The organism is Shewanella sp. FeAMO, from assembly GCF_053653955.1.
In genome coordinates this window covers 3,394,511-3,452,181 of sequence record NZ_CM132201.1, presented here as the reverse complement: position 1 = coordinate 3,452,181, position 57,671 = coordinate 3,394,511, and the positions used below count along the sequence as shown (strand labels likewise).

Annotated in this window: 47 protein-coding genes (1 of these 47 cut by a window edge); 33 read left to right on the top strand and 14 right to left on the bottom strand. The window is 53.9% G+C overall.

The window, feature by feature from the left end:
* Window positions 1–109 precede the first annotated feature (109 nt).
* A complete protein-coding gene (locus ACWAU4_RS15555) occupies window positions 110–286 on the bottom strand; it encodes a hypothetical protein (RefSeq protein WP_096142632.1) in 177 nt (58 codons plus the stop codon).
* A 127-nt stretch (window positions 287–413) separates the two neighbouring features.
* Here ACWAU4_RS15555 and ACWAU4_RS15550 point away from each other — a divergent pair, with 127 nt between their 5' ends.
* From ACWAU4_RS15550 to purU, 3 genes are all read left to right on the top strand, one after another.
* Window positions 414–878 (top strand): flavodoxin, encoded by a 465-nt coding sequence (locus ACWAU4_RS15550; RefSeq protein ID WP_028779863.1) that lies wholly within the window; start codon window positions 414–416, stop codon window positions 876–878.
* Window positions 830–2,311 (top strand): PTS transporter subunit EIIC, encoded by a 1,482-nt coding sequence (locus ACWAU4_RS15545; RefSeq protein ID WP_208124954.1) that lies wholly within the window; start codon window positions 830–832, stop codon window positions 2,309–2,311. Before ACWAU4_RS15550 ends, ACWAU4_RS15545 begins: the two co-directional genes overlap by 49 nt.
* Window positions 2,312–2,397: 86 nt before the next feature.
* On the top strand, window positions 2,398–3,231 hold the full coding sequence (gene purU / locus ACWAU4_RS15540) for a formyltetrahydrofolate deformylase (protein ID WP_044734902.1): 834 nt from the start codon (window positions 2,398–2,400) through the stop codon (window positions 3,229–3,231).
* Between the two features lie 25 nt (window positions 3,232–3,256).
* Here purU and ACWAU4_RS15535 read toward each other — a convergent pair whose 3' ends face one another.
* The 4 genes from ACWAU4_RS15535 to map form a co-directional block, all read right to left on the bottom strand.
* Complete coding sequence (locus tag ACWAU4_RS15535) at window positions 3,257–3,622, bottom strand: DUF3718 domain-containing protein (RefSeq protein ID WP_025010977.1); 366 nt, start codon at window positions 3,620–3,622, stop codon at window positions 3,257–3,259.
* A 257-nt stretch (window positions 3,623–3,879) separates the two neighbouring features.
* Window positions 3,880–4,704, bottom strand: a complete 825-nt coding sequence (dapD, locus tag ACWAU4_RS15530) for a 2,3,4,5-tetrahydropyridine-2,6-dicarboxylate N-succinyltransferase (RefSeq protein ID WP_071238232.1) — start codon at window positions 4,702–4,704, stop codon at window positions 3,880–3,882.
* 17 nt (window positions 4,705–4,721) lie between these two features.
* On the bottom strand, window positions 4,722–7,301 hold the full coding sequence (glnD, locus tag ACWAU4_RS15525; protein WP_167715215.1) for a bifunctional uridylyltransferase/uridylyl-removing protein GlnD: 2,580 nt from the start codon (window positions 7,299–7,301) through the stop codon (window positions 4,722–4,724).
* Window positions 7,302–7,321: 20 nt separating this feature from the next.
* Window positions 7,322–8,125, bottom strand: a complete 804-nt coding sequence (map, locus tag ACWAU4_RS15520; RefSeq protein ID WP_028779850.1) for a type I methionyl aminopeptidase — start codon at window positions 8,123–8,125, stop codon at window positions 7,322–7,324.
* A gap of 417 nt (window positions 8,126–8,542) precedes the next feature.
* Between map and rpsB the strand changes: the two genes are divergently transcribed.
* The 24 genes from rpsB (at window position 8,543) to tilS (ending at window position 38,590) form a co-directional block, all read left to right on the top strand.
* Window positions 8,543–9,271 (top strand): 30S ribosomal protein S2, encoded by a 729-nt coding sequence (gene rpsB / locus ACWAU4_RS15515; RefSeq protein ID WP_025010979.1) that lies wholly within the window; start codon window positions 8,543–8,545, stop codon window positions 9,269–9,271.
* A 132-nt stretch (window positions 9,272–9,403) separates the two neighbouring features.
* Window positions 9,404–10,255 carry a translation elongation factor Ts gene (tsf, locus tag ACWAU4_RS15510; RefSeq protein WP_044734899.1) on the top strand — a complete coding sequence of 284 codons (852 nt, stop codon included), beginning with the start codon at window positions 9,404–9,406 and terminating at the stop codon, window positions 10,253–10,255.
* A 69-nt stretch (window positions 10,256–10,324) separates the two neighbouring features.
* On the top strand, window positions 10,325–11,056 hold the full coding sequence (gene pyrH / locus ACWAU4_RS15505) for a UMP kinase (RefSeq protein ID WP_025010980.1): 732 nt from the start codon (window positions 10,325–10,327) through the stop codon (window positions 11,054–11,056).
* Window positions 11,057–11,084: 28 nt separating this feature from the next.
* The gene (frr, locus tag ACWAU4_RS15500) at window positions 11,085–11,642 is read left to right on the top strand and encodes a ribosome recycling factor (protein ID WP_025010981.1); all 558 of its coding nucleotides are present in this window, start codon (window positions 11,085–11,087) and stop codon (window positions 11,640–11,642) included.
* Window positions 11,643–11,726: 84 nt separating this feature from the next.
* Window positions 11,727–12,554: a polyprenyl diphosphate synthase gene (gene uppS, locus ACWAU4_RS15495; RefSeq protein WP_028779852.1), complete on the top strand. Its 828-nt coding sequence runs from the start codon at window positions 11,727–11,729 to the stop codon at window positions 12,552–12,554.
* A 20-nt stretch (window positions 12,555–12,574) separates the two neighbouring features.
* A complete protein-coding gene (locus tag ACWAU4_RS15490) occupies window positions 12,575–13,432 on the top strand; it encodes a phosphatidate cytidylyltransferase (RefSeq protein WP_208124953.1) in 858 nt (285 codons plus the stop codon).
* A gap of 4 nt (window positions 13,433–13,436) precedes the next feature.
* Window positions 13,437–14,627, top strand: coding sequence for a 1-deoxy-D-xylulose-5-phosphate reductoisomerase (gene ispC, locus ACWAU4_RS15485; protein WP_025887251.1), 1,191 nt, complete (start codon window positions 13,437–13,439; stop codon window positions 14,625–14,627).
* A gap of 15 nt (window positions 14,628–14,642) precedes the next feature.
* Window positions 14,643–16,025, top strand: a complete 1,383-nt coding sequence (gene rseP / locus ACWAU4_RS15480; protein ID WP_028779855.1) for a sigma E protease regulator RseP — start codon at window positions 14,643–14,645, stop codon at window positions 16,023–16,025.
* Window positions 16,026–16,056: 31 nt separating this feature from the next.
* Window positions 16,057–18,540: an outer membrane protein assembly factor BamA gene (gene bamA / locus ACWAU4_RS15475; protein ID WP_025887252.1), complete on the top strand. Its 2,484-nt coding sequence runs from the start codon at window positions 16,057–16,059 to the stop codon at window positions 18,538–18,540.
* Between the two features lie 58 nt (window positions 18,541–18,598).
* Window positions 18,599–19,096, top strand: a complete 498-nt coding sequence (locus ACWAU4_RS15470; RefSeq protein WP_037466989.1) for an OmpH/Skp family outer membrane protein — start codon at window positions 18,599–18,601, stop codon at window positions 19,094–19,096.
* Between the two features lie 4 nt (window positions 19,097–19,100).
* The gene (lpxD, locus tag ACWAU4_RS15465) at window positions 19,101–20,126 is read left to right on the top strand and encodes a UDP-3-O-(3-hydroxymyristoyl)glucosamine N-acyltransferase (RefSeq protein ID WP_107110913.1); all 1,026 of its coding nucleotides are present in this window, start codon (window positions 19,101–19,103) and stop codon (window positions 20,124–20,126) included.
* Window positions 20,127–20,163: 37 nt separating this feature from the next.
* Complete coding sequence (fabZ, locus tag ACWAU4_RS15460) at window positions 20,164–20,625, top strand: 3-hydroxyacyl-ACP dehydratase FabZ (RefSeq protein ID WP_025010987.1); 462 nt, start codon at window positions 20,164–20,166, stop codon at window positions 20,623–20,625.
* A complete protein-coding gene (gene lpxA / locus ACWAU4_RS15455) occupies window positions 20,622–21,392 on the top strand; it encodes an acyl-ACP--UDP-N-acetylglucosamine O-acyltransferase (protein ID WP_025010988.1) in 771 nt (256 codons plus the stop codon). Before fabZ ends, lpxA begins: the two co-directional genes overlap by 4 nt.
* 14 nt (window positions 21,393–21,406) lie before the next feature.
* Complete coding sequence (lpxB, locus tag ACWAU4_RS15450; RefSeq protein WP_208124952.1) at window positions 21,407–22,567, top strand: lipid-A-disaccharide synthase; 1,161 nt, start codon at window positions 21,407–21,409, stop codon at window positions 22,565–22,567.
* Window positions 22,564–23,184 carry a ribonuclease HII gene (rnhB, locus tag ACWAU4_RS15445; RefSeq protein ID WP_208124951.1) on the top strand — a complete coding sequence of 207 codons (621 nt, stop codon included), beginning with the start codon at window positions 22,564–22,566 and terminating at the stop codon, window positions 23,182–23,184. The genes lpxB and rnhB overlap by 4 nt, the downstream gene beginning before the upstream one ends.
* 338 nt (window positions 23,185–23,522) lie before the next feature.
* A complete protein-coding gene (locus tag ACWAU4_RS15440; protein WP_025887256.1) occupies window positions 23,523–25,235 on the top strand; it encodes a GSCFA domain-containing protein in 1,713 nt (570 codons plus the stop codon).
* 288 nt (window positions 25,236–25,523) lie between these two features.
* Window positions 25,524–25,613, top strand: a complete 90-nt coding sequence (gene kdpF, locus ACWAU4_RS15435) for a K(+)-transporting ATPase subunit F (RefSeq protein WP_081737100.1) — start codon at window positions 25,524–25,526, stop codon at window positions 25,611–25,613.
* Window positions 25,614–25,615: 2 nt separating this feature from the next.
* A complete protein-coding gene (kdpA, locus tag ACWAU4_RS15430) occupies window positions 25,616–27,301 on the top strand; it encodes a potassium-transporting ATPase subunit KdpA (RefSeq protein ID WP_243756789.1) in 1,686 nt (561 codons plus the stop codon).
* A 19-nt stretch (window positions 27,302–27,320) separates the two neighbouring features.
* Window positions 27,321–29,426, top strand: a complete 2,106-nt coding sequence (gene kdpB, locus ACWAU4_RS15425; protein ID WP_123116699.1) for a potassium-transporting ATPase subunit KdpB — start codon at window positions 27,321–27,323, stop codon at window positions 29,424–29,426.
* Window positions 29,427–29,438: 12 nt separating this feature from the next.
* Window positions 29,439–29,996, top strand: a complete 558-nt coding sequence (gene kdpC, locus ACWAU4_RS15420) for a potassium-transporting ATPase subunit KdpC (protein WP_208124950.1) — start codon at window positions 29,439–29,441, stop codon at window positions 29,994–29,996.
* Between the two features lie 4 nt (window positions 29,997–30,000).
* Window positions 30,001–32,658 (top strand): DUF4118 domain-containing protein, encoded by a 2,658-nt coding sequence (locus ACWAU4_RS15415; protein WP_208124949.1) that lies wholly within the window; start codon window positions 30,001–30,003, stop codon window positions 32,656–32,658.
* The gene (locus ACWAU4_RS15410; RefSeq protein WP_454290323.1) at window positions 32,642–33,361 is read left to right on the top strand and encodes a response regulator; all 720 of its coding nucleotides are present in this window, start codon (window positions 32,642–32,644) and stop codon (window positions 33,359–33,361) included. The genes ACWAU4_RS15415 and ACWAU4_RS15410 overlap by 17 nt, the downstream gene beginning before the upstream one ends.
* Window positions 33,362–33,536: 175 nt before the next feature.
* The gene (gene dnaE / locus ACWAU4_RS15405; RefSeq protein ID WP_454290322.1) at window positions 33,537–37,010 is read left to right on the top strand and encodes a DNA polymerase III subunit alpha; all 3,474 of its coding nucleotides are present in this window, start codon (window positions 33,537–33,539) and stop codon (window positions 37,008–37,010) included.
* The gene (tilS, locus tag ACWAU4_RS15400) at window positions 37,010–38,590 is read left to right on the top strand and encodes a tRNA lysidine(34) synthetase TilS (RefSeq protein ID WP_454290321.1); all 1,581 of its coding nucleotides are present in this window, start codon (window positions 37,010–37,012) and stop codon (window positions 38,588–38,590) included. The genes dnaE and tilS overlap by 1 nt, the downstream gene beginning before the upstream one ends.
* Window positions 38,591–38,726: 136 nt before the next feature.
* Here the strand turns inward: tilS and ACWAU4_RS15395 are convergent, their stop codons facing one another.
* The 4 genes from ACWAU4_RS15395 to dgcS form a co-directional block, all read right to left on the bottom strand.
* Window positions 38,727–38,942 (bottom strand): hypothetical protein, encoded by a 216-nt coding sequence (locus tag ACWAU4_RS15395; RefSeq protein WP_335918742.1) that lies wholly within the window; start codon window positions 38,940–38,942, stop codon window positions 38,727–38,729.
* 74 nt (window positions 38,943–39,016) lie between these two features.
* Window positions 39,017–40,909, bottom strand: a complete 1,893-nt coding sequence (locus ACWAU4_RS15390; protein ID WP_335918741.1) for a hypothetical protein — start codon at window positions 40,907–40,909, stop codon at window positions 39,017–39,019.
* A 108-nt stretch (window positions 40,910–41,017) separates the two neighbouring features.
* Window positions 41,018–42,016 (bottom strand): hypothetical protein, encoded by a 999-nt coding sequence (locus tag ACWAU4_RS15385; protein WP_025012130.1) that lies wholly within the window; start codon window positions 42,014–42,016, stop codon window positions 41,018–41,020.
* A gap of 2,091 nt (window positions 42,017–44,107) precedes the next feature.
* Window positions 44,108–44,995, bottom strand: a complete 888-nt coding sequence (dgcS, locus tag ACWAU4_RS15380) for a diguanylate cyclase DgcS (protein ID WP_306440256.1) — start codon at window positions 44,993–44,995, stop codon at window positions 44,108–44,110.
* 188 nt (window positions 44,996–45,183) lie between these two features.
* On the opposite strand from dgcS, the gene ACWAU4_RS15375 reads away from it, so the two are divergent.
* Window positions 45,184–47,130 carry a monovalent cation:proton antiporter-2 (CPA2) family protein gene (locus ACWAU4_RS15375; protein WP_454290320.1) on the top strand — a complete coding sequence of 649 codons (1,947 nt, stop codon included), beginning with the start codon at window positions 45,184–45,186 and terminating at the stop codon, window positions 47,128–47,130.
* Between the two features lie 158 nt (window positions 47,131–47,288).
* On the top strand, window positions 47,289–48,221 hold the full coding sequence (locus ACWAU4_RS15370) for a hypothetical protein (protein ID WP_454290319.1): 933 nt from the start codon (window positions 47,289–47,291) through the stop codon (window positions 48,219–48,221).
* 7 nt (window positions 48,222–48,228) lie between these two features.
* On the opposite strand, the gene ACWAU4_RS15365 is transcribed toward ACWAU4_RS15370, so the two are convergent.
* The 4 genes from ACWAU4_RS15365 to xseB form a co-directional block, all read right to left on the bottom strand.
* The gene (locus ACWAU4_RS15365) at window positions 48,229–49,353 is read right to left on the bottom strand and encodes a patatin-like phospholipase family protein (protein ID WP_025887263.1); all 1,125 of its coding nucleotides are present in this window, start codon (window positions 49,351–49,353) and stop codon (window positions 48,229–48,231) included.
* A 162-nt stretch (window positions 49,354–49,515) separates the two neighbouring features.
* Window positions 49,516–51,381 carry a 1-deoxy-D-xylulose-5-phosphate synthase gene (dxs, locus tag ACWAU4_RS15360; RefSeq protein WP_062793959.1) on the bottom strand — a complete coding sequence of 622 codons (1,866 nt, stop codon included), beginning with the start codon at window positions 51,379–51,381 and terminating at the stop codon, window positions 49,516–49,518.
* A gap of 21 nt (window positions 51,382–51,402) precedes the next feature.
* Window positions 51,403–52,284: a (2E,6E)-farnesyl diphosphate synthase gene (ispA, locus tag ACWAU4_RS15355; protein WP_208124944.1), complete on the bottom strand. Its 882-nt coding sequence runs from the start codon at window positions 52,282–52,284 to the stop codon at window positions 51,403–51,405.
* Window positions 52,285–52,524, bottom strand: a complete 240-nt coding sequence (gene xseB / locus ACWAU4_RS15350; RefSeq protein WP_025012016.1) for an exodeoxyribonuclease VII small subunit — start codon at window positions 52,522–52,524, stop codon at window positions 52,285–52,287.
* Between the two features lie 394 nt (window positions 52,525–52,918).
* On the opposite strand from xseB, the gene pomA reads away from it, so the two are divergent.
* The 3 genes from pomA to thiI all read left to right on the top strand — a co-directional run bounded on the left by pomA (window position 52,919) and on the right by thiI (window position 56,242).
* On the top strand, window positions 52,919–53,686 hold the full coding sequence (gene pomA, locus ACWAU4_RS15345) for a flagellar motor protein PomA (protein WP_208124943.1): 768 nt from the start codon (window positions 52,919–52,921) through the stop codon (window positions 53,684–53,686).
* Window positions 53,687–53,690: 4 nt separating this feature from the next.
* Window positions 53,691–54,626 carry a flagellar motor protein MotB gene (locus ACWAU4_RS15340; protein ID WP_025887266.1) on the top strand — a complete coding sequence of 312 codons (936 nt, stop codon included), beginning with the start codon at window positions 53,691–53,693 and terminating at the stop codon, window positions 54,624–54,626.
* A gap of 161 nt (window positions 54,627–54,787) precedes the next feature.
* Entirely contained in the window at window positions 54,788–56,242 is a 1,455-nt protein-coding gene (gene thiI, locus ACWAU4_RS15335) for a tRNA uracil 4-sulfurtransferase ThiI (protein WP_025887267.1), read from the top strand.
* Window positions 56,243–56,309: 67 nt separating this feature from the next.
* Here thiI and ACWAU4_RS15330 read toward each other — a convergent pair whose 3' ends face one another.
* On the bottom strand, window positions 56,310–56,588 hold the full coding sequence (locus tag ACWAU4_RS15330; protein ID WP_208124942.1) for a hypothetical protein: 279 nt from the start codon (window positions 56,586–56,588) through the stop codon (window positions 56,310–56,312).
* A 185-nt stretch (window positions 56,589–56,773) separates the two neighbouring features.
* On the opposite strand from ACWAU4_RS15330, the gene ACWAU4_RS15325 reads away from it, so the two are divergent.
* Window positions 56,774–57,671, top strand: the 5' portion of a protein-coding gene (locus tag ACWAU4_RS15325) for a transcriptional regulator GcvA (RefSeq protein ID WP_025012011.1). The gene runs 14 nt beyond the window's last position; only the first 898 of its 912 coding nucleotides appear in the window; the start codon lies at window positions 56,774–56,776; the stop codon falls past the right edge of the window.

Here is a 57,671-nt window from a genome sequence, read left to right as displayed (position 1 = left end):
GCTATGTTGTGCTTCTTGCAAAGGACTAGGGCCATTTGCTGCGAACCACGCCTTGCATCCAGGCCCGTAAGCCGACGCAGAGCACACATGGGACTTGTTCGCACCTTCCTTAGGTTTCGTCTTTATTGGTGCGCTTGTGCATCATGTCAAGTAAGGGACGATAGGCGTCGAGTGGATAGTGGGCATGGTGTTGGTCTTGTTGAGCGGCTCTGAAGTAACACATACGGCGGACATGAGTTGCCCTTTGGTGTTGCTTCTGAAGTTTCTGCCTGCTGCTCTGTCGCATCGCTGCGTTTCCTTATCGCCAGTGGCGTGTCGGCTTGGTGTCTGTTGATGCTTGTGCTTGCAGCACAAGCAGACGATACAGTATGGTGGAGAACAATGAATATTGGCTCCGAGGTGCAGAGTATAACATGAAAAAAGTGAACCTGGTGTTTGGAACTGTCTATGGTAACGCCCAGTTTGTTGCCGAGACACTCCTGAAGCAGCTCCAGACTCATGGTGTGGATGCTAAACTTTGGCAAAGTCATGAGCTTAAAGGATATGTACCGACTGCCGATGAGTATTTGTTGCTGGTCTCTTCCACTACCGGCCAAGGGGATCTTCCGGATGATATTTTGCCCTGGTTTTTGGAACTGAAAGACACGGCCCCTTACTTACCAGACCTTAGATACGGGGTTATTGCCCTGGGAGACTCGAGTTATGAGACTTTCTGCGGCGCAGGTAAACAATTGGATGAACTGTTTGCGGAGCTTGGTGCCAAACGTGTCGGTGAGCGTTTGGAGATTGATGCCTGCGAAACCATGGAACCCGAGGTCGAGGCTCAAGCATGGCTCAACAACTGGCTACCCCTGCTGAAAACAGAACCGGGCGCCTGAAAGGCTTTTCACAACATTGGTTTAAGTTTGCCCAGCGCCTGAGTCAGGCGCTGCTTGTCCCCATAGCTATCCTGCCTGCTGCCGGGGTGATGAAAGGCCTGGCCAGTACGCCGACAGGTATTTTGTCTCCTTCGCTCAATGAGCTGTTTGCCACCACAGGCAATCTCATCTTCACTATGATGCCGCTGCTGTTTGCCATCGCCATTGCCATAGGCTTTTGTCGCGATCAGGGGATTGCCGCCTTCAGTGCGGCGTTCGGCTTTGGGGTATTCAGTTCCACCTTATCGCTGCTGGCCTCGCAAAACCCCGTGCACACCTCAGTCTGGCTCGGAGTGGTGACCATAGATACAGGTATTGCCGGTGGTATGTTGCTTGGGGTGATGACCTGCCTGGCGATGGCCATGAGTCGTCACTTGCGTTTGCCGGCTATCTTTTCCTTCTTTGAGGGGCGCCGCAGCGCACCATTGCTGATGTTGCCGTTGGCTGTGTTGCTGGCCTATTTGCTGGCGCTTATCTGGCCACCTTTGGCTCACTATATTGAGGTGTTCTCCAACTGGGCTGTGTATCAAAAGCCGCAGCTGGCCTTTGCCATCTATGGCACAGTGGAGCGCCTCTTGTTGCCACTTGGGCTGCACCATATCTGGAATGCGCCTTTCTACCTGGAGCTTGGGCAGTATTATCAGGATGGTGAATGGCTCAGAGGCGAAGTGGCACGCTACCTCGCCGGCGATCCCCAGGCCGGCAATCTGGCCGGTGGCTATCTCATCAAGATGTGGGGCCTGCCGGCGGCGGCCCTGGCGATTTGGCGCTGTGCCGACAAGAGTGAACGCAATCGGGTGGCCGGCATCATGCTGTCGGCGGCGGCAACCAGTTGGCTTACCGGGGTGACTGAGCCGATTGAGTTTGCCTTCCTGTTTGTGGCGCCTTTGCTGTATCTGGTGCACGCACTGCTGACCGGGCTGGCTTATGCTGTCTGTATCTGGCTCGACATTCACTATGGATTGGTGTTTTCCAATGGTTTGCTGGATTTTGCCCTTCTGTGGCATCAATCTGCCAACGCCGGTTGGTTTCTTATCCTGGGCCCCTTGACCGCAGTCATCTATTATCTGATTTTCCGCGCTTCCATCATGGCATTCAATCTCAAGACGCCGGGGCGGCTGGAGCCGGAAACCGCCTCGGGCGGCAATCTGCTGGCCATGATAGGCGCGCTCGGCGGCGCTGCCAATATCCGCAATCTCAGCGCCTGTATGACCCGCTTGCGCCTGAGTGTCGAACGCCCAGAGCTGGTGGACAAGTCCCGCCTGTTGGGATTGGGAGCCAAGGGCGTGATAGTGGTAGGGCAGGGCGTCCAGGTGGTGTTTGGCACCAAGGCCGAGACCTTGAGAGGGCTTTTGCAAAAGTATCTGGACAGTCGCCAGGCAAGCCGGAGATAACGGGCTGCTTTTGATGAATAAATTTTAAGCGCGCCAGCGGCGAGACTGTGGCATATTCAAACTTTGATGCAGCGACAGGAGCCGATATGCCACGCAAAATACTGATGATTGATTGTGCCGATGAATATGGGCTTATCGCCAGAGTCACTGGGGTATGCTTTCAGCACAGACTGAACATCATCAAGAACAACGAGTTTGTCGATAATCAGCAGGGGCGCTTTTTCATGCGTACCGAACTTGAAGGCGAGTTCGATGAAACTAAGCTGCTGAAGGAGTTGGCCGAGGTCCTGCCTAAACAAAACCATATGAAACTGGTGGATGCCGGACGCAAGCGCATAGTGGTGCTGGCGACCAAGGAGGCCCATTGCCTCGGGGATCTCTTGATGAAAACCTACTATGGTGCTCTCGATGTGGAGATAGCCGCCATAGTGGCCAACTACGACACGCTGGCACCGCTGGCGGCCAAGTTTGAGGTGCCTTTTCATCACGTCTGTCATCAGGGGTTGGATCGCAGCGCCCACGAGCGCGCCATGTTGGAGATTATCGCCGGCTACCAGCCTGAATACCTGGTACTGGCCAAATATATGCGGGTACTCACCCCAGAGTTTGTCGAGCAGTATCCCAATAAGATAATCAATATTCATCACTCCTTCCTGCCGGCCTTTATCGGCGCCAATCCCTATCGTCAGGCGTGGGAGCGCGGGGTGAAGATTATTGGTGCCACGGCGCACTTTGTGAATAACTGCTTGGATGAGGGACCTATCATCAAGCAGGACGTGATCCCTGTGGATCACAGTTACAGCGCGGCAGATATGGCCAAAGCCGGCCGAGATGTGGAAAAAAGTGTTCTCAGCCGGGCTCTGGCGCTGGTACTCAATGAACAGGTCGTGGTGTACGGCAACAAGACCTTGGTGTTTTAACCCGAGTGTTTTGGGCTCAGTAGGTTCAGCGGAAACTCACGTAGAGTTTTTCCTCCTCTGGGATCATGGCCATATCGGAAATGGTCACTTTGCCGGGCAGGAAGCGGCCAATCTTTTTGGCGGTGCGATCGGCGCCGTGACTCATGGCAAACTGATGCAGTGACTCACCATTGCACACCAGACGGGGGAACACTCGCTGTTCATTGATCCGGTACTCACGCAGGGTATTGGAAAACGCTATCATGCTGTTGCTGGCACTGGACTTACAGACCTGGATCAACGCCTGCTCAATATAAGGATCCATTGCGGCCTGGGCACTGAGAGAGCCGAAGCTCAGGCCGGCGACAGCCAGTAATACGGCGCCGGTGCGGGTACGTTGGCAAAGGTTCATGGCTTGCTCCTTTTGGGGATGCTTCAAGTACCATTTAAGTACAGTCGCAGCAGGGGCATTTGCCAGCGATTGAACAGAGGCTTTCTGTCAGCAGTTGTTGCTGCTTGGGCAAGGCGTGTCCCAAGGTGTGGAAGTTTGTCTCTTGGTAAGTAAATGTGTCTGCCCGCGCCCTTATGGGCAGAGCAGACAGACACATAGATGGGGTTGCTGACCTGCTAAAGTGCTTATTGCTCGAGGTCAGCTCCCGAGGGCAAGGGTCAGTCGACCATCCGCAGCAGTTCGTTGATACCCACTTTACCGCGGGTCTTCTCGTCTACCTTTTTGACTATGATGGCGGCGTAAAGATTGTACTTGCCGCAGCTGGAGGGCAGGGTGCCTGACACCACTACAGAACCTGCTGGAACCCGGCCATAGTGAATTTCACCGGTTTCGCGGTCATAGATGCGGGTGCTCTGGCCGATATAGACCCCCATGGAGATCACTGAGCCTTCCTCGACCACTACCCCTTCAACGATTTCAGAGCGGGCACCGATAAAGCAGTTGTCTTCAATAATGGTCGGGCCGGCCTGGAGTGGCTCGAGCACGCCTCCGATACCGACACCGCCGGAGAGATGCACGTTTTTACCAATTTGCGCACAGGAGCCAACCGTGGCCCAGGTGTCGACCATGGTGCCTTCATCTACATAGGCGCCCAGGTTAACGTAAGAGGGCATAAGCACAGTGTTTTTACCGATGAAAGAGCCTTTGCGCACCGCAGCGGGTGGCACAACGCGTATGGCTTCGGTGCGAAAACGCGCTTCATCATAGTCGGCAAACTTCTGTGGTACCTTGTCGAAATACTTGGTTTCGGCCCCATCGATTACGCCATTGTCGAAGATACGGAAAGACAGCAAAACGGCTTTCTTGAGCCATTGGTGCACATGCCACTGGCCGTCCAGTTTCTCGGCCACTCTGGCCTCGCCTCTGTCCAGCATGTCAATCACTCGTTCCACATCGGCGCGCAGCTCGGCGTCAACTGTGGTTGGGCTTATCTGTGCGCGAGCTTCAAAAGCCGCCTCAATACGTTGGCGTAAAGCCTCCATTGGTTTCTCCCGTTTACTTAGGTTGTTGGGGTCCCGAATTGGGACAGGGCACTGATCAGTGACTCTTTCAGCCTTTGTTGCTGGGCTTCATCCAGTGCCAGTCCCTGATTGGTTTGTAGAATAAAAAAGTCCTCGGCGCGCTCGCCTATCGTGGTGATCTTGGCCGCCAGCAGGGTGACATCACAGCGATAGAAGGTTTCACCTATCTTGGCCAACAGGCCCGGGCTATCCAAGGCTATCAGTTCCATCATACTTGTACCATGGCGGCGGGTCGGCAGGAAACTGACCTGAGTCGGAACTTTAAAAGGTTTCATCTTGCGCGACAACTTGCGAAAGCGCGGGATCTTGGGTTGCTCGCCGCTGAGCGCTTTGCCAAGGGTCTTGCGTATGCTTTGTATCCGCGACAGCTGACTAACCGCCTTGCCGTCCTGTTCAAGGATCACAAAGGTATCCAGGGCGTAGTTGTCCTTGGATGTCATGATGTTGGCATCATGAACATTGATATTCTTGTTGTCCAACACCGCCATCACAGTGGCAAACAGCTTGGGTTTGTCCTGGCAATAGACAAACAGCTCGGTACCGCCACGGGTGGTGTGTTTGGATACCATCACCAGTGGCTCATCCTGCTTGTGCTTGAGTATCGCCTCGGCGTGCCAGGCGATTTGATTGGGTTGATGACGCAAAAAGTAATCGGCCTTGAATCTCTGCCACAGCTGATCCAACGCCTTTTCCTTGAAGCCGCGCCGCAGCAACTCTTTCTTGGCCTTGGCCTGATGCTCCCGCACCCGGGCGCGAATATCCACCGGCTTTTCTTTGCCGCGGGCGAGTACCCTCTGGGTGGCAAAATAGAGATCCCTGAGCAGGGAGCCCTTCCAGTTGTTCCAGGTTTTTTCATTGGTGGCACAGATATCGGCCACTGTCAGGCAGTAGAGGTAACTCAGGTGCACCGCATCGCGAACCTTGTCGGCGAAATCGGCGACTACTTCGGGATCGGAAATATCCCGGCGCTGGGCAACAATCGACATCAACAGATGATTTTCCACTAACCAGCTGACCAAGCGGCCGTCGTGGTCGTTGAGGCCATGCAGTTTGCAAAACTCCTGCGCATCCACGGCGCCGAGCTTACTGTGATCGCCGCCGCGCCCCTTGGCGATGTCGTGGAAAATGGCCGCCAAGACCAGAAGCCCTTTTTTCGGCAACTGATTGATCAGTACAGAGCCGAGTGGGAACTCCTCTTTCTGCTCTGCCTGGGCAAATTTGTCGATATTGAGCAGCAGCCTGTGGGTGTGTTCATCTACAGTGTAAGCATGGAAGAGGTCAAACTGCATCTGGCCCTCAATGGCGCGCCAGGCAGGCAAATAAGCCGACATCACCCCATGTTTGTGCATTAGCGACAGAGCCGCAATGCCACGAGGATGGCGGAGGATTTCCATAAATACTCTGCGGCAGCCTTCCCAGGCCATCAGAGGTTGCGGCTGGGCGCGTCTGGCCCTTCTAAGTGCCCTCAGAGTCGGGGCATAAATCCCCTGAATGTTGGAATTGCGGGCCACATGCAAAAACAGTCTGACGATTTCTTCCGGATCGTCAAACAGTGCCAAGTCCAGCGCCTCGATAAAGCGGCCGCGGCGCTGATAGTGTTCATCTATAGGCTGGATTTCCAGCGCCTGGGTGTGCCCCAGGGTGGCACGCTTGAACAGTTGCAGCAGCATCTCGTTGAGCTCCATCACCCGCCGCACTGTGCGGTAATAGCGCTTCATCATCTGCTCGACCGCCAGTTGGGTGGCATCTTCGTAGCCCATCAAGCCGGCGACCTGACGCTGCAAGTCAAACAGCAAACGGTTTTCGTCACGGCCCGATGCCAGGTGCAGGGCAAATCTCAGCTCCCAGAGGAAGTGCTGACACTCCAGCAGCTCTTCGAGTTCGGCCTGCTCCAGAAAACCGTGCCCGACCAACTCTTCGAGTTTGGCGGCATCGAAGTGGCGCATGGCGACCCAGGCTATGGTTTGAATATCCCTGAGGCCGCCGGGGCAGGTCTTGATATTGGGTTCAAGATCGAAGGCATTGGCCCTGGCGTGGCGGGCGCGCTGTTCATCGCGCTTGGCGCTGAAAAACTCGTTCGATGGCCAGAATTGGTGCTCGCGAATCGCATCGTAGAGAGTATCAAACAGGATTTCCGGGCCGGTAAGCAGCCTGGCTTCCAATAGATTGGTGGCTATGGTGATGTCCTGGCGACCCTGCTGCAGGGTTTCGCCCAGGGTTCTGACACTGTGGCCGATTTCAAGACCTGCGTCCCAGAGAAAGGCGATATAGGCGCTGAGCCTGCTCTCGGCTGCCGGGTCCAGGTTGTCATCCACCAGAAACAGCAGATCTATGTCTGAATAGGGGTGCAGCTCGCCGCGGCCATAGCCGCCAACGGCGATAAGGGCGATGGGATAATCATTCAGCCCCTGGGCTTGCCATTGTTCAATCAGCTGCTTATCGACAAAGCGACAGCGGCTGGTAACCAGTTCGACTATCTTTTCTCGCGAGGTAAACCTGTCAAACAGGGCCTGATTCTGCTCACAAAGTGCCGTTTTGGCTGCCAGCGCTGTGCTCATTCTATTCCTTGGGTGACGCCTTATTTGGCGTGATTGATGATCCTCGGGAAATCTTCCTCGGCGCGCAGCGTCAGAACTTCTACGCCGGTCTGGGTGATCAACAGAGTATGTTCCCACTGAGCTGAATTTTTACCATCTGAGGTGGTGACAGTCCAGCCGTCATCCTTGTTCAGTACAGAAGTGTGGCGACCGGCGTTGATCATCGGCTCAATGGTAAAGCACATTCCTGGACGCAGTATGGTCTTGTCGTTGTTTTTGTAGTGCACTACCTGTGGTTCTTCGTGGAAACCGGCGCCGATACCGTGACCGCAGTAATCCTGCACTATCGAATATTTGTCCAGGCCTGACTTGCTGGCCTTGATAAACTTCTCGACCGTGGTGCCAATTTCACCCAACTGCATGCCGGGGCGAACCTTGCGAATGGCGGCGTAGAGGCTTTCCTGAGCGATACGGCACAGGCGGCGATCTTTTGGGCTGACATCGCCAATCAGGAACATTTTGGAAGTGTCGCCGTGATAGCCATCCTTGATGACAGTGATGTCGATATTGAGAATATCGCCGTCCTTGAGCACGCGATCGCTGGGAATACCGTGGCAGATCACCTCATTGATAGAGGTACAGATGGACTTGGGAAAACCATGGTAGTTGAGCGGCGCAGAGATGGCGCCTTGTTCTTCCGTGTACTTGGCGCAGATATCGTTGAGCTCGTTGGTGCTGACCCCTGCCTTGACGTGCGGGGCTATCATTTCCAGTACACTGGCGGCCAACTTACCGGCGGCACGCATTTTCTCAATTTCGTCTGCTGTCTTGATGACTATACTCATGGGGGTTTTCTCTTAATAACCTGTGTCTTGGCCAAGGCCAATCCAACTTGTTTGTGAAACGGTAAAATAACGCTCCTGGCGCGGCTTTGAACTGAGTTTAAGGCCGACGTATGAGCGGTAAAAAATTTGTGTTTGCCGGCGATTTATGGTATAAAGCGCGCCGTTATGTTTGACTCTAAGTGACTTTGAGCTGACGACTCTACGAGTTCGAATTGACTTCAAGTCGGGCTGCCTTCGGTGGGAGATCCCATTTCGTTGGCAGGTCAGAGTAAAGATGGCGGCCATTATACATGGCATTTAACTCAAATACTAAATCACACACGTATCGACACATTCTTCGGGGTGCCCGCGGCTTGGCCAAAGGGTCGAAGACATGGGATGCGTGGAGGTCTAACCCCTTAAATTAAGGTATAGAAAATGACTACAGTTTCAATGCGCGATATGCTCCAGGCCGGTGTACACTTTGGTCACCAAACCCGTTACTGGAACCCTAAGATGAAGCCTTTCATCTTCGGCGCCCGCAACGGTGTACACATCATCAACCTCGAGCACACTGTGCCAATGTTCAATGAAGCTCTGGCTTTCATCAGCAACATTGCTTCCAAGAAAGGTAAAATCCTGTTCGTAGGCACCAAGCGCGCTGCCAGTGAAGCCATCAAAGAAGCTGCCGTATCTTGCGAGCAGTTCTACGTGGACAAGCGCTGGCTCGGCGGTATGCTGACCAACTGGAAAACCGTTCGTCAGTCAATCAAGCGCCTGAAAGATCTGGAAACCCAGTCTGTTGACGGTACTTTCGACAAGCTGACCAAGAAAGAAGCGCTGATGCGTACCCGTGAGCTGGAAAAGCTTGAGAAGTCTCTGGGTGGTATCAAGAACATGGGCGGTCTGCCAGACGCCATTTTCGTTATCGGTGCCGACCATGAACACATCGCTATCAAAGAAGCCAACAACCTGGGTATCCCAGTTGTTGCCGTAGTAGATACCAACTCTGCTCCAGATGGCGTTGACTACATCATTCCTGGTAACGACGACGCTATGCGTGCAATCCGTTTGTATGCTGAGTCTGTAGCTGCTGCTGCCAAAGCTGGCCGTGGTCAGGACCTGGCTGTTCAAGCTGAAGAAGACGGTTTCATCGAAGCTGAATAATAAGGTGCGATGCTAGTACATCACCCTTATTAACCAAGAGATATGATTGGTTAACAGGGGCCATATGGCCCCTGTTTTATACCTGATTATCAACAGGTTAAATTTGTCGAATTATCAATTGAGGATTTAACAATGGCAATTACTGCTGCCCTGGTTAAAGAACTGCGCGACCGTACTGGCGCAGGCATGATGGATTGTAAAAAAGCCCTGACCGAAACTAACGGTGATATCGAAGCTGCAATCGATAACATGCGTAAGAGCGGCGCGGCCAAAGCGGCCAAGAAAGCCGGTAACATCGCTGCCGAAGGTACTATCCTGATCAAGAACGGTGCTGGTTACACTGCTCTGGTTGAAGTTAACTGCCAGACTGACTTCGTAGCAAAAGACTCCAACTTCCTGGCTTTCGCCAACGAAGTTCTGGAAGCTGCCGCTGCTGCCAAAGTGACTGTTGAAGATCTGAAAGCTCAGTTCGAAGAAGCGCGTGTTGCCCTGGTTGCCAAAATCGGTGAAAACATCAATGTTCGTCGCGTTGAGTACATCGACGGTGACAAAATGGCTTTCTACCGTCACGGCGATCGCATCGGTGTAGTTGTTACCGGTGAAGCCGATGAAGAAACGCTGAAGCACATCGCAATGCACGTTGCTGCCTCTAAGCCTGAGTACGTTAACCCAGAAGACGTTCCAGCTGAAGTGGTTGAGAAAGAGCGTTCCGTTCAAGTTGAAATCGCTATGAACGAAGGCAAGCCTCAGGAAATCGCTGAGAAGATGGTTGCCGGCCGCATGAAGAAGTTCACCGGTGAGGTTTCTCTGACTGGTCAGCCATTCATCATGGAGCCAAAGAAAACTGTTGGTGAAGTTCTGAAAGAGAAAGGCGCCACTGTGACTAACTTCATCCGCCTGGAAGTGGGTGAAGGTATCGAGAAGAAAGAAGAAGATTTCGCTTCTGAAGTAGCTGCCCAAATCGCTGCTTCCAAGAAGGCTTAATCGCCAATTCTTAACCCTCCCAAGACCGCAGCAGCCGCTGCGGTCTTGTTATGACCAGGACAGAAAAAGATGAGCACCAACCCAAAACCTGCATTTCGACGTATTCTGCTGAAACTGAGTGGCGAAGCCCTGATGGGCGAAGAAGGCTTCGGTATCGATCCCAAAGTACTGGATCGTATGGCCCAGGAGATTAAAGAGCTGGTTGAGCTCGGCATTCAGGTTGGCGTGGTCATCGGTGGCGGAAACCTGTTCCGTGGTGAAGGACTGGCCAAGGCCGGTATGAACCGCGTGGTGGGCGATCACATGGGTATGCTGGCGACAGTGATGAATGGTCTGGCGATGCGTGATGCGCTGCACCGTGCCTATGTTAATGCCCGTCTGATGTCTGCTATTCCGCTCAATGGTGTGTGCGATAGATACAACTGGGCCGAGGCTATCAGCCTGCTCAAGTCCGGACGTGTGGTGATTTTTGCTGCCGGTACCGGTAACCCATTCTGTACTACAGACTCTGCTGCTTGCCTGAGAGGGATTGAAATTGAAGCAGAAGTCGTGCTAAAAGGCACTAAAGTTGACGGCGTATATTCGGATGATCCGATGAAGAACCCCGAAGCCGTCAAATACGATGAACTGAGTTACACTGAAGTTCTGGATAAAGAATTGAAAGTCATGGATCTGGCCGCCTTCACCATGGCCCGTGACCACGACATGCCTATATTGGTCTTCAATATGAATAAGCCAGGCGCACTGCGCCGGGTGATCATGGGTGAAGAAGCCGAAGGCACGCTGATCAAAACGAAATAACCGACTGATTGCAAAAAGGACATTTAACGTGATTGATGCGATTAAAGAAGATGCACAGGTTCGTATGGACAAGTGTGTAGATGCCACCAAGGCGCAAATGGCCAAAGTGCGTACCGGCCGTGCTCACCCTGCATTGCTGGACTCTATCCAGGTGTCTTACTACGGCACCATGACCCCGCTCAAGCAGGTGGGTAATATCTCTGTTGAAGACAGCCGCACTCTGGCGGTTAACGTATTCGACCGTAGCATGATCCAGGCCGTAGAGAAGGCGATCATGAGCTCAGATCTGGGCCTGAACCCTATGTCTGCCGGTGCCACTATCCGTATCCCTCTGCCGGCTCTGACCGAAGAGCGTCGTCGTGATCTGGTTAAAGTGGTTCGCGCCGAAGCCGAAAACGGCCGCGTGGCTGTGCGTAACGTTCGTCGTGATGCCAACTCTGCGGTGAAGAACCTGGAGAAGGAAAAAGAGTGTACCGAGGACGATGTACGCCGTAGCGAAGAGGAAGTGCAGAAGATAACTGACGCACATATCAAGAAGATAGACGAGCTGTTGGCCGCAAAAGAAGCGGAATTGATGGAAGTCTGATATTGACTCGCTAAACTAGAGTTGATGCGCCGTGTAGGGGTATACTACGCGGCGTTTGTCTATTTATAAGGGTTGTTTATTCAGATGTCATCCAATATGGAAGCCGATCCTACGACTCCAACCAGCACCGGCGACTGCCTGACCTCTGAGTGCTTACCGGAGCAGCTTTCAGAGCTGGTAAAGCAGTCTATCCCGCAGCATGTGGCTATCATTATGGATGGTAACGGCCGTTGGGCTCAGGCCCAGGGTAAACCCAGAGTCATAGGCCATAAGGCCGGTGTCAAGGCTGTGCGCCGCGCCGTGAGTACCGCCAGGCAACTCGGGGTACGTTCACTGACCCTGTTTGCGTTTTCCAGTGAAAACTGGCGTCGTCCGGATCAGGAAGTCAGCCTGCTGATGGAACTGTTTTTTACCGTGCTGCGCCGGGAAATCAAACTGCTGCACCAAAACGGTGTCCGGCTGAACATCATAGGTGATACCAGCCGCTTCTCCGAGAGGCTGCAAAAGCAGATCCGCGCAGCCGAAGAGAAAACCGCCGCCAATTCAGAGCTTATCCTCAATGTTGCCGCCAACTACGGTGGCCGCTGGGACATAATGCAAGCTGCTCGTAAACTGGCCGAAAAAGTAGAATCCGGTGAAATGACCAGCAGTCAGTTCAGCGAAGAGGCCTTGGCAGAACATTTGTGCATGCAAAATCAACATGAAGTTGATTTAATGATCCGTACGGGCGGGGATTACCGCATCAGTAATTTTATTCTCTGGCAGGCGGCTTATGCCGAGTTGGTCTTTACCGACACCCTTTGGCCGGATTTTGATGAGCAGGCGTTTCGCCAGGCAGTGGCGACTTTTGCCAGCCGCCAGCGTCGTTTTGGTCTGACCGGAAGTCAGATAGAAGAAATACGCAGCGTATAACATCTTACGAGGGACATTTTTTGCTAAAACAACGAATAATAACAGCAATTTGGTTAATCCCACTGGTTATGGGGGCTATCTTTTTGCTCCCGGCAAGTTATTTTTCATGGGCCTTGGTGGCGGTATTTCTGATTGCGGCAAAAGAATGGGGCCGCATTATCGACAGCCGCTGTGAGGTTACTCAATGGAGTTTTACCGCTACCCTGGCGATAGTGCTGGTGGCGATTAATCTTCTGGTTCCGGCCGATGCCGTCTGGTCCAGGGGCCAGTTACACCCCATTATGCTGGCCATCATTCTTATTGGTGCCTGTTGGTGGTTGTTCTCTCTGGTGCTGGTGATCTCCTATCCCCGCAGCGCCAAACTTTGGCAGGGCAGCCCTATGCTCAAGTCCATGTTCGGCCAGTTGACCCTGCTACCTTGTTTCGCTTCCCTGATCGCCCTCAAAGCGCTCAGCAGTCCTGCTGACCCTTATTTTGGCGGTATCCTGGTGTTTTTGGTGATGCTGACGGTATGGGCCGCTGATTCAGGGGCCTACTTTGCCGGTAAGGCGTTGGGGCGGATTAAACTCATGCCCAATGTCAGCCCGGCCAAGACCCTGGAAGGTTTGCTGGGTGGCCTGCTGACCACCATGGTGGTAGTGGCCGGGGTCAGCTATTTCTCTCCCGAACAGGAGCTTGGACTGCTGTTTGCCGTGACCCTGTTTACCGCACTTGCCTCGGCGCTTGGCGATCTGTCCGAGAGCATGTTCAAGCGCGCCGCTAAAATTAAAGACTCGGGCACCATATTGCCCGGCCACGGTGGTGTGCTGGATCGCATCGACAGCCTGACCGCAGCCTTGCCCGTCTTTACCCTTATCTATATTGCATTCTGGATGTAGTGCTATGCAAAACATGGTGATTTTAGGAGCGACTGGCTCAATTGGTGCCAGTACCCTCAGTGTGATCCAACATAATCCGGCGGCATATCATGTTTATGCGCTGGTGGCCAATACCAATGTGGACAAGATGGCCGAGTTGTGTGCGATCCACCGACCTGAAATTGCCCATATGGTTTGCCCTCAAGCGGCCAAGGCATTGGCCGAGCGTTTGGGTACGGGCTCGGATACCCGGGTCAGTACCGGCGAGTCCGAACTACTTGAGCTGGTGACTCACAGCCGGGTCGATACCGTGATGGCGGCCATAGTTGGCGCCGCCGGTATGATACCAACACTGGCATCAGTCAAGGCAGGTAAGCGAGTGCTGCTGGCCAACAAAGAGGCGCTGGTAATGTCCGGGCGCTTATTTATGGAAGCCACCCGCCAATCGGGCGCGACTCTGCTGCCGGTAGACAGCGAGCACAACGCTATTTTCCAATGCCTGCCGGAAGCCGTGCAGCAACAGCTGGGTTATTGCAACCTTCAAGGTGCAGGGATTTCATCGATTCTGCTCACCGGCTCAGGCGGGCCATTTTTGAGCGCCGATCTTGCCAGTCTGGCGAGTGTGACGCCGGCCCAGGCTATCAAGCATCCCAACTGGTCCATGGGGCCTAAAATTTCTGTCGATTCGGCGACCATGATGAATAAAGGGCTTGAGTATGTAGAGGCGCGCTGGCTCTTCAACGCCAGTGCCGAGCAGCTCAAGGTGGTTATCCACCCCCAGAGTGTGATTCACTCCATGGTGCAGTATCAGGATGGCAGCGTGCTGGCGCAGCTGGGTAATCCGGATATGCGCACCCCGATAGCCCATTGTATGGCCTATCCAGAGAGAATTGTCTCCGGGGTTGAACCTTTGGACTTTTTCAAAGTCGGACAATTGAGCTTCTGTGAGCCGGATTTTGCCCGCTATCCCTGTCTGGAGCTGGCAATGAGTGCCTGCGCTTCGGGCCAGGAAGCCACTACAGTGCTTAATGCAGCCAATGAAATGGCCGTCGCCAGCTTCCTTAAAGGGGAAATCGGCTTTACCGATATCGCCCGGGTCAATGAAGCTTGTTTGGCGCGTGTGCCGCAATCGCCTTTAAATTCCATAGCGGATATTCTGGCATTGGACGGCCAAAGCCGTCAGTATGCCGAGGAAGCTATCGCCGGATGCAAGTGAGGAAAATAAGGTCTGATGTTTGATTTTTTATGGAACCTGGGCGCTTTTATCGTCGCCTTGGGGATACTGATCACCGCCCATGAATATGGCCACTTTTGGGTAGCCAGGCGCTGTGGTGTCAAGGTAGAGCGTTTCTCCATCGGCTTTGGTAAGGCGATTTGGCGTCGCCTCGGTAAAGATGGCACCGAATATGTGATAGCCATGATCCCGCTTGGGGGCTATGTCAAAATGCTCGACGAACGGGTCGAGGATGTGCCCGAGGAGCTTAAAGATCAGGCCTTTAATCGCAAGAGTGTCTGGGCGCGTATCGCGATAGTCGCTGCCGGGCCGATAGCCAACTTTATCTTTGCCATTTTCGCGCTCTATATTATGTATCTCATCGGTGTGCCTTCACTCAAGCCGGTGATCAGCGATGTCAGACCCGGCTCGCCTGCGGCCGTGATGCAGATAGATGGCCCACAGCAGATAGTGGCGGTTTCCGGGCAAAAGGTACGCAACTGGGAAGAGGTGAATCTGGCGCTGGTCGGTCATATCGGCGATGACAGCATGAGCTTGACCCTGAGGCCTCTCAGCCAGGTATCTCAGCCAGATGATGGGCTTGAGCCTTCCGGACGCACCTATCAGTTGGATATTCGCAACTGGCGTTTCGATCCGGAAAAAGAATCCCCCTTCAGCACCCTGGGGCTGGATATCTTCCGTCCGGATGTGATCCCTGAAGTGGAGACGGTTACCGAGGGCGGTGCGGCCGCCAAGGCCGGGGTCAAGGCCGGTGATATTCTGGTGGCCGTCAATGGTGAGGCATACAGCGACTGGCAAACCTTTGTCGGACAAATTAAAGTATCTGCCGGAAAGCCGCTGCAATTGACGGTTAAACGCGGCGGTGAGCAACAGACCTTCACACTTATCCCGGACAGCCGCAAGGGTGCCAATGGGGAAATGGAAGGTGTCATCGGCCTGGCGCCCAAAGCCCCCAAGTGGCCGGACAATATGCTGCTGGATCTGCAGTATGGCCCGCTTGAGTCTATCTCGGTGGCGGCAGATAAAACATGGCAACTTGTGGTAGTCAGCTTTAAGATGATCGCCAAGTTGTTTACCGGTGATGTTTCGGTTAAAAATTTAAGCGGCCCCATCTCCATCGCGCAGGGGGCCGGTAACAGCGCCAACATAGGGTTGGTCTATTTTCTCGGGTTCCTCGCCCTGATAAGCGTAAACCTCGGCATTATTAACCTTTTGCCGTTGCCAGTGCTGGACGGGGGACACTTGATGTATTACTTGGTGGAAGTAATAACAGGTAAGCCTGTATCCGAACGGGTACAGGAAATTGGATTCAGATTTGGGGCGGCGTTGCTGCTGATGTTGATGAGCATTGCCCTTTTCAATGATTTTGCCCGACTCTGAGCAAGGACAGACAAATAATTAGAAGTGCGCTATGCGATTGAATAAACTTTTTGCCTCGATGTTATTAGTCGGCGCGTCGTTTTCAGGGAATGGTTGGGCAGAGTCTTTCCAGCCTTTTGAAGTGACCGACATCCAAGTTGAAGGTTTGCAACGAGTGGCACTCGGTGCGGCCTTGCTGAGTTTGCCTGTCAAAGTGGGCGACACAGTCGATCAACTCAAGTTGCAACAGGCGATAAAGAGCCTGTATGCCTCCAGTAACTTTGAAAATGTTCAGGTGTCTCGCGATGGCGGAGTGCTGATAGTGTCGGTACGTGAAAGACCGACCATCAGTGCCGTGACCTTCGAAGGTAACAAGGACATCAAAGATGAACAGTTGCAGGAAAGCCTGGACGGCAGTGGTGTGAAAGTGGGCGAAGCCCTCGACCGCACTATGCTCTCGGGTATCGAGAAGGGCCTGCAGGACTTCTACTACGGCGTGGGCAAATACGGCGCCAAGGTCGAGGCTCAGGTGATTAACCTGCCTCGTAACCGGGTAGAACTCAAGTTCAAGTTTACCGAAGGTCTGGCGGCCGAAATCCGTCAGATCAACATAGTGGGTAACGAGCGTTTCAGTGATGCCGACCTTATCGGTATGTTGGAGCTCAAAGACTATGTGGCCTGGTGGGATCTGTTCGGCGAGCGCCGTTATCAGAAGCAAAAGCTGCAGGCCGACCTTGAAACCATCAAGACCCACTACCACAACAATGGTTATATCCGTTTTAAGGTGACCTCGACTCAGGTGGCGATGACGCCGGACCGTAAGGGCCTCTACATCACCATTAACGTCGATGAAGGCGACCAGTACAAGGTTAAGGAAGTCAACCTGACCGGTGAACTCATGGGCCGTGAAGAGTTGCTCAAGGGTATCTTGCCGATCAAAGCCGGTGAGCAATACAACGGCGCCGATGTTACCTTTACTGAAGAGATGTACAGCAAGTATCTGGGCCGTTTCGGTTATGCCTATCCAGAGGTGAAGACTTTCCCTGAGATCGATGATGAAACCAAGGAAGTCACCCTGAATGTTAACGTCAAGCCCGGCAAGCGTGTTTATGTACGCTCCATCAACTTCACCGGTAATACAGTGACCAAAGATGAAGTGATGCGCCGTGAGCTGAGACAGATGGAAGGGGCCTGGTTGAACTCGGCCTTGGTCGAGCAATCCAAGGCGCGCCTCAACCGTTTGGGCTACTTTGAAACTGTCGACACCGAAACCGTGCAGGTGCCGGGCACAGACGACCTGGTGGATGTGGCCTTCAAGGTGAAAGAGCAGCCATCAGGCTCCTTTAACGCTGGTGTAGGTTATGGTACCGAGTCAGGACTGAGTCTGCAGTTCGGGGTTCAGCAGTCCAACTTCCTCGGTACGGGTAACCAGGCCGGGATTAACCTGAACACCAACAAGTACTCCAAGAACGTCAACCTGTCTTATACCGATCCTTATTTCACCAAGGATGGGGTCAGCCTGGGTGGCAGCATCTACTGGAACGAGTTCGACGCCAACGAGGCCAACCTTGAGCGTTATAAGAACAGCTCCTATGGGATTGCACTCAACAGTGGTTTCCCCATTAACGAGTACAACAGGATCAATGGCGGCATAGGCTATCGCCATAACACCATTTCTGAAATTTCCAGTTATGAGCAGGCTATCCGTTTCTATAACATTTACCGTGACAGTGATGACCCCAACTCTGACTTGAGCTTCGACAACTTCGAGCTCAGCCTCGGCTGGTATCGCAGTACCCTTAACCGCGGAACCTTCCCAACCGACGGTTCATCCCAGCGTTTGAGCGGTAAGATCACGGTTCCCGGTTCTGATCTGCAGTACTTCAAGACCGACTTTGACACCAGCTTCTACTGGCCGCTGACCCGCAGCCACAAGTTTGTGCTCTTGACCCGTGCCCGTTTGGGGTATGGTAACGGTTACGGTGGTTTCAATGAAAACGACCAGATCCTGCCATTCTGGGAAAACTACTACTCAGGTGGTTCCAGCTCACTGCGTGGCTTTAAGTCCAACTCCGTGGGCCCAAGGGCCTTCTATCTGTATCGCGGCAGCGAGCCTTGTTCACCCAATCCGGATGGTGAAGGCTGTAGCCTGCCGGGCGATCCAAACCAAGTTTACATCAGCTCAGGCCGTTCTATCGGTGGTAACGCCATCGCCACGGCCAGTATGGAGCTGATTGTGCCGACTCCTTTCCTGGATGAGGCCTATAGCAACTCAGTACGTACCAGCTTCTTTATCGATGCGGGTAACGTCTGGGATACGGAGTTTGATTATGACTCCTATCGTTTCTTGCCGGCAGATGAGTTTTCCAAGTTGGCCGATTACAGTGATCCGAGCCGTATCCGTGCTTCCTGGGGTCTTAGCCTGCAATGGCTGTCACCCATGGGCCCCATGGTGTTCAGCCTGGCCTGGCCTGTTAAGGAATACGACGATGACGAGACCGAGATCTTCTCGTTCAATATTGGCAAAACTTTCTAAATTACATAAACTCGGCAAGCATTGCTGAAGAAAAACAAGGAGTCTGATTTTGAAAAAAATGGTAAACGGCGCACTGATGACGCTGATGTTGATGGGTGCTCCCCTGGCCGCACAAGCGGAGAAACTGGCGGTTGTCGATATGGGCGCTGTGTTTGAACAACTGCCACAACGCGAGCAGATCAGCAACGCACTCAAGACTGAATTCGGCGATCGTATGGCTGAAGTACAGAAGCTGCAGGAAGACCTCCGTGGTTTGCTGGAAAAGCAGCAGCGTGATGCCGCGCTGATGAGCGAAACGCAAAAGACCGAACTGGTTCGTAAAATGGAATCCCTGAAGGCTGACTATCAGCTCAAAGGTAAGGCGCTGGATGAAGATCTGCGTCGTCGTCAGGGTGAAGAGCAAAACAAACTGCTGGTAAAAGTGCAGAAGGCTATCAACACCATAGCTGAAAAAGAGAAGTACGACATGGTACTGCAACGTGGCGCCGTGGTTTATGTTAAGCCAGCTGCCGACATCAGCTCCAAAGTGGTTGAAGCCTTGAGCAAAGGCAAGTAAATCGATGAAGTCTTTTTCGTTGAAAGAGCTTGGTCAGCTGTTAGGGGCCGAAGTTCGTGGGGATGACAGTGTGACTGTCTCCTCTGTGGCGACACTTGAAAAGGCGCGGCCGGATCAGATCACCTTTCTGGCCAACACCAAATACCGTAGCCAGCTGGAGCAGACTCAGGCTGGTGCGGTATTGATCTCGCCTAAAGAGTTGGACGGTTTTGCCGGTAACGCCTTGGTGCTCAATGACCCTTATGTCGGCTTTGCCAGAGTTGCGCAATTGCTGGACAGCACGCCGGTTGCAGCAGAGGATATCCATCCCTCGGCGCAAATTCATCCCAGTGCCAAACTGGGTGAGGGCGTTGCGGTGGGGGCCAATGCGGTCATCGGGGCCAACAGTATTTTGGGCGAAAACGTCCAGATAGGTGCCGGTACAGTGGTCGGTCAGGACGTTATCATAGGCTCGGGCAGCCGCCTGTGGGCCAATGTCACCGTCTATCACGATGTACATTTGGGGCAAAACTGTATCGTTCACTCTGGGGCCGTTATCGGCTCCGATGGTTTCGGTTATGCCAACGAACGCGGTCAGTGGATCAAAATCCCTCAGACAGGCGGCGTGCGCATAGGTGACAGAGTAGAGATTGGCGCCGGTACTACTATAGATCGCGGCGCGATCGATCATACTGAAATCCATGATGGCGTGATAATCGACAACCAGGTGCAGGTAGCTCACAACGATGTCATAGGTGCCAACACTGCGATTGCCGGTTGCACAGTACTGGCAGGCAGCGTGACTATAGGTAAACATTGTATTATTGGTGGCAACTGCGCGATTTCCGGTCATCTGAGCATTACGGATGGGGTGCACGTCACTGGCAGCACCAACATTACTAACGATGTTCGTGAACCTGGGGTATACTCCTCGGCCACTGTGGCCATGCCCAACAGGCTGTGGCGTAAAAATACGGTTCGCTTCCGTCAGTTGGACGAGCTGTTCCAGCGGGTCAAAACCCTGGAAAAAACCGTTAAACCCCAAGATTAATACCGCTGTGCGTTAAGCGGCATGAGGAAACGAGTTCGTGTCTAATCAATTAAATACAATGGATATCAAAGAGATTTTGGCTTACCTGCCACATAGATATCCATTTTTGTTGATCGATAGAGTACTGGATTTTACTCCGGGTGAAACTCTGCATGCGATCAAGAACGTCACCATCAATGAGCCTTTCTTCCAGGGGCATTTCCCTGTTCAGCCGGTTATGCCTGGCGTGCTCATTCTGGAAGCCATGGCGCAGGCCACCGGCTTGTTGGCGTTCAAGACCATGAGCGACAAGCCGTCTCCGGACGTGCTGTATTATTTTGCTGGTATCGACAATGCTCGTTTCAAGCGGGTTGTTGAGCCAGGTGATCAACTGCACTTTGAAGTGAAGATGATCAAGGAACGCCGCGGGATTGGCGTTTTCTACGGCGAGGCCAAAGTGGATGGTGAGCTGGTGTGTTCAGCCGAAATCATGTGTGCCCGCAGAGAGATTAGCAAGTGATAGATAAATTAGCTTTCGTTCACCCCGAAGCCAAGATAGGTAAAAATGTCACTATCGGCCCCTGGAGCTACATAGGGGCGGATGTGGAGATCGGCGATGACTGCTGGATCAGTTCCCACGTGGTTATCAAGGGACCCAGCATCATTGGCAAGGGCAACCGGATTTTCCAGTTTGCCTCCGTTGGTGAAGATTGCCAGGACAAGAAATATGCCGGTGAACCTACCCGGCTTATCATGGGTGATAACAATATCATCCGTGAATCTGTCACCATTCACCGCGGTACGGTGCAGGACAACAGCGAGACCCGTATCGGCTCCAATAACCTGTTTATGGCCTATGTACATATCGCCCACGACTGCGTGGTGGGCGACAATGTGATCATGGCCAACAACGCCTCTATTGCCGGTCATTGCCATGTGGGTGACTGGGCTATTCTCGGCGGTATGACAGGGGTGCACCAGTTTGTGCACATAGGTGCCCATGCCTTTACTGCAGGTTGCTCTTTGGTACTGCAGGACGTGCCTCCCTTCGTGATGGCCTCTGGCCAGGCGGCCATACCACGTGGTCTGAATATGGAAGGCATGAAGCGCCGCGGTTTTGCCAAAGAGACCCAGCAAGCGCTGCGCCGGGCCTACAAGACCCTGTACCGCAGCAGCCTGACTCTGGAAGAGGCCGTTGCCGCCATGGCTGAAGACGCCGCAAAAGAGCCGCAGGTACAAGCATTTGTTGATTTTGTGACCTCCTCGAATCGAGGAATTATTCGCTGACACAGTGAGAACGAATGACACAAAATAGAAAGTTAGTCTTTGCAATGGTCGCCGGAGAAATCTCCGGCGATATTTTAGGTGCCGGCCTGATGAAAGCATTGCAACAGCGCTATCCGGACGCCCGTTTTATCGGTATCGGTGGCCCCCGCATGGAAGCTCTCGGATTCGAGTCGCTGTTTGCCATGGAAGAGTTGGCCGTAATGGGAATTGCCGAGGTGCTCTCCCGCCTGCCCAGATTGTTGAAGATACGCTCGAGTCTGGTCAAACAGATAACCGGGCTGCAGCCGGATTGCTTTATCGGTATAGATGCCCCGGACTTCAATATTGGTCTGGAGCTCAAGCTCAAGACGCGCGGGATCAAGACGGTGCATTATGTCAGCCCGTCGGTCTGGGCCTGGCGCCCTAAGCGGATCTTCAAAATCGCCCGCGCTACCGACATGGTGCTGTCACTGCTGCCGTTTGAAAAAGCCTTCTACGATAAGCATCAGGTGCCTTGCACCTTTGTCGGCCACACTCTGGCCGATGAGATCCCGATGGAGAATGACAAGCGTCTTGCCAGAGAAGCACTCGGCTTGAAAGTCGAAGCCGAATATCTGGCTATCCTGCCGGGTTCCCGTGGCGGTGAGCTGAAAATGTTGGCCCAGCCCTTTGTGGAGGCGGCCAGGCTGCTGCAACAGCGCTATCCGGATCTCAAGTTTATTACCCCTCTGGTGAATGAAAAACGCCGCGAGCAGTTTCTTGCCGCGCTGGAAACCTATGCGCCGGATCTGGAAATTCACATGACGGAAGGGCGCTCTCGGGAAGTGATGGCTGCCAGCGATGCCATCTTGTTGGCATCGGGCACCGCCACGCTGGAAGCCATGTTGGTCAAGCGCCCCATGGTAGTCGGCTATCGGGTCAGCCCCATCACTTATCGTATTGCCAAGCGGATGATGCAGATAAACCACTTCTCTTTGCCCAATTTGTTGGCCGGAAGGGAGTTGGTGCCGGAGCTTATCCAAGATGATTGCACTGCCGAGCGGATAGCCGAAGAGGTGGGTAAATTGCTGGATAAAGATAACCGGCCGCTGCTGGTCGAGTTTACTAAGCTGCACAGCCTGCTGGCCTGCAATGCCAGTGAAAAGGCGGCCCAGGCAGTTGTGGCCTTGCTCGATAACAAAGCCGAGGAAAGATGACAGTCTATAAGCAACTCTCGGAAGCCGAAGCGCAGCTGTTGTGTCAGGGGCTGGTCGCCGGGGTGGATGAAGTGGGGCGTGGTCCCTTGGTCGGCGATGTGGTCACCGCTGCGGTGATCCTGGATCCCGCCAATCCAATTAGCGGCCTTAATGATTCCAAGAAGCTCAGCGAAAAGAAACGCGATGCCCTCTATGAAGAGATCCTGGCCAAGGCGCTGGCGGTCTCAGTCGGCCGTGCCAGCCCGGCGGAAATCGATGAGCTCAACATATTGCATGCCACCATGTTGGCGATGCAGCGTGCCGTGGCGGGCTTGAACGTGCGTCCCGAGAAAGTCTTGGTGGACGGCAATCGGACTCCGGATTTTGGCCTGCCTTCAGCCGCAGTGGTCAAGGGCGATGGCTTGATCCCTGGCATCAGTGCCGCCTCTATCATAGCCAAGGTCACCCGCGACCGGGAGATGGCCGAGCTTGACAGCCGCCATCCTGAGTATGGTTTTGCCGCCCATAAGGGCTATCCCACCAAGGCGCATTTTGAAGCCTTGAGTCAACACGGTGTCTTGCCTGAGCACAGACGCAGCTTCCGGCCGGTACGCGAATGGCTGGAGCAGCATTCATAAGCCGTACTGAAACCTAAAGATGCAACCAAAAGGGCAGCAGCGGCTGCCCTTTTTTGTGGCTCTGACATGGCGTAATCACAACGGCTATACCTGCGTTGTTGCCAAAACGTCAGTTTCGTTTCCCAAAACCGTGCTTGGCTTACCCCTTTGAATTGGTAAATTTCTGCCCCACATCTGCAATATGTGATCTGCTGATGTAGACGTCAAGTTTATGAAAGTGTTAAATAATGTCTCTTTTTGGTTGCCTGTCGCAATTAATCTATACCGCGCACTGGATCGGGTAACCACAGCTGTACCGTGGTGGCGGTAGAGGAATATTTTGCATTGGAGGCAGTAGCATGGAGCATTCTTTACCTTATGATCCCGTTCATAAGGAGCGTTTTTGGCGTTCAGCGGTGGCGGATATTCGGCCCGAGACTGAGCTTTTTCGTGAGCTCATCCCCAGGCTCCCCATTGATACCAAACAACAACTCTCTTCGGCAGGTTCCTGTTTTGCCCAGCACATAGGAAATTGGCTGGAACAGCATAACTACTCTTATCTGCGCAGTGAGCTAAACCCAGATGTGACATCCAGTTTTGCCTTTGGCAACCTGTATAACGCCCGTGCTTTGTTGCAATGGTTTATCAAGGGGGAACAGGAACTTGCTCAGTACAGCATCTATTTTGATGAAGAAAACCAACGCTATTACGACTTACTGCTGCCGAAAAGCAAGGAAGGCTACTCCTCCCGGGAGGCATTGCTCGAATATCGTCGCAAGGTCGTGGCCGAAACCAAACGCCACATTGCCGCAAGTAACAGCTTTATTTTCACTCTGGGGTTGATTGAAACCTGGGTCGATCCCAATGGGGTTTGTTATCCCTCCTGTCCTGGAGTCAAACTGGGCGAGTTTGACCCTGATTGTTACCGGCTCAAGGTCTTTGATTACGAAGAGGTCTATATCGATCTCGACCGGCTGTTGCAGCAACTCAAGTGCATCAATCCAAAGCTGAAATTGATATTGACTGTATCTCCTGTGCCCCTCACAGCCACGGCCACTGAAGAACATGTGTTGGTGGCCAATGGTCATTCCAAGTCTGTTTTACGGGCCGTTGCCGGCAGCTTCTGCAAGGATGTCGCCGATGCCAGTTACTTTCCCTCCTATGAGTTGATCACTACCTCCTTGCCTGCAGATTTCCGGTTTCTGGACAACAGGCGCACTGTTTCCAAAGAGGGGGTCGGCTATGTGATGCGTCACTGGTCCAAGGCGTTGGCCTGCGAGGAAAACCTGGTTGCCAATCACCTTGAAGCCGATTGTGACGAAGAGTTGCTGGATGCCTTGCAAAGAACCGCCACAGGTGCCAAGGTCACGGCCGATACCCTGACACTGATTGGCGACAGCCATATGGGGAAATTGGCCAAGGCGTTTGAACATCTGGGGCAAGCTTTCTGCGGTGGCATGGTGATGAATGGCTCGGGATTTGCCCAGCATAAATTTGTACTGAGTCCGGAGAGTGACATCATGGTACCGCTGGAGAGCGCCGATTCGAGAAAGCTCTGGCAGCCGATCCTGGCCAACCTGGATGCTTTGGTAAAATCGGAGAAACTCGCAGACTCAGTTGTCTTGACCAATATAGGGCTACAGACGCACCAGACAGTTTCCATGTTTATTGAATGGATGCGGAATTCCAGAGCCGAAAAACTCAAGGATATTGAACTCAGCGACTATGTCGACTTCTTCAATGAACAGATGCAGGAGCAGATGACCATAGTGTTCAGGCTCAAAGAGCAGGGGCACAGAGTTGTGGTGATCTCAGATACCCCGTTCGTTGAGTATTTTGAAGAGTCCAAGTCAATGGCACCATTTGTGCTGGCTTATATGGATGCCATGGAATATGTCTGGGATCAGATGGGGGTTGAGTTCCTGCACGCCGCCCGTCATTTCAACGAAACCATAACCGATCCTTTGGCCTATGCTTCAGAGCTGGTTTATGCCGATGGCCAACATGATTGGTTCCATGGTGGAGCGCCTTACTACGATTGGCTGGCGCGACAAATTAACGCCCTTCTGTAACTTCTTAACCCGGGCGCTGTCATTGATGGCGCCCGCAATCCATGGTTTGTCTCGCTGCTGATTTAACCGCTGCTTCGCAATACATTGTCCCTGTAACTTAACCGGCCATGTCATGGCTTGCTGCCTTTATGCAGTGTATATGCCGTTTAGCTTGGCAGTAGTGCAATGCCAATCCCGCCCATTTATACAGCTTTTATACAAACCCTGCGGATATTTACACCCCGTTTTTATACCGGTTTTCATAAGCTTTGACCCTGAAATTAAAGTCTTTTTCAGGAGATATTCACTATGGCTGTTATGGAGTGGGCCGCTTTACTGCTGGCCTTGGGACTATTTGGCTATCTGTTTTTTGCCCTGTTGCATCCAGAGGATTTCTGACTATGTTGACTATGGAATCCTTAGGTTTGCCGGCGATTTTTCTGGGGCTCTTGTTGGCGGTATCCCTATTGTTGGCAAAGCCGTTGGCGCTATTGATCCTGCATCAAAAGCTTTTCAAACGCGAGGCGGCGCTATGGTCCGGGATGACCGCGGTATTTGAGGAGATGAACTGGCGCCAATATGCGGCGGCGCTCTTGTGTTTCAACGCCCTTGGCGCCCTGTGCCTGATGCTTATCCTGCTGTTGCAGCAATATCTGCCGCTTAACCCGCAAAACCTGCCGGGGATGGATTGGCAACTGGCGTTCAACACCTCAATCAGCTTTGTGACCAACACCAATTGGCAGGCCTATTCGGGCGAAACCAGTCTCAGTTACTTCAGCCAGATGGCGGGGCTGACGGTGCAGAACTTCTGCTCGGCCGCCACGGGTATGGTGGTGGCCTTTGCCATTATCAGAGCCTTGACAACCAAGGGGCAGACTATGCTCGGCAATGCTTGGTTGGATTTGCTGAGGGTGAACCTCTATCTGCTGTTGCCTCTGGCCTTGTTGATCGCCCTGTTGTTGGTGCAGCAGGGCGTCATTCAGAATCTTGCCGCTTATCTGCCGGTGACCGGATTGGAAGGGCAACAACAGCTGTTGCCCATGGGGCCGGTAGCATCCCAGGAAGCGATTAAGATGCTGGGTACCAATGGCGGCGGTTTCTTTGGTGCCAATTCGGCGCACCCCTTTGAAAATCCCACGGCGCTGAGCAATCTGCTGCAGATGCTGAGTATTTTCCTGTTGCCCTGCAGCCTGGTTATCGCCTTTGGTCTCTGCGCCGGGGATTGGCGCCAGGGGGCGAGTATTTTGTGGTGTATGGCATTGGTGTTTGTGGCGGCCTTTCTATGGATAAATCACTCTGAGCTGCAACTGCAGCAGATGGCCGACATTCACTTCCCCGGCAATATGGAAGGCAAGGAGACCCGCTTTGGCATCGGAGCAAGCAGCCTGTTTGCCACTGTCACCACGGCAGCTTCCTGCGGCGCGGTGAATGCCATGCACGACTCCTTTACCGCGCTTGGCGGCATGATGCCCATGTGGTTGATGCAACTTGGCGAGGTGATCTTCGGCGGCGTTGGCAGCGGTTTTTACGGCATCTTGTTGTTTGTATTCCTGACAGTGTTTATTGCCGGACTGATGATAGGCCGCAGCCCCGAGTATCTGTGCAAGAAGATTGAAACCCGGGAGATGAAACTTGTCTGTCTGGCTTTGCTCTGTTCGCCTGTGATAGTGCTGTCTGGCGCGGCGCTTGGCTTGGTGCTTTCTCCCGAGTCGCTGCAGGAAACCGGCCCCCATGGTTTCAGCGAGCTGTTGTACGCCCTGTCATCGGCGGCCAACAACAACGGCAGCGCCTTTGGTGGCTTCAACGCCAATACGCCTTTTTACAACCTTCTGTTGGCAGCTGCCATGCTATTTGGGCGCTTCGGCGTGATCCTACCTGTGCTGATGATAGCCGGCAGTATGGCTGCCAAACCCGCCCAAGAGGCAGGCCCAGGCACCTTGCCCACCCATGGCTGGCTGTTTGCCAGCATGTTGCTGGGAACCCTCTTGCTCTTTGGCGCCTTGACCTTTATTCCGGCATTGACTCTCGGGCCTGTGGCCGAGCAGCTGACATTCCCGTTGCCGCAAGCACTGCCGACAGCTCAATGAATTCAGGGAGAAACAGACAATGAAAACCTTCAGTTTTGATATAACGCCTGATCATCCAAGAGAGACAGGCTGCAACAAGCGTCACCCGGTGCTGCAGATAGATGCCGCCATGCTGAGGCAAACGCTGCTAAGCGCGCTGACCAAGCTGGACCCCAGAGTGCAGCTGAAGAACCCCATCATGTTTGTGGTTTATGTCGCCAGTATTCTTCTGTCGCTGGAGGCGGTGGCCATAGGCTTGGGTTGGCGCGCCGGAAATCCCTGGTTCAGCGGTATTATCGCCATCTGGCTGTGGTTGACCTTGCTGTTTGCCAACTTTGCCGAGGCGCTGGCCGAGGGACGCAGCAAGGCGCAGGCCGACAGTCTGCGGGGGCTTCGACGCAGCAGCTGGGCCAACAAGCAGACAGACAAGGGGCTTGAGAAAGTGCTCGCCGATACCCTGAAGTGCGGTGATATAGTGCGGGTGGAAGCCGGTGAGATCATTCCCTGCGACGGGGAGATTATTCAAGGGGTTGCCTCTGTGGATGAGAGCGCCATTACCGGTGAGTCGGCACCCGTTATCCGCGAGTCCGGCGGCGACTTCAGCTCTGTGGTGGGTGGAACCCGGCTGTTGTCAGACTGGCTGGTGGTGCGCTGTGCCCAGGAGAGCGGCAATACTTTTCTCGATCGCATGATTGCCATGGTGGACGGCGCCAAGCGGCGCAAGACCCCCAATGAGGTGGCGCTGAATATTTTGCTGATCACCCTGACGCTGATTTTCCTGTTGGTCACTGTGACTCTGGCGCCATTTTCCGCTTATGGTGCCATGGGCAGCGGCGGCGAGCCTATCTCGATGACAGTGCTGCTGGCGCTGCTCATCTGCCTCATCCCCACCACCATAGGCGGGCTGCTGTCTACCGTGGGTATCGCCGGCATGAGCCGCATGATAGGCGTCAATGTGATAGCCACTTCGGGAAGGGCGGTGGAAGCCGCCGGTGATGTGGATGTGCTCTTGCTGGACAAGACAGGCACCATCACCCTGGGCAATCGCCAGGCGAGTGATTTTCTGCCTGTGGCCGGTATAGCTGAAGAGGCATTGGCCAATGCGGCGCAGCTGGCCTCTCTTGCTGATGAAACCCCGGAGGGGCGCAGCATAGTGGTGCTGGCGAAACAGAAGTTTGCCATCCGGGAGCGCAGTCTTGCCGAGCTCGACGCGAGTTTTATTCCCTTTACTGCCCAAACCCGCATGAGCGGTATCAATCTGGGGACGAGGCAGATACGCAAAGGCTCTTTCGATGCCATCAGCCAATATGTGAAAGCCAACGGCGGCGAGGTTCCCAAAGAACTGGGAGCCCTGGTGGATAAGGTGGCCAAGCAGGGCTCCACTCCTCTGGTGGTGGCCGAAGGCAACAAACTTCTCGGGGTGATAGCGCTCAAGGACATAGTCAAAGGCGGTATCAAGGAGCGCTTTATCCAACTGCGCAAGATGGGCATCAAAACCGTGATGATCACCGGCGATAACCCGCTCACCGCCGCGGCCATTGCCGCCGAGGCCGGGGTGGATGAGTATCTGGCCGAGGCCACACCCGAAGCCAAGCTGGCACTGATTCGGCAATACCAGAATGAGGGCCGCCTGGTGGCCATGACAGGCGATGGCACCAATGATGCACCTGCGCTGGCACAGTCGGATGTAGCCCTGGCAATGAACTCGGGCACCCAGGCGGCCAAGGAGGCCGGTAATATGGTGGATCTCGACTCCAACCCCACCAAGCTTATCGAAGTGGTGCATATCGGCAAACAGATGTTGATGACCCGTGGCTCGCTTACCAGCTTCAGCATAGCCAACGATCTGGCCAAGTATTTTGCCATCATTCCCGCGGCCTTCAGCACCACCTTTCCGGCGCTAGAGAGCCTCAATCTGATGCGACTGCACTCGCCCGAGTCGGCGGTCATTTCGGCGGTGATCTTCAATGCGCTGATCCTGGTGGCGCTGTTGCCGCTGGCGCTCAAGGGCGTGCGTTATCGCGCCATGGCGGCCGCCGCAGTGCTCAAACGCAACCTGTTGTTTTATGGGGTTGGCGGCCTACTGTTGCCCTTTGTTGCCATTAAAGTCATAGACGCATTGCTTGCCGCCACTGGCTGGATCTGATTGGAGTATGTTATGAAAACCTTGAAAATGGGCTTGTGGGTATTCGGCGTTATCTTTGTCGTGACCGGGTTGGTCTATCCGCTGCTGGTAACCGTTGGCGCCACGGCATTGTTCCCGCACCAGGCGGGAGGCAGCATAATAGAGCGAGATGGCGTCTTACTGGGCTCAGAGCTTATCGGGCAGGAGTACAAGACGGACGGTTTTTTTCATGGTCGCGCCTCGGCCTCGGCTTATGACGCCCTGGCTTCCGGCGGCAGTAATCTGTCGCCCCACAGCCGTGAGTTGCAATCCCTGTGGCAGCAGCGAGCCGCGGCCTTGAATGCCCACAACCCTGGAAATTCGTCTGTGCCTGGGCTGCTGGTCACTGCCTCCGGCAGTGGTCTGGACCCTCATATCTCACCCGAGGCCGCCTATTGGCAGCTGGGGCGAGTCGCCAAGGCGAGAGGGGTATCAGAGGCGCGGTTAAAGGCACTGATTGACAGCCATATTCGGCAGCCGCCCTTGCCCTTTATCGGCCAGCCCACGGTCAATGTATCATTGCTGAACCTGGCATTGAGCAAAATGGAGTAATCACTTGTCAGAAATCAGGCCCAATGCCGACTTGCTGCTACAGCAACAGCCGTCCTCCCGGGGGCGGCTCAAAATCTTCTTCGGCGCCTTTGCCGGGGTGGGCAAAACCTATGCCATGCTCAGCGAGGCTCGCAGGCTAAGACTGCAGGGGCTGGATGTACTGGCCGGATTGGTGGAAACCCACGGCAGAGATGAGACGGCGGCCCTGCTCGAAGGCCTGGAGCTGCTGCCGCCCAAAGCGCTGAACATAATGCACAGGCGTTATCAGGAGTTTGATATCGATGCCGTGCTTGCCCGGCATCCGGCGCTGGTATTGGTCGATGAGCTGGCCCACAGCAATGCCCCGGGATGCCGTCACCGCAAACGCTGGCAGGATGTCAAAGAGTTGCTGGATGCCGGTATAGATGTGTTTACCACAGTCAATGTGCAGCATCTGGAAAGCCTCAACGATCTGGTGGGCGGCATTACCGGTATCAAGGTGTCGGAAACCCTGCCGGACTCAGTGTTTTATGAGGCCGACGAAGTGGTGCTGGTGGACCTGCCACCCGATGACCTGATGCAGCGAATGCGTGAGGGTAAAATCTATCTCTCATCCCAGGTGGAAAGGGCGATAGAAAACTTCTTCAACCGTCAGAATCTCACCGCGCTCAGGGAGTTGGCCCTCAACGCCACCGCCGAGCGGCTGGAGCAGCGCAGGCGTCAGGACAATGAGCCCGGCCTCAGGGGCGGCCTGCTGCTTGGGCTGACCCATGGTGAGCAGCAGGAGAAGCTTATTCGCCACGCCATGCGTCTGGCCAAGCGTCTCAACTGCCGCTGGTATGCCCTGCATGTGGAAACGCCCGAGACGCAGCAGTGGGATGATAGCAAGCGGCAACAGCTGCAGGATAACCTCAAGCTGGCCGAGAGCCTGGGGGCCGAGACCGCGACTCTGGTGGATCATGATATCTGCCACGGCTTGCTGGAATTTGCCGGCGAGCACAGGTTGGAGCGGGTCCTTATTGGTCACCACAGCGGCAAGCGGCAGCTGCCATGGCGCCGGGAGCTGGGCCAGCGTTTGAGAAAGCGCGCCGCAGATGAGGAGATTATCAGCCTCAACCTTGATCAAGCCACTAAGCAGCCCAAGGCCGCCAATCCCAGAGCCTGGCCCAGGCTGCGCCCGGCGAATATTGCCCTGGCCCTGGGTATGTCGGCCTTTTGTACCTTGCTTGGCTATTGGTTGGCGCCCTGGTTTCACGCCACCAACATAGTGATGATCTACCTCTTGGGCACTGTCTTGCTGTCGCTCAGGCTCGACAGAATGAGTGCCTTGTTGGCAACTTTGGTCAATGTGGCCTGTTTTGACCTCTTCTTTGTCGAGCCCAGGTTCTCCTTCTCGGTTGCCGATGCCCAATATCTGATGACCTTCTTCGCCATGGCCATAGTCAGTATCGCCATCACCCAACTCACACATACCACGCGTATTCAGGCGCAAATGGCCCGGCAGCGGGAGCTGCGCACCTATCAGCTGTTTGAGATGTCGCAGCAACTGGGCTCGGCGCAAACCGAGCGGGAGATGGCTGCCATCGCCCAGCAGCATATCGGCAAGAGCTTCGCCGCGGCGGTGGCGGTATTGAAGGCCGAAGAGCAGGGGACCTTGCTGTTGACCAAGGGTTTTACCCGTTATGATTCGGCCATTGCCAAGTGGAGCATAGCCAACAACTGTGCAGCCGGCGCCGGAACAGATACCCTGCCCAATGCCGGTTGCTACTATCAGCCGGTAGCGATAGAGCAGCGGGTGCTGGCCATGGTGGTGCTCGAGCCTGTGAGTCTCAGCGGTTGGCTGGCACCTGAGCAGCAAAGGCTGCTCAATGCCTTTGTTTGCCTGTTGGCGCAGGCGCTTGAGCGGCTCGAGCTGGCCAAGGCCTCCAAGCAGGCGCAGTTGAATGTGGAAACCGAAAAGATGCGCAGCACCATGCTCTCTTCTCTGTCCCATGACTTGCGCACTCCGCTGACGCTTATCCGCAACCAGAGCGACAGCCTGGTGACCAGTCTGGCGCCTTTCCCCGAACAGTGTCAGCAGGCGCGCCAACTGGCGCAGCGGATAGGTGAAACCATTCGGTTGACCAACAATGTAATGGAGATGATCCGCCTCGAGTCGTGCCATTTTATTTTGCAGCTTGACTGGCAGGATCTGGAGGAGATCCTCGGGGTGACGCTAAGGCAACTGGAACCCAGAACCCAGATTCGGTTGAATATCCCTGCCGAGCTGCCGCTTATCTATTGCGATGGCAATCTCATTCAGCGGGTGCTGTTGAATCTTTTGGAAAATGCATTTAAATATGGTCCGCCGGAGGTACAGATAAACATCAGTGCCCAGTTGGATGCCGAGCAGTTTTATATTGAAGTGGCCGACAACGGGCCCGGGCTTCCCACAGAGGATGCCAGTTGGCTGTTTACCAAGTTTGAGCGCGGCAACAAGGAGTGTGGCATTCCCGGGCTGGGGCTCGGCTTGGCCATCTGTCAGGCGATAGTCTCGGCCCATGGCGGCCGTATCTGGGCCCATAACCGCGAGCAGGGCGGCGCCGTGTTCACCTTCAGCTTGCCCTATGTTTCACCGCCCGAGATGTGCGGCGAAGAAGAGTATTTACCCGAGCAGGAATCCAGTTATGCCAGCATTGATTGAGCCGCAGCTGTTTCATCATAGAAGGGTATTGGTGATAGATGATGCCCAGGAGATCTGTCAGTTTGTCAGTAAGGCCTTGCAGCAGTTGGGGCTTGAGGTGTTCACCGCTCACTCGCTCAATCAGGGCTTGATGGAGGCCTCGACCCGGCAGCCGGATACTGTGATCCTGGATCTCGGTTTGCCCGATGGCGATGGCCAGAGCTTTATTCCCCGTTTTCGCAGCTGGAGTGATGCCCCTGTGATAGTGCTGTCGGCCCGCAGCGATGAAGCCGACAAGGTGCAGGCGCTTAACAGCGGCGCCGACGATTACCTGTGCAAGCCCTTCGGCATAGAGGAGTTGCTGGCCCGGGTGCGGGTGGCGTTGAGGCGACACTTGCGCCACAGCCATGAGCCTGAAGCTCAGGTGCAGCTGGGAGAGGTCTTGTTCGACCGCCGCCGTCAGCAGCTGAGCCGTAACGGCGAGCCCGTGCATCTGACCAAGACGGAATTAAAGCTCCTGAACGCCTTGCTGGAGCAGCCGGGCAAGGTGTTGACTCAACAGAGCCTGCTGAAACAGGTCTGGGGGCCGACATTTGTCGAGCATGGCCACTATGTGCGCACCTATATGAAGCATCTGCGCAATAAGATAGAAGCTGAGCCCGCCAACCCCAAATACCTGCTCACGGAAATCGGCATAGGTTATCGCCTCGTCAGCGGTAAATAATGGAGAGGCCCGGCTCGGCTTCAGGCCTTAGTTTTTGATTTTGTCGCAAAAGCCGCCAGATAATGCCTTTGGCGTGATTTTGCCGGCAAGGCGGCCGGTTTTAACTTTGGTGAACCTCTTCCGGCGTGTTATCTTTCCCTATTGATTTTCAGCCAGTCAGAGCAATCGGATTTTCATGTCACAGCCCCGTTTCGTCCATCTACGTGTTCACTCAGACTTTTCCATGACCGATGGTCTGGCCAAGGTCAAGCCCATTCTGGCCAAGGTGGCCGATGAGGGCATGGCGGCAGTGGCGCTGACGGATCAGAACAACCTCTGTGGTCTGGTGAAATTCTACGGTGGCTGTCATGGCGCCGGGATAAAACCCATCATAGGGGCCGACTTCTGGATGTTGGTGCCCGGCTTTGAAGATGAGTTCTGCGCGCTTACCGTGCTGGCCATGGATAACGACGGCTACCAGAACCTGACTCAGCTGATCTCCAAGGCCTATCTGCGCGGTCAGGTGCGTGACCGGGTCGCTATCGATCAGGAGTGGCTGCTGGAGCACGGCGCCGGTATTTTGCTGCTCTCCGGCGCAAGGGAAGGGGACTTGGGCAAGGCGCTGCTCAAGGGCAACCTGAACCAGGCCCAGGAACTGACCGATTTCTACAAGCAGCACTTCAACGACCGTTACTTTATTGAGCTTATCCGCACCGGGCGCCCGGATGAGGAGCGCTACCTGCATATGGCGGTGGAACATGCCGCCAATACAGGCCTGCCTGTGGTTGCCACCAACCAGGTGGTGTTCATGACCCCGGAAGAGTTCGAGGCCCATGAAATCCGGGTGGCTATCCACGATGGTTACACATTGGCTGACCCCCGTAGACCCAAGAAATATAGCGAGCAGCAGTATCTCAAGACAGAAACTGAGATGTGCGAGCTGTTTGCCGACATTCCGGAAGCGCTGCAAAACACGGTGGAGATAGCCAAGCGCTGTAACGTTACCGTGCGGCTTGGCGAGTACTTCCTGCCCAACTTCCCCACGGGTGAGCTGTCCACCGCGGACTATCTGGTGATGCGCTCCAAAGAGGGGCTGGAAGAGCGTCTCGAGTTCCTGTTTCCGGACCCACAGGTGCGGGCGGAAAAGCGCGGCGAGTATGACGAGCGTCTGGATATTGAGCTCAAGGTAATCAACCAGATGGGCTTCCCCGGCTACTTCCTTATCGTGATGGAGTTTATCCAGTGGGGTAAGGACAACGGCATTCCCGTGGGCCCTGGGCGGGGGTCGGGTGCCGGCTCCCTGGTGGCCTATGCGCTTAAGATCACTGACTTGGACCCGCTGGAATTTGACCTGCTGTTCGAACGTTTTCTTAACCCCGAGCGGGTGTCGATGCCCGACTTCGACGTCGACTTCTGTATGGACAGGCGCGACGAGGTTATCGATCACGTGGCCGAACTCTATGGCCGGGATGCGGTATCGCAGATCATTACCTTCGGTACCATGGCCGCCAAGGCGGTAGTGCGTGATGTGGGCCGGGTGCTGGGTCACCCCTATGGTTTTGTCGACAGAATTTCCAAGATGATCCCGGCCGAGCCCGGGATGACGCTGGCCAAGGCTTTCGAGGCCGAGCCTGCGCTGCCCGAAGCCTATGAGGCCGATGAGGATGTCAAAGACCTTATCGACATGTGCCGCAAGCTTGAGGGGGTGACCCGTAACGCGGGTAAGCACGCCGGGGGCGTGGTGATTGCGCCGACCAAGATCACCGACTTCTCGCCGCTTTATTGCGACGCCGAAGGTAAAAACCCGGTGACCCAGTTCGACAAGAACGACGTGGAAACCGCCGGCCTGGTGAAGTTTGACTTCCTGGGTCTCAGAACCCTGACCATTATCGACTGGGCGCTGGGGATGATTAACCCAAGGCTCGCCAAGCTCGGCAAGCCGCCGGTCGATATTGCCGCCATTCCGCTGGACGATGCCAAGTCCTTCGGGGTTCTGAAACGCTACGAAACCACGGCGGTATTCCAGCTGGAATCCCGCGGCATGAAAGATCTTATCAAGCGTCTGCAGCCCGACTGCTTTGAAGATATGATCGCTCTGGTGGCCCTGTTCCGCCCAGGTCCGTTGCAGTCGGGGATGGTAGATAACTTTATCGAGCGTAAGCACGGCCACGAGGCTATCTCCTACCCGGATGAGAAGTGGCAACACGAGAGCCTTAAACCGATTTTGGATCCTACCTACGGCATCATCCTCTATCAGGAACAGGTGATGCAGATTGCCCAGACGCTGGCGGGTTATACCCTGGGCGGCGCGGACATGCTGCGCCGGGCCATGGGTAAGAAAAAGCCGGAAGAGATGGCCAAGCAGCGTGCCGGTTTTGAAGCCGGGGCGATAAAAAACGGCGTCGACGGCGAACTGGCGATGAAGATCTTCGACCTGGTGGAGAAATTCGCCGGTTACGGCTTCAACAAATCGCACTCGGCCGCCTATGCACTGGTGTCCTATCAGACACTCTGGCTCAAGACCCACTATCCGTCTGAATTTATGGCGGCGGTAATGTCCGCCGATATGGACAACACAGACAAGATAGTGACCCTGGTGGATGAGTGTGAGCGCATGGGGCTCAAGCTTATTCCGCCGGATGTCAACAAGGGCCTGTTCAAGTTTACCGTCGATGAAGAGCTCAATATCGTCTACGGCATAGGCGCCATCAAGGGCGTGGGCGAGGGGCCGGTCGAATCGATTCTGGAAGCTCGCAAGGGTGGGCCGTTCAAAGACTTGTTCGATTTCTGCGCCCGGGTGGATTTGAAAAAACTCAACCGCCGGGTGATTGAGAAACTGATCAATGCCGGCGCCATGGACAATCTGGGGCCGCACCGGGCTTCCATGATGGCTACCTTGCCGGAGGCGATACGCGCCGCCGATCAGCACGCCAAGGCCGAAGCCATAGGCCAGTGCGACATGTTCGGTCTGCTCAACGACGACCCCGAGGACAGCAAGCAACAGTTTGTAGACTGCCCTCCTTGGCCGGACAAGGTCTGGTTGGAAGGGGAGCGTGAGACTCTGGGGCTTTACCTCACAGGTCACCCCATCAACCAATATCTCAAAGAGCTCAGGCACTACACCTCCGGGCGGCTCAAGGATATTCACCCCACAGACAGGGGCAAGACGGTCAAGGCCGCCGGATTGGTGGTCGCCACCCGGGTGATGCTGACCAAGCGAGGCTCCAAGATGGGGCTGCTGACGTTGGACGACAAGAGTGCCCGTCTGGAAGTGATGCTGTTTACCGAGGCCTTCGAGAAATTCAATCACCTGCTGGAGAAAGACAGGATCCTCATCTGTGAAGGTGAAGTGAGCTTCGATGACTTCTCCGGCGGCAACCGGATGACGGCGCGCAACATCATAGATATGGGCGAAGCGCGCAGCCACTTTGCGGCGGCGGTGGAGCTGGATCTCGACGCGGCATTATTGAGTCCGGAATGGCTGACACAGTTTTATGAGACTCTCTCACCCTGGCGCGGCGGCTCTGTGCCTGTGGCGATCAACTATCGTCAGGCCCTGGCCAAGGGGCAGTTTCGTTTGAGTGACGACTGGCGGGTGAACCCCAGTGATGAACTCATGATGGCACTGGAAGCCATGCTCGGCACAGATAAGGTCAGGATCCTCTTTTAATGTCTCACACTCTGGTCGATACCCTGATACTCAAGTTAACGGCGCTGCTTGATCAAATCGGCGCCACGGCTGACAACCACCTCTGGCTGGGTTACAGCGGCGGTATGGACTCAGAGCTGCTGGCCTATACCTTGGCGCGTTTTCGCCAGACTCATCCCAAGACGCCTTATCAAGTCTCCCTGGTGCACGTACACCATGGCCTCAGCCGCAATGCCGATGCCTGGGCGGCTCATTGTCGCCAAAGAGCCGAGCATTATGGCCTGAATTTTGTTCTTCGGAAGGTGCAACTTGAGCTCGGTCCGCGCGTCAGTATCGAGGCAGAGGCGCGGCGCGCCCGCTATCAGGCGATTGCCGAGCTGCTCAATCCCGGCGACATTTTGCTGACGGCCCATCATCAGGACGATCAGTTGGAGACGCTGCTGCTGGCACTCAAGCGCGGTCAGGGCCCCAAGGGACTGGCGGCCATGGGGCAAGCCCAGCACTTGGCCCAGACACCCAGGGCAGAAGGTGCTCCATGCTGGCAATTACGGCCCATGTTGGACAGCAGCCGGGCTCAGATAGAGCAGGCGGTGGCGAGCCTCGAGCTGCCCTATATCAATGATGAGAGTAATCAGGACACCCAGTATGACCGCAACTTCCTGCGCGCCGAGGTGATCCCTGTACTCAAGCAGCGCTGGCCTTCGATTGCCACTACGGCCTCACGCAGCGCCGCGCTGTGCGCCGAGCAGCAGTTGCTGCTCGATGAAGTCAGCACCGAAAAGTTACAGCCCTTGCTCGGCCGTTGCCGCTTCAGCGGCGTTCGGGTACTGGATAGCGCCGGGCTCAAAGTGCTGTCACCCCAGTGGCAGGCACAGTTGCTGCGGCAGTTTATTCAGATGCAGCGCTTGCCCCTACCGGCGCAGGTGCAGTTGCAACAAGCCTTGGCGCAGTTACTCGATGCCAGGGAGGATGCTCAGCTTGAGCTTAGCTTTAAAGGATTGCTCCTCAAGCGTTATGGGCAACAGATCTATGCCATGGCACCTCTGCCGGGTGCAGCATTCCAGCTGCTTGATGGCGCAGGTTCGGCTGAAGATGTGGCAGCAAAAAACTCGAAACTGACCCTGAGCCCAAAGCAGCTGCAAGCATTGAGCCAAGGGCAGAGTCTGAGTGTTGGGCTCGTCGCCCCCTGGCAGCGCCTGGAGCTGACATTGGCAGACTCAGGGCCCAGGGTGGCGCTGGCTCAGGTCATGGCTCCCCTAATGGCTTCACTATCGGCTCCGCAACTGGCGTCAATACCGGCACCGCAATTGGCGTCACAAGGGGCAAAAGTTCAGCCATCAGATACCGCTGCTGCGCCTGAATTGGTCATGGGACTCAAGGGCAGTTACCGCTGTCAGCCTCACAATAGAGACAAGGGGCGGGAGCTCAAGAAACTCTGGCATGAACTCGGAGTGCCGCCCTGGCTCAGAGACAGAGTGCCGCTGCTGATGCAAAATGGCCGACTGCTGGCGCTGGCCGGTGGTTTTGTCGAGCGTAGCGCACTGGCCTCTGGCGCAGAACCCGGAATCGTGTTGAAACTGGTTGCTGAAGCAACCCCTTAGCGCGAATAGTTGTGGGCACAGCGGCTAACATGGCTTTGAGCCAAAACTCATCAAGAGATTGGTATTAATCTCGGGGGAAAGGTCAAAGCTATCACAATTAGCGAAATAATTATTGACGGAATGCCACAGTCACTTGTTAGTTTTGCGTTGATAGCCATGCCTGATATTTCTCATACATTTTACTGTGAGCTTCTTCTTGAGTTTCCCCCAGAGACTCGCCTAAATCAGGTTTAATGTCTTTAGTTCCACTTTCTGTTTTGGCATAAACAAATTGAAGAGTTGCGAAGTACTTATTTTTACCAAGGGGACGATTTAATTCTTGAACCAAGATTTCAAAATCAAATATTTCCATGTATGGAATACTCCTTCATAAAATTAACGCCCACCACACCGGGAAAGTTACAGCGCAGCGTAACTTTTTCCTTGTTATGCTCGCGCTCCAATAAGACGCGTTGCTAGCTTTATATGCGATGTATTGGCCAAAGCCCAGATTGACCGATACTTCACAAGTGGAATGAGACCAAAAACGACCGTTACGATAAGCCCAAGCACAGATAACTGGTCATTTCCGCCTGAGCTTAATTGCATTAGTAGCCTGTAGGCAGCGTAGCCACACCCAACAACGAACGCCAATAAAGCAAGGCCCACAACAAGGTGAACGGCCAATGATGCTGTTGTAGCCCACCTTACTCGGCGCTCCCTCTGAATAGCCCGGATGGAATTTAACTCCTCTATCGCTGCGCTACCTTCCGCTGCTTGCTTTTCCAAATGACTCCGTTCGCGAAGGTGGTGCTCATAGTCTCTGTGATCTAAAAACGCGAGTGCATGATCAATATTTTCATCCGTTATCGCCTCAGGAGTCGCAACGTGAGCACGCAACTCGTTGAATAGAATCTTTGTTTCTGCCTCAGTGATTTTCCCTGCACCAAAATCTTCCTTAATCTTGTCAAACTTTTCCGAAACCGAACCTTGAATCTGAGACGACAGAACTACTTGAGCCTTCGCTAGCACGCTAAGTGACTGTGGGTGGGCTCGCTCCTTAGCTAGATTCTTGTGAACCCTAAACCAAAGTCTATTCGTTATGAACTCCAGATCTGTAGCATATGGAACACTCGTCGCACTGCTCCTCACATCTGGATGGAATGCCAAATAATTAGATATGTAACTCCCAGAAACCAAAATAAATCCAATATCTTCAAGTGGCTTGGAGCTTTTTCCCGCTCTGAGAGAGTTAATCTTAGTAAACATGCGCAAAGTGCTAAAACATTTTTCCTTTGGAAAATCTCTTCGCCGCTCCTTGAACTCCCTTTCAATTTTTTCCAAAAGGCTAGAGCTTTCGATGTTAAGCTCTTCAACAACCACTTCTTCGCTTGCTTCTGCACGACGTATACCGAGAGTGTTGAGATCGGCAAAAAACTTGGCCTTTTTTGTTATCACATCTCCCTTTGAAGCGCAGCCGTTAACAATCGTCGCCATTGCTGGCTTCGATGGATCAAGCGCAGCTTTTCCTTCAACTATGTCTTCGGCCGCACGAAAAAACCTGTCTACCTCATCAATGCATTCTGAAAAATAGCGCAAGTGTATAAGTCGACTCCCTTTTTCCCTTACATCGCTTGCGAGACCAATAAGGTCCTGAACGAGCTGCTTATATAGCACCCCGTTCATGCCGACAGCGTTAAACAGATGTTCCGTATCCAGAAAGACAGTTAGCTTAGACTTCCATACATTTATATGATTCATGTCAGGGGCATGGCGAACCCCGTCATATAGGATAAATCCTTCCCTAATGGCGTTAAGCTGGGCCGTTAAATTAGGATCTCCCTGCCCCCTGAGAACAAATGCACTGATTTCTTTCGAAAATCTAGTGTTTGATTCGTTATCGAATAAGTAGTCACAAAAACACCGAGCTAAAAGCTCCCGCTGCTCAGATGTCAGTGTTCCAACGGTAGATTCAACATGCGTAGTTAGACAGGCAAGCACGCCTTGCTGCTGATCTTGAAGTTTTCGGAGATCGTCGACTAAAGCTTGCGATCCAAGAAGCTGATTCCGAGAAACGGAGTAGATACCGCTATCGTAGGACAAGATATCATCGCGCTTTCGAAGTCGATTACGAAGTGTGGTGCTCACCACTGCATCAGGGATATCGAATTCAAACTCACTGCGAAGCATCTCAGCCGCTTCAGTCGTATTGAAAGACCATCTCTGGGAAAATAGCAGAGCGGCCTTTATAAATTCGGCAATAACGTCGTAGACATCTTTGTCGCTTTCGTAAAGCTCACGAAACAAGACGACGGATGCCAAAAGTGTTCGCTGAGTCATATTTCTCTCTTATGTGTCCGTCCGGCTGATAAGCGCATAACGCTTCAATAACCGGCGCAGCTTTGCTGCGTCCGGCCCCAAAGGGGCGTAGTTGATTGACTTGTTAGGTTATTTTGCACTAAATTTCCTATTGAATTTGTCTAAAAGATGTTTGTCATTAACTTCGGACAAAAGCCTTTGAATAGCCATATTGTCAGTTTTGTCGGCTCTTTTGAACTTTCTTCCATAAACTCCATGCTCACACGTTGCTTGCTTGTCTTCTAAATCACGAAGGATTAATCGAGTTTTTTCTACAGCAGTTAAGTAGTTGGAAGAAATTTTTAATAAATCACGAGTTTTTATGTTTGATATTATGTACCTGTGGATTACTCGGTTTCGTAATTGATAGAGAGAATCCAGCTCATCAAATAGCTCTTGATCTCCAACGCCAGCTTCTAAGGCATGATTAAATATTTTTCTTTCCATAATGCCTCTTTCATGATCAGCCTGAAAAAGGTATTTGGTTTCAATACTATCAGTTTGGTCGCTTAACTGTTTTGCAATAACGATGCTTAGCCGGAGGTAAGCATCAATTAGATTGGCACATATCGCAATAACTTCAATGTAAGATTCTGACTCAATAGCAGAATGTAAGAGGTCATGTGACGCAGCTAGAGCACCGGTGAAACGGTCAAACTTATCAAGATCGGAAGCCAATTTTCGATCTTTTGAGGGGACAACTACTATTGAGTTTAATATTTGGCTAACTTTAGCTAGCTCATTAGTTATTCTCTTGTCATTCTCAAGGCCAATATCGTAAATGAATTTACCAATCAATGCTTGATCACCAAGCGCACCATAGAAAATATGTGCACAAAACTCAGAATCATCCATTCTGGACTGTTTCCACTCTAATTCTTTGACCCCGTTGGGGCTGGCTTCGGCAACAGTGGGCGCAAGCTCTGCAAGTGGATAACAACTTAATTGAAAGCAACCTAGCGAATCTTCATAGGATTGAAAGCTGTATGGTGATGTTTCACTCTCGCCTTCAATTGCCTGATTGAGATACTGCCACTCGATAGGAATATGAATAAGAAATATTCCGTTTGGCTCAGTCCAATGCTTCATTTTTTCTTATCAGTCTCATTCGACATGATTATTAACCTAACAGCTGTATAGTGCGCATGCGCGTTTTAGTCCTCGGAGGAGTGTAAACGCGCATCGCTATCTGTTTGTATTAGCTGGATATAATAGAGTTTAGTCCTAATATCCCTTGCAGCAAAACGCGCATGTGCGGTTTCCAAACCTATTATCTATCAGTTGTATTTTTTAACTTTATGAATTTAATGCTATTTTTTAAAGTGTTACAGAAATAACGCGCAAGCTTAGCTGCAAATTTCCGGCATTTTTCCTAGAACGTCAATAATACTGTATAGAAAATCAGTTCTTAGGCACTTACCATGAGCGCTTCAAGCCCTGCAACTAAGGGCCTTAAAACCAAGGGCCTTACAACCCAGGTCTTACAAAAAACGCTAAGTAAAGCCATGGCTACCGCACGGGTCCAAACTCTGTTTGTCCCTGCATTCCGTTGAAAACGGAAAAGCGCTGCTGCTTTCGGCCTTAAGCTTAAGGAAGTGCTAAAGCCAAGCTATTGAATTAGTTATACAATACCCAGTACTGGATGTGAAAACAATTAGCTAAAGGTCAAGTTTTGACAAAGGCAACAAAACCCTGATTTGGTTTGTTTTTGAAGCAGGATTGACTGGGTTTGAAATCCAAAACGACACGACTTTAGGCCGCTGGCACAGCGGCTATTTATGGCTTTAAGCCAAAACTTACCAATGAACTTGATCCTAGCGGCTAGCTAAGTTGTAGCCAATCACCTGCGGTGCGCTCTCGCACAGGCGATCCTGTGACTCGCTGCGAGTACGTCCCTGTAAGCTCTGCCTCGCCATCTCTGGCTCGGAAGGTCACAGTTCCGCCTGTGCCTGGAAATGAGGTGTATGTCTGCAGAACTCTCAAATGTTTCCAGCTACTCAGCGCTAACAGAATTGCACCAGCTCCCCTTCGGAGCCGCCGCTGGCGTTGTTGCAAATCGGCGTAGCCGAGACAGGGATGTCGAGGCTCGAAGGTCGAGCAAGGATGCGAGTCCTGAGTGTAGCCAATTTGCTTCATAAGCCAGTGGGGATTTCGGCTACGTCGGGGTGTCCTTGGGGATGCAAGGGGCTTTGGACAAGCAAAGCCCCTTGCCCGGTGTGGTGTGGAACACCACGACTTTCGGCCGCTGGCACAGCGGCTATTTATGGCTTTAAGCCAAAACTTACCAATGAACTTGATCCTAGCGGCTAGCTAAGTTGTAGCCAATCACCTGCGGTGCGCTCTCGCACAGGCGATCCTGTGACTCGCTGTGAACCCCTCCCTGGGCGCTCGACGAAAACGTCCCTGTTTTCGACGGTCACAGTTCCGCCTGTGTCTGAAAATGAGGTGTATGTCTGTAGAAATATAGGCAATTTTAAGCAAAGTTATTTTTGCAGAATTGCACCAGCTCCCCTTCGGAGCCGCCGCTGGCGTTGTTGCAAATCGGCGTAGCCGAGACAGGGATGTCGAGGCTCGAAGGTCGAGCAAGGCGAATGTTGCGAAGCAACAAGCTTATGAGCGCGAGCCAAGGAAGGCGAGCTGGCCGTTATGCATGGATGCATTTGGCGAGTCCTGAGTGTAGCCAATTTGCTTCATAAGCCAGTGGGGATTTCGGCTACGTCGGGGTGTCCTTGGGGATGCAAGGGGCTTTGGACAAGCAAAGCCCCTTGCCCGGTGTGGTGTGGAACACCACGACTTTGGGCCGCTGGCACAGCGGCTATTTATGGCTTTAAGCCAAAACTCACCAATGAACTTGATCCTAGCGGCTAGCTAAGTTGTAGCCAATCACCTGCGGTGCGCTCTCGCACAGGCGATCCTGTGACTCGCTGCAAGCACTTCAGATGTTTCAAGTTACTCAGTGCTAACAGAATTGCACCAATTCCCCTCGATGTCGCCGACAGCCGTTGGCGCAAATAACGTGGCTGAGGGCGAATGCTCATCACTAGCGAAGATGGATTTGAGTACCAAATCCGCGCGGTCGAAATGAAAACCAAGAGAGTCCTCTTGGTCTAGGGGCAAATCGAGGGGCAAAGCGCCGCGACTTATAGTCTCGATCGCGGGCTAGTCAATCGCCGGCTAGTCTCAGTCGCGGGTCGCGATACAATATCTGTTACGGCCGGCGGCCTTGGCGCGATAAAGTGCACGGTCGGCCTGTTCAAACAGTTGATCCTGATTTACTCCGGCGCTCCAGGCGGCTATGCCTATGCTGCAGGCGATGCCGTGGCGGTGAAACAGGGTTTCGTTGGCGAGCATTTCGAGCAGGCGCTCGCTCATACGTACTGCCGACTCCAGATTGCCTTCCACCAATACCACAAACTCATCGCCACCTATGCGAAAAGCCTGGTCGGCATTGCGGATGCCACATTTAAGCAGCTTGCCGAACTGAGTCAGCACTCTGTCACCAAACTTGTGGCCGAGACTGTCGTTGAGCTGCTTGAAATTATCCAGATCAAGCACCACCAGAGATATCGGGCTGTGAGCCCGTCCGGCTCTGGCGAGCGAGGTACGGATACACTGACCGAAATAGTGGCGGTTGCCAAGCTCGGTCAGGGAATCAAACATCGCCTGCTCCGACATCTGCGAATAGGCGATGGCGTTGAACAGCGGCTGTGACAGCAGGGCTTCTATCTGTTCAAGCTCTGCCTGCTCCACCGGGCTCAACACCCTTTGCAACCGGTAGCGCAGCTTGGCGGTGCCCAGTTTACTGACCAGTTCTCTGCTCACCGTACTTTGAGAAGTACGCCCCCAGTGAAATTGATGTCCTTTCAGTCGCAGCTGTACTCCCTGTACCGGCAAATATTGTTGCAGCAGTTTGCCATAGCAGGCAAATACTGTCCGGGGATCGAGACTCGCATGCAACCGCTGAACCGCCTGCAGCAGATCCATCTTGGGACGGATTGCCTGAGGTTGATCAGACAGATACTGATAGTCTTCAGGGTAAAACTCTGTTGCCAGACCAAAGTCCATCATAAATACTCCAATAAGGCAGAACCTTTCACGACTGTTACAATGCAAAATGCGTGCCCGATAGGCTTTTGTCTGATTTGTATATAGATCTCATTGAGTTAAGCTTAGGAGTGTTACAGACAATGTTCATGTGACAAGTATTTGACGCCGACAAAATAATGAATTGAACCTTAGAGAGCAGGGGAGTGCGCATGGAACATGGATTCTTTATCCAGATCCTCTTGATGCTGGTTATTGCCATAGCGGCGATAGCCTTGCTCAGGCGTATAGGCTTGCCCGCTATTCTGGCCTACCTGCTGACGGGGGTTATCAGCGGTCCTTCCGGATTCAATTGGTTTTCGCAGCACCAGATGCAGTCAGTGGCCGAACTTGGGGTGGTGCTACTCATGTTTACCCTGGGACTGGAGTTTTCTGTACCCAGGCTCTGGGCCATGCGCCGCACTGTATTTGGCCTCGGCAGTGCTCAGGTGGTATTGACCACCTTGCTGGCCATGGGGGCCGGATTACTCTTTATCAGCGACGTGACTCAGGCGCTGGTGATAGGTTCAGTGACAGCCTTGTCTTCCACCGCCATAGTGTTGAAACTGCTCAACGACAAGGGCTGGCTCAAGCGCCGCCATGGCGAACTGTCGGTCAGTGTGTTGCTGTTCCAGGACCTGGCCGTGGTGCCCTTGCTTATTCTGCTGCCTTTGCTTGCCGATGGCAGCGAGCCTTTGACAGTCCTGCAGCTTGGGGCAGCTCTGGGGAAGGGGATCCAGGCCTTTATTGTGCTGATGGCTTTTGGTAAGTGGGCTCTGCCCAAATTGTTTGATGAAGTTGCCCGTTCCCGCTCCAACGAGCTGTTTGTGTTGTCGACTCTGGTGGTGGCGCTCTTGACCGGCGCCTTTACCCAGTGGCTGGGGTTGTCCATGGCATTAGGGGCCTTTATGGCCGGGATGCTTCTGGGGGAGAGCCAGTACCGGCGCCAGTTGGAGGCGGATATTCGCCCGTTTCGGGATCTCTTGATGGGACTGTTCTTTATCTCCATAGGTATGTTGCTCGACTTCAGTCTGGTGCTGGCCTATTGGTGGCAAATTTTACTGTTGCTGTTGGCGGTGATTGTCGGCAAGACGGCGATAGTCTTTGCCCTGCTGAGGCTGGCCAAAGAGCCTTTCAGGGTGGCCATGTCCACCGGCCTCAGTTTGGCACAGGTGGGGGAGTTTTCATTTGTGGTGCTGGCCCTGGCGGTGAGTTATCAATTGTTGGCCCCCAGTGTCAGTAACACTTTGGTGATGGTTGCCGTACTGTCGATGGCACTGGCGCCGGCATTGGTGCGTCATAGCATAGACATAGCCAGGCTGCTGCAGGGCCTTAAACCCAGGCCGGAACCGGCGGAAAACCTGCCGCCTTTGGATCCCCAGCAAGATCTGGTTCTGCTGCTGGGTTATGGCCGGGTTGGGCAGACCATAGGGCGGTTTCTCAAGGCCGAAGCTATCCCTTTTATTGCCCTCGACCGGGATCCCTCCCGGGTTGCCGAGGCGCGCCGGGCCGGAGAGCCTGTGTATTTCGGCGATGTTTGTAAGCGCAGTTTGCTCAAACAAGCCAATGTGCGCCACGCCAAGAGTATAGTGCTGACCTTTTGCGAGCAGCCGCAGTTGGAAGAGGCCTTGGTACTGTGCCGGCAATTGGCGCCCGAGGCGCGGATCATGGTGCGAACCCGGGATGATAGCGAGCTTGAACAACTGGAGCAGGCCGGTGCCAGTCAGGTTATTCCGGAAACTCTGGAAGGCAGCTTGATGCTGGTATCTCAGGTGTTGTATCAATCAGGGGTCCCTTTGTCGCGGATCCTCAAACGGCTGGAGTCGGAGCGGCGCAATCATTATCAGTATCTGCACGGTTTCTTTTCCGGTGAGGAAGCCGACTTCTCTCTCGAATTACTGCATGCAGTGGCTTTGCCAAGAGGCGCCAGCGCCGTGGGAAAATTCAGTGCCGAGATCCCCTGGCAACAGCTCAGGGTGGAACTGAGAGCTGTGCGCCGCGGCGGCAGGGAGTACGAGCCGCCGGATGAAGATTGGCAGTTCCGCGCCGGTGATACCTTGCTTATTCGCGGCAAGCCCAGAAGGGTGGAGAAAGCCGAAGTTATTTTGCTTCAAGGCTGATTGCCCGGCCGCTGGCGTTGGTTTTATTTGCACGTTAAATGGGGTACTCTGCGACCTTTGTGGAGCTGAATGCCGGGAAGGACTGCTTGGCTGCATATGTTGCAGCGACTTTTCCAGAATAAGCGCAAACCCGAGTGACCTACAAGGAGTTGGCAACCGTGACCCATGACAGTAATGATGGCCTCGATATCTCGTTCGAGGAACTGTTTGAGATTTTGACTTCTACCCAGCAGCTGCTGTTTTGCCGTGATGGCGATGTGCCGTTGATCCTGCCGGTGAATATCGATGGCAATGAAGAGGCCAGTCATTGTTATGCCTACCTTCCCATGATGGATGAGCAGGAGGCGAGCCGGGTGCTTGCAGAGAATCTTAAACAACCGGCGGATTACTATCTCAAACCCATGCATTGGCAGCGGCTTATTCTGACCGCTCATTTCAATGAGGTGCTGTTGCTGGAGCTGGCAGGCAAACTCGTGCTGCCGGTGGAAGATCAGCAAGCCTACCTGAGCTATATGGCGGCGCGCCTCAATGGTGAGGACTGCGTGCTGCGGGTTAACAATGTGGAAATCAGCCCTTGGCTCACCGGAGAGGCCGACGCTTGGGAGCTGGTGGAAGCACTGTTTGCCCGTTACGCCTCACTCAAGGGGATCTGGCTGGCCGACTGTCTGTGGCAACAGCCCGATGGCAAACCCGGTAAGCTGGTAGTTCTCGACGCCGAGCTGGCCAGCTACGAGATGTCGGCCGCCTTGCAGGATCAGGCCAAGGCGCTGGGTTATACACTTGTCCAACTGAAAGATTTGACCCTGGATTATCAGTTGGATGCGCTGACCATACTGCCGCCGCTGGTGAGCCGAAGTGAAGCGGGGGAAGTGCGTCTCTATGTCGGTGACCCAAACCAGCCCTTTATTCAGTTTCAGCGCCACCACATAGTGCAAACCATAGTCGACAATCCGGAGAGCGATTCCCATGGTTTACAGGCTGAGAACATAGCCGCGACTGCCAATGAGCGGGAGCAAGGCTCCACACCAACCTTTGCCGTGACTCTGGTATCAGTGTTGCTGGTGGTGGCCCTACTCATCTTTTTCGCCTGACTCATGCTCAACTGATATCGAAAAAGGCTTTCAATTCATCAATCTGGCACATGGCATCCTGATAACCCAAATCTATCAGGGCGCCTGTGTAGGCGTTCTCAAACAGCAGATAAGACACAATACTGGTGTCCGACTGGCTGTCTATGCCAATCAAAGCCAGCAGTCGGCGAATGGCGAAGGGCATCTCCTGATAGTAACGCTTGGCCAGCTCACTGAGATCTTCACTGGGTTTAATCACCAAGGTATCAATCGGCCTCAAATCCAACTGTTGGCGACTCTGTTCCGGCACCAGCGCCAGAGTGCTGTTGATGCGCCTGAGCCGCTCCAGATCTGAATTCAGGGTATCGGAAAATATGGTATCCAGCAGATGACCGGCAATGGTGGCCGTCTTGGGATGATAATCCAGTTCAAGGGGCGTGTTCTTATGCGGGCTGTCCAGGTTGATCACCATGATCCGCTTGGCGCCCAGATGTATCGGGCTGGACAGCGGCGCCAATTGATGCACAGAGCCATCACCATAGTAGGACTGAGATAGCTTAATCGATGGGAACACCAAAGGAATGGCGGAGCTGGCCATCAGGTGCTCTGTGTGTAGCCGGGTGCGCTCGCCGCTGCGTCTGGCTCTTTGCCAGTTCTCCAGCTCCTTATGGGCCTGAAAGAAGGTCACAGAGCGGGAGCTGTTGTAGCAGGAGGTGTCAATGCTCAGTGCCATCAGGGAGCCGCCGCGGATGTTGCGATCGATTCGCTCGAAGTTAATCAGCTCATTGAGCAGTTGCCGCAAGGGTTCATTGTCCAGCAAACTGCCGGCGTCGGTATTGACCAGATCTCCCTGCATGCCACGAAGGGCCATCTTGGCCAGGTGTGCCAGTACGCCGGTATTGGAGGCGCGGTAGACTCGCTCAGTGTGGATATTACGCCAGATCCATTCCAGCTTTCTCAGCCCCAGATGGAAACAGGATGCATGGGTGGCGATGGCGGTACCATTGATGGCTCCGGCCGAAGTGCCGCAAACAATCTTGAATGGAATGGCGTGATTGCGGGGATAAAACTGCACCAATGCCTTGAGCACCCCAACCTGATAGGCCGCTCTGGCACCACCGCCCCCCAACACCAAAGCCCTGCTTTCCGGCACAGCGCCTCCTTTGCTAAAGCCCAGAACCATAAGAGAATGCCAAGATATAGTATTGTCGCCACTGCTTGGCTAGTTCAGTTTAACTCTAGCTGGCTTTCCTGTGGTCGGAGAAGCAAAAAACCGCCCTGAGGCGGTTTTTTTTAATGATAGCGGATGCTTATCTTATGCGAGCCGGTTTTGGATCTGCTCGAGAATACCACTGGCATCCAGCTTGAGCTCAGTCAGTATCTCTTCCGGTGAGCCGTGCTTGATAAATTCATCCGGCAGGCCAATTTGCAACACAGGCTTGCAGATCCCCTGGCTGGCCAGATACTCGAGCACGCCACTGCCGGCGCCGCCCATGATGGCGTTCTCTTCCACTGTTACCAGCAAGTCATGATTGGCGGCCAGTTCCTTGATCAAATCTTCATCCAAGGGTTTGACAAAGCGCATATCGGCGACTGTGGCATCCAGGCTTTCGGCGGCTTCCAGGCTGGCTGCCAGGGTAGTGCCGAAGTTGAGAATGGCAATCTGTTTGCCCTGACGTCTGACAAGGCCTTTGCCTATCGCCATGGCCGTCATCTCTTCAACCTGCTCGGCGCCGGTCGCACTGCCGCGAGGGTAGCGCACTGCGCTTGGGCCCTTATTGTAGCAGTAGCCGGTGTAAAGCATCTGCCGACATTCGTTTTCATCGGATGGCGCCATTATCACCATGTTGGGTACGCAGCGCAGGTAGCTGAGATCGAAGGCACCCTGATGGGTTGGGCCATCGGCGCCCACAATGCCGCCACGGTCAATGGCAAATAGCACCGGCAGGCGCTGCAGTGCCACATCGTGGATCAACTGATCATAGCCGCGCTGCAGGAAGGTGGAGTAAATGGCCACTACCGGCTTATAGCCTTCACAGGCAAAGCCCGCGCCCAGAGTCACAGCATGTTGCTCGGCGATGGCGGCATCGAAGTATTGCTCGGGGAATTTCTGGGAGAACTCCACCATGCCGGAGCCTTCACGCATGGCCGGGGTGATCCCCAGTACCTTGTCATCCTTGGCGGCTATGTCGCACAGCCATTTGCCGAACACCTGGGAAAAACTGGGTTTTCCCGGCTTGGTGGCCGGCTTGCAAAACAGTGAAGGGTCAAACTTGGGCACCGCATGCCAGCCGATGGGATCTTTCTCTGCCGGCTCATAACCTTTGCCTTTCTTGGTCATGATATGCAGCACCTGCGGCCCCTTGAGGCTGCGCATGTTGCGCAAGGTTTCTACCAGGGCATCCACATCGTGGCCATCGATAGGGCCTATGTAGTTGAATCCCAGCTCTTCAAACAGGGTTCCCGGAACCACCATGCCTTTAAGGTGTTCCTCGGTGCGGCGCGCCATCTCTTTGATGACGGGCATGCCCTTGAGTACCTTCTTGCCGCCTTCACGTATTGTGGTGTAGAAGCGGCCGGACATCAGCTGTGCCAGATGGTTGTTGAGGGCGCCAACGTTTTCCGAGATGGACATCTCGTTGTCGTTGAGCACCATCAGCATGTCTTTGTGCAGATCGCCGGCGTGGTTCATGGCTTCAAACACCATGCCGCCTGTCATGGCGCCATCGCCTATGACGGCCACCACTTTACGGCCGGCTTGCTCTTTATCGGCAGCCACAGCCATTGCCAGTGCCGCTGAAATCGAGGTGCCCGAGTGACCAACACTGAAGGTGTCGTACTCACTCTCTTCCCGCCAGGGGAAAGGGTGCAGGCCGCCTTTTTGGCGTATGGTAGGCATGCGATCGCGACGACCTGTAAGAATCTTGTGCGGGTAAGCCTGATGACCCACATCCCAGACCAGGCGGTCAAACGGGGTGTTGTAGACATAATGCAGCGCCACGGTCAGCTCTACAGTGCCTAACCCTGAAGCAAAGTGACCGCTCGACATGCCCACAGATTTTAATAAAAACTCCCTGAGCTCGTCGGCCAGCTGAGGAAGCAGGCTTTGTGGAAGCTGACGCAGCTCTTCCGGGGTATTGGCCTGTGCCAGCACAGGAAACTGAGTGATATCCAGACTCATAACGAGATACTTTGTCTCTTTTTATACTCTTCGCTCAACGATATAGCGGGCGAATTCGGCAATTAACTGGCTATTGTATGGCAATTTGGCCAGCGCTGATAGTGCATCTTCCAGCAGTTTTTGGGCTGTGGCCTTGGCGCCCACCAGTCCCAACAGTTTAGGATAGGTACTCTTATTGGCGTCGAGATCCGACCCCTGGGGCTTACCCAGCTCTTCTGTACTGCCGGTGATATCGAGAATGTCATCCTGTACCTGGAATGCCAGACCTATGGCATCGGCGTATTCCAGCAGTGCCTGCCTTTCATTATCATCGACATCGGCGGCAATTACCGCAAACTCGACGGCGCAGCGGATAAGGGCACCTGTCTTCAATCTGTGCAGGGCGGTGAGCTGCGCAAGGGAGATCTCTTTGTCTGTGGCATTGAGATCCTGGGCCTGGCCGCCGCACATACCGCGGTAGCCGGAGGCTTTGGCCAGCGCCTGCACCAGGCGCAGGTGTTGGCGGTCGCTGAGGCCCTCGATATCGCTGCTGATAAGTTCAAAGGCCAAGGTCTGCAAGGCATCACCGGCCAGAATGGCGGTGGCTTCGTCAAAGGCGATATGCACTGTCGGCTGACCGCGGCGCAGGGCATCGTCGTCCATGGCCGGCAGATCGTCATGGATCAGCGAGTAAGCGTGAATACATTCTATGGCGGCGGCGCAATCATCGAGGCGCTCAAGGGGAACGCCGAGCATCTCGCCCACAGAGTAAACCAGAAACGGCCGAATACGTTTACCGCCCAGCAGGGCACCATGTCGCATGGCAGCCTTGAGTTTGGGCTCGGTATCATCCAGGGTGTCCAGAATGGTGCCAATCTTTTGATTGACTCTCTGCTGGTATTGGTTAATAGCTTGGGTTAACACTCACTCACCCTCGACATCAAATGGGCTCAATGGCGCCTGGGGATCCTGGGCCAGCAGTATGGCAACTTTCTGTTGCGCCTGTTCCAGTTTGGCCTGGCTGCTGCGCACCAGACCTATGCCACGCTCGAACTGTTTGAGAGCATCGTCCAGCGATACTTCACCGCGTTCCAGCTCGGCGACTATGCGTTCCAGTTCGTTGAGAGATTCTTCAAAGCTCAGATTTTCGGGTTTTTTGGCCACATCGGTTTCCTTGGTGCACCTTGGTTGCCGGCCCATTCCTGCGACCTGATTGTCACGGTGCAAAGGTATAAGGGGAGGGGATTGGCAGCAGGTGTCTTGGCGTTATGTTCAGCGTGACACAAGGTATATCAGGGCGCGATAAGGGTCAAATTGAAGCGCCCGTTATTTGCTCAACAGCACGCTTTGTCGCTGATTTTTTTTGGAGAAAATTAAAATCTTCCTAAACTTGCCTAAGCCCTGTCCGATAACTCAAAATAGAAACTGTTGAAAATTATCATATTCATCTCCTGCGAATAGCCAAGATCCTATATCACCCTTTGAGGCGGATCGGCTTGTATGGGATAGAGATCCCGGCCACACTGTGTCGGGTCTGCTTTAGAGGTGAGGAGCCACTGTGGATTTAGCAACCCTGATAGGACTGGTAGGTGCTTTTGCTTTTATTATCATGGCAATGGTCAGCAGTGGCGGCATTGCAATCTTTATTGATGTACCTTCGGTATTGATTGTTATGGTAGGTTCGCTGTTTGTGGTGATGATGAAATTCAACCTCAAGCAGTTTTTGGGGGCGGTCAAGATTGCCGCCAAGGCGTTTATGTTCAAACTGGACAAACCCGAAGAGTTGATTGAACAGTCGGTCACCATGGCCGACGCCGCCCGTAAAGGGGGCTTCCTGGCGCTGGAAGAGGCGCAAATTTCCAACAGTTTTATGCAAAAAGCGGTCGACATGCTGGTGGACGGCCACGACGGCGATGTGGTGCGTGAAGCACTGGAGAAAGACATTCAGCTGACCGAAGAGCGCCACAAGGCGGGGATCAGTATCTTCAAGGCGCTGGGTGATGTGGCGCCGGCTATGGGTATGATAGGTACCCTGATTGGTCTGGTGGCCATGTTGTCCAACATGGATGACCCTAAATCTATCGGCCCGGCAATGGCGGTGGCCTTGCTGACCACCTTGTACGGTGCGGTTATTGCCAACATGGTGGCGATTCCGATTGCCGATAAGCTGACGCTGCGGATGAACGAAGAGATGCTCAACCGCAACCTGATTATGGACGCTGTACTGGCCATTCAGGATGGCCAGAACCCCAGGGTGATTGAGGGCTTCCTCAAAAATTACCTGTCTGAGAAGCAGCGCAAAATAGATACAACGGACGGAGAGTAACACTATGGCCAAGCCCAAGTGTGATTGTCCGCCACCCGGCGCACCCATGTGGCTGGCAACCTTTGCCGACCTGATGTCGCTGCTGATGTGTTTCTTCGTGCTGCTGCTGGCCTTCTCCGAAATGGATGTCATGAAGTTCAAACAGATAGCCGGCTCTATGAAATACGCCTTCGGGGTGCAGAACAAGGTTGAAGTGAAAGACATTCCCAAAGGCACCTCAGTGATTGCGCTGGAGTTCCGCCCCGGACGCCCGGATCCCACCCCGATTGAAATAATCAACCAGCAAACCAACGAGATGACCCAGCAGATCCTCGAGTATCAGGAAGGGGATGACGACAGTGCCGGTGGCGTGCAGCAGCAAAGGGGCGAGCAGCGTGGCGGCGAGGCTTCGGCCACGGCGCAGGAGCAGGCCGAAGACAAGAAGACCCAGGAACAGCAGGCGGCTCAGGATCAGATTAACGAGCAGGTCAAGAAGATGGCCGAGGCGCTCAACAAAGAGATAGTGGACGGCGCTATTGAAATCGAGTCTCTGGGGCAGCAGATTATCATCCGTATTCGGGAGAAGGGCGCCTTTGCCTCAGGTTCGGGGTTCCTGCAACCCAGGTTCAAACCTGTGGTGCAGGCGGTTGGCGAGCTACTCAAAGATGTACCCGGGATCATCACAGTCTCCGGCCACACGGATGACATGCAGATAAGCAATGAGCTGTACAGCTCCAACTGGGACCTTTCCAGCCAGCGGGCGGTGGCCGTGGCCCACGAATTGGTCAAGGTGCCCGGCTTTGATGCCAGCAGAATGAAAGTGGTGGGCATGGCTTCCACTGCGCCTTTGGTGCCCAACGACTCGCCGGAGAATCGCGCCCGTAACCGCAGGGTGGAAATCTCCATTGAGCAGGGCAAGGCCAAAGAGTCTGATGAGATTGAAGTCGATCCCAATCTTTGATGGCGCAGTATCATCAGAATCAGAGCAGCCTGAAAACGGCTGCTTTTTTTATGCTTCTGCAATCCGGGCACGGCTTTGGAGTGGCAAATCTCTGTGCCAGCTAGCGGGTCTTTGTTATAATCCCACGATTGCTGTTTGAAATTTTTTTCCTCGGGATCCCCATGAAGTTTATCGTAAAGCTGTATCCAGAAATCATGATGAAGAGCAAACCGGTAAGAATGCGTTTTACCAAGATGCTCGAGTCCAATATCCGCAATGTACTCAAAAAAGTGGATGAAGACGCTGCCGTTACCCGCCAGTGGGATCGGATTATGGTGCAGGTTCCCAAAGACAAACCCCAGCTAAAACAAGTTTTTGCCGAGCGTCTGGCTTGTATTCCAGGGATTTCTACCATCAGCCAGGTCAATGAATACAGCTTTGAAACCGTTGATGATATCTACCAGCATGCGCTCAAGGTGTATGCCGACGAGCTGGCGGGTAAGACCTTCTGTGTCCGCGCCAAGCGCAGCGGCAAGCACGACTTCAGTTCGCAGGATGTGGAGCGTTACGTAGGTGGTGGCCTGAACCAGTTTACCGAAGCGGCCGGTGTGCGCCTCAAAGACCCGGATATGACCATTCATCTGGAGATCAACAACGACAAACTCTACCTGGTGGAGAAGAAGATCCCCGGACTTGGTGGATTTCCGATCGCGACCCAGGAAGATGTGCTGTCCTTGATCTCCGGCGGTTTTGATTCAGGGGTGTCCAGTTTCCAATTTATCAAAAAGGGTTCCCGTACCCACTACTGCTTCTTCAACCTGGGCGGTGCCCAGCACGAAATAGGGGTCAAGCAGGTGGCGCACCATTTGTGGAAGACCTATGGCGAGTCGCATAAAGTCAAGTTTGTGACCGTTCCCTTTGAGCCCGTAGTGGCCGAAATCCTCGAGCGTATAGACAATGGCTTGATGGGCGTCATACTCAAGCGGATGATGATGCGCGCCGCCGCCAGGGTGGCGGAACGTATGGGGGTTCAGGCACTGGTCACAGGTGAGAGCCTGGGACAGGTATCCAGCCAAACCTTGACCAACCTCAATGTGATTGACCGCTGTGTCGATACCCTGATCCTCAGACCTTTGATCACCATGGACAAGCAGGACATCATCAACGAGAGCCGCAAGATAGGTACGGAAGACTTTGCCAAGTCCATGCCTGAATACTGCGGCGTGATTTCACAAAAACCCACGGTCAAAGCGGTGTTGTCCAAGGTTGAAGCCGAGGAAACCAAGTTTTCCGAAGATCTGCTGGACCGGATCATCGCCGATGCCGTGGTCATGGATATTCGGGAGATAGCAACCGACATGGATACCAAAGTAACGGAAACCGAAACCGTCGCCAGTGTCGGTCAGGGGGAAGTGGTGCTGGATATCAGGGCGCCGGAAGAGGAAGAGAGCAAGCCGCTGCAACTGGAAGGTGTCGAGATAGTTCATATTCCTTTCTTCAAGTTGGCCAGCGCCTTTGCCGAGCTCGATAGCAGCAAGACCTATCTGCTCTATTGCGATCGCGGCGTTATGAGTAAACTGCAGGCGCTCTACCTTCAGGAGCAAGGGCACGGTAACGTCAAGGTTTACCGCCCCTGATAAACAAAAAGCCGCTTCTCTCGAAGCGGCTTTTTTGCTGCTGACGCTCAGCGAAATCCAATGGGACTCAGTTAAGCTGAACCTTTGATGGACTGGCTGCCGCGTCTTCGGCCAACAGCAGTGTCGGCTCGTCCAGCGCATGGGTTCTGAGCTCTTCGCTGTTGGCGGCAATGTTACGGCTCAGCTCCTGCTCAAGCAGTTTGAAGTCTATCTGCACCGCAGGTACTTCGACAGCAACTCTTGGCAGAGGACGAGTTTGCGCCGGTGCAGAAAGACTTTCCGCAGCCACGGTGCTGGTGCTCATGCCAAACAGCAGGAGCACAAAAGCGGATTTAAAGTTCAACATGGGATGCCTCCGGGTGAGAACGGGCACTGAGTGCCAGTGTCAGACCTTCCCTTCGACTGCTCAGAGATTGTCTGAATATTCAACTTTTCGGCGCAAAATTTAACCAAAAGCGCTGGCTTTAACAAACGATAAAATGTAACAATCTGGATTAGAAAAACTAATTAAAAAATGAGAAGTGGATCACTATGTCAAAACGACTCCCTCCGCTGAATGCGGTCAAGGCGTTCGAGGCAGCAGCAAGGCATTTGAGCTTTACCCGCGCCGCCGAAGAACTGTTCGTTACCCAGGCCGCAGTGAGTCATCAGATCAAGGCGCTGGAAGACTTTCTGGGATTAAAATTATTTCGCCGAAAGAACCGCTCGCTGCTACTGACCGAAGAGGGGCAAAGCTACTTCCTCGATATCAAGGATATTTTTACCCAACTATCGGATGCCACCGACAGGCTGTTGGCCCGCAGCGCCGTGGGTTCCTTGACTGTCAGCATGTCGCCCAGCTTTGCCATTCAGTGGCTGGTGCCGCGTCTGGCAAAATTCAGTGAGAAGAATCCCGATATTGATGTGCGGATCAAGGCGGTGGATGCCGAGTTCAGCGCCTTGTCCGACGATGTGGATGTGGCAATTTACTATGGTCAGGGTAACTGGCCCGGGCTCAGGGCCGACAAACTGCGCAACGAAGTGTTGATCCCCGTATGCTCGCCAATGCTGCTCAACGGCCCCAAGCCATTGGAAAAGCCCGCCGATCTTAAATATCATACCCTGCTGCACGATATGAGCCGTCATGACTGGCAGGCCTGGTTCCGCCAATGCGGCGTAACGGATGTCAATGTGAACCAGGGGCCGATATTCAGCCACTCATCTCTGGTACTGCAGGCGGCGGCCCATGGCCAGGGGGTAGCTCTGGGCTACAGCGTGCTCGCCCGCCCCGACATCAAGGCCGGGCGTTTGGTCTGTCCGTTCCAGGAGGTTCTGGTCAGCAAAGATGCCTATTATCTGGTGTGCCAGCAAAAGCATGCCGAGTTAGGTAAAATTGTCGCGTTCCGCGAATGGATGCTGGATATGTTTGCCGAGGAGTCGCGTAGTGAAT

Coding starts and splice junctions, on each gene's coding strand:
- ACWAU4_RS15395 (WP_335918742.1), bottom strand. CDS start 38,942: ATGGAAATATTTGATTTTGAAATCTTGGTTCAAGAATTAAATCGTCCC.
- kdpC (WP_208124950.1), top strand. CDS start 29,439: ATGAAAACCTTGAAAATGGGCTTGTGGGTATTCGGCGTTATCTTTGTC.
- rseP (WP_028779855.1), top strand. CDS start 14,643: ATGTTTGATTTTTTATGGAACCTGGGCGCTTTTATCGTCGCCTTGGGG.
- ACWAU4_RS15375 (WP_454290320.1), top strand. CDS start 45,184: ATGGAACATGGATTCTTTATCCAGATCCTCTTGATGCTGGTTATTGCC.
- kdpA (WP_243756789.1), top strand. CDS start 25,616: ATGTTGACTATGGAATCCTTAGGTTTGCCGGCGATTTTTCTGGGGCTC.
- rpsB (WP_025010979.1), top strand. CDS start 8,543: ATGACTACAGTTTCAATGCGCGATATGCTCCAGGCCGGTGTACACTTT.
- ACWAU4_RS15410 (WP_454290323.1), top strand. CDS start 32,642: ATGCCAGCATTGATTGAGCCGCAGCTGTTTCATCATAGAAGGGTATTG.
- map (WP_028779850.1), bottom strand. CDS start 8,125: ATGAGTATAGTCATCAAGACAGCAGACGAAATTGAGAAAATGCGTGCC.
- dgcS (WP_306440256.1), bottom strand. CDS start 44,995: ATGATGGACTTTGGTCTGGCAACAGAGTTTTACCCTGAAGACTATCAG.
- dapD (WP_071238232.1), bottom strand. CDS start 4,704: ATGGAGGCTTTACGCCAACGTATTGAGGCGGCTTTTGAAGCTCGCGCA.
- ACWAU4_RS15330 (WP_208124942.1), bottom strand. CDS start 56,588: ATGTTGAACTTTAAATCCGCTTTTGTGCTCCTGCTGTTTGGCATGAGC.
- kdpF (WP_081737100.1), top strand. CDS start 25,524: ATGGCTGTTATGGAGTGGGCCGCTTTACTGCTGGCCTTGGGACTATTT.
- kdpB (WP_123116699.1), top strand. CDS start 27,321: ATGAAAACCTTCAGTTTTGATATAACGCCTGATCATCCAAGAGAGACA.
- ACWAU4_RS15545 (WP_208124954.1), top strand. CDS start 830: ATGGCTCAACAACTGGCTACCCCTGCTGAAAACAGAACCGGGCGCCTG.
- tsf (WP_044734899.1), top strand. CDS start 9,404: ATGGCAATTACTGCTGCCCTGGTTAAAGAACTGCGCGACCGTACTGGC.
- uppS (WP_028779852.1), top strand. CDS start 11,727: ATGTCATCCAATATGGAAGCCGATCCTACGACTCCAACCAGCACCGGC.
- ACWAU4_RS15550 (WP_028779863.1), top strand. CDS start 414: ATGAAAAAAGTGAACCTGGTGTTTGGAACTGTCTATGGTAACGCCCAG.
- ACWAU4_RS15390 (WP_335918741.1), bottom strand. CDS start 40,909: ATGACTCAGCGAACACTTTTGGCATCCGTCGTCTTGTTTCGTGAGCTT.
- thiI (WP_025887267.1), top strand. CDS start 54,788: ATGAAGTTTATCGTAAAGCTGTATCCAGAAATCATGATGAAGAGCAAA.
- purU (WP_044734902.1), top strand. CDS start 2,398: ATGCCACGCAAAATACTGATGATTGATTGTGCCGATGAATATGGGCTT.
- ispC (WP_025887251.1), top strand. CDS start 13,437: ATGCAAAACATGGTGATTTTAGGAGCGACTGGCTCAATTGGTGCCAGT.
- rnhB (WP_208124951.1), top strand. CDS start 22,564: ATGACAGTCTATAAGCAACTCTCGGAAGCCGAAGCGCAGCTGTTGTGT.
- lpxB (WP_208124952.1), top strand. CDS start 21,407: ATGACACAAAATAGAAAGTTAGTCTTTGCAATGGTCGCCGGAGAAATC.
- glnD (WP_167715215.1), bottom strand. CDS start 7,301: ATGAGCACAGCGCTGGCAGCCAAAACGGCACTTTGTGAGCAGAATCAG.
- ACWAU4_RS15385 (WP_025012130.1), bottom strand. CDS start 42,016: ATGAAGCATTGGACTGAGCCAAACGGAATATTTCTTATTCATATTCCT.
- ACWAU4_RS15470 (WP_037466989.1), top strand. CDS start 18,599: ATGGTAAACGGCGCACTGATGACGCTGATGTTGATGGGTGCTCCCCTG.
- ACWAU4_RS15440 (WP_025887256.1), top strand. CDS start 23,523: ATGGAGCATTCTTTACCTTATGATCCCGTTCATAAGGAGCGTTTTTGG.
- lpxD (WP_107110913.1), top strand. CDS start 19,101: ATGAAGTCTTTTTCGTTGAAAGAGCTTGGTCAGCTGTTAGGGGCCGAA.
- tilS (WP_454290321.1), top strand. CDS start 37,010: ATGTCTCACACTCTGGTCGATACCCTGATACTCAAGTTAACGGCGCTG.
- dxs (WP_062793959.1), bottom strand. CDS start 51,381: ATGAGTCTGGATATCACTCAGTTTCCTGTGCTGGCACAGGCCAATACC.
- pyrH (WP_025010980.1), top strand. CDS start 10,325: ATGAGCACCAACCCAAAACCTGCATTTCGACGTATTCTGCTGAAACTG.
- ACWAU4_RS15555 (WP_096142632.1), bottom strand. CDS start 286: ATGCGACAGAGCAGCAGGCAGAAACTTCAGAAGCAACACCAAAGGGCA.
- ACWAU4_RS15340 (WP_025887266.1), top strand. CDS start 53,691: ATGGCCAAGCCCAAGTGTGATTGTCCGCCACCCGGCGCACCCATGTGG.
- ACWAU4_RS15535 (WP_025010977.1), bottom strand. CDS start 3,622: ATGAACCTTTGCCAACGTACCCGCACCGGCGCCGTATTACTGGCTGTC.
- bamA (WP_025887252.1), top strand. CDS start 16,057: ATGCGATTGAATAAACTTTTTGCCTCGATGTTATTAGTCGGCGCGTCG.
- dnaE (WP_454290322.1), top strand. CDS start 33,537: ATGTCACAGCCCCGTTTCGTCCATCTACGTGTTCACTCAGACTTTTCC.